Raw genomic sequence first — 57,017 nt, forward strand, 5'->3', positions numbered from 1 at the left:
AAGGGGTACGAACCCGGTTCGCCCAGTTTCTCATCGGGGTCCCACCCGCTGAGCGCGTCCGGCCCGTACACCGGCTCAATGGGCAGTCCCGACTCGGTGGCTCTGGCGCGGTCCATGGCTCCCATGGCTCCAGCCTGGCCGGGCCGCCTGGAGCCCTGCTAGGAGGCGCCTGGTGCGGCGCCGCCGAGGAGGCGCCGGCACAGCTCGTCGGTGAGTTCACCCGCCGTGCCGGCGAGGACGTCGGGCACCGTGAGGTCGTCCACGATCATGCCGTGCACCGCGAGGTACAGCAGGATGACGGCCACGCGGTCGCCGGGCAGGCCCGCCTCCAGGTGGAAGCGGATGTTGTTCTCCAGCTCCGTGCGGAAGATCTCGTTGAGCTCGGCGCCCAGTTCGGGGCGGCGGGTGCCCTCCAGGCGCAGCTCCAGCATGGCGAGGTAGCTGCTGCGGTCCGCCTCCATGCGCTGGTGGACCTGGCGCAGCAGGAGCGCCACCAGTTCGGGGGACCGGGGGGCGGTCATGGTCCGGGCGAGCTCGGCCGGGTCGGGCGTCAGCCGCTCGTACGTACGCCCCATGATCTGCCGCAGCAGTTCGCCCCGGTTGGCGAAGTAGTTGGAGGAGGTGCCGACGGGCACCCGGGCCTCGGCGTCGACGGCGCGCAGCGTCAGCCCGCGCGAGCCCTCGCGGGCGAGGACCTCGATGGCCGCGTCGAGCAGTGCCGTCCGGCGTTCCGGGTTCTGTCGCATGGGGTCTCCGGGAGACGGTGCCACTTCGGGTGGAGTACTTCGTTCGAAGCAGTCCAGCATAGTGGGCGCCGTCACCCGGGGCGCGTCAGCGTGCGGGCGTGGCCCGGCCGTGCAGCTTCAGGCAGTGGGCGAGGCAGCCCAGCGCGGCCGTGCACAGCAGGGTGCGCATGATGTTGGTGGACTCCCACACGCCCTTGAACTTGTCGACGACGCCGAAGTCGTGGGCCTTGGCCGGGTCGCCGAGGGCGGCGAGCTCGTTGTTGAGGGGGATGTTGACGGTGAAGGTGATGAGCAGCGCCACGAGGTAGAGGGCCCCGGCGATACCGGCCCACAGGGCGGCCGACCGGCGGCCCTTGCGGTACTCGATGACGGCGGCGGCCGTCGTCGCGGCGAACGCGCCGAGGAAGGCGAGGACGAACAGGCCGCTGGTGTCGATCGCCTGGTTGAAGTTCTGCATCGCCTCCACGTACAGCCGGTCGTCGGTGCGGGCGAGGCCCGGCATGACCGACACGTCGAAGGCGAAGAACACGCCGGCCATCAGCCCCATGGTGACGAGCGACACCAGCAGCAGCGGACCGGCCGCCCTGCCCGTGCGGCTCGTCCGGGACGGCGGCGCCGGCGGCGCCGGCTGTGCGGGAGACGACGAGTACGGGGAGCTGGCGGTCATCGTGGCGTCCTCACTGTGGACTCGGGTGGCTCGCGCGGCGTGCGGGCGTGGTGCGTGCGGGCGTGGGGATCATAGGTGCGCCGCGCGGCGCCCGGCCAGGCCGTCCCGAGCGGTCGTGCACGCACGGGCGACCCGGCCTCGACGGGTTCTCCAGCCGGGCCTGAGAGCGTCGCCGCGACGTTCCGGACGCCGGGTCCCGAGTCCCGAGTCCCGGTCCCCAGTTCCGAGCACCCCGTGGAGGCCCCGTCATGTCCGTGCACGTGTCGCAGCAGCCGGTGTCGCGGGCGGTTCCCGCGCCGGTGGCTCCCCAACCGGTGCCTCCCGCGCGGGCGGTTCCCGCGCCGGTGGCTCCCGCGCCGGTGCCTCCCGTGCCGTTCGCCGAGGCGCGGCGCCGTGCCCGCCCCGGGGTCGCCCTGGCGGTAATCGCCCTGTGCAACGCGATGATCCAGCTCGACGACCCGATCGTGAACATCGCGCTGCCCGGGATGCGCGAAGGGCTCGGCCTGTCGGCCGTCGGCGCGTCGTGGGTCGTCAACGCCTACCTGCTGGCCTTCGGCGGGCTGCTGCTGCTCGGCGGCCGCGCCGGCGACATCCTGGGCCGCCGCAAGGTGTTCCTCGCGGGCGTGGGGCTGTTCACGGCGGCCGCGGCGCTGCGCGGGCTGGCGCCGTCGGGTGAGTTCCTGGTGGCGGTGCGGGCGGTGCAGGGCGTCGGGGCGGCGCTGGCGGCGCCCAGCGGGCTCGCGCTGGTGCTGAGCATGTTCGCCGAGGGCGCGCCCCGCAAGCGGGCGATCGCCGTCTGTACGGCGGTGGGCGCGGTGTCGACGGCCGGCGGGCTGCTGCTCGCGGGCGCGCTCACCTCGCTCAGCTCGTGGCGCTGGGTGCTGTACCTGGACGTGCCGGTCGGGCTGGTGATCCTGCTGCTCGCGCCGTTCGTGATCGAGGAGACGGCGCGCAGCCGGGGCCGGTTCGACCTGGCGGGGGCGCTGGTGTCGGCGCTGGGTGCCGCGTCGCTCGTGTACGGGCTGGCGCAGGCCGCCGAGCGGCCGTGGAGCGACCCGGCCGTCGTGGGGTGCGTGGGCGCGGGCGCGGGGCTGCTGGTGGTGTTCGCGGCGATCGAGCGGCGGGCCGAGCAGCCCATCGTGGTGCCGAAGCTGTTCGGCGACCGTGACCGCGTCCTCGCCTACGCGGCCACGCTCGCGGTGCCGGGTGCGCTGATCGGTACGTACTTCTTCCTCAACCAGTTCTTCCAGGGCCGGCACGGGTGGTCGGCGCTGGCGACGGCGTGCGCGCTGCTGCCGCTGCCGGTGACGATGGCCGCCACGGCGGGCGCCGCGGTGCGCCTGGAGCGGCGGTTCGGCGCGAAGCGGCTGATGGCGGGCGGTGCGTCGCTGCTGGTCGCCGGGAACCTGTGGCTGGCTGCACTCGGTGCGTCGGCCGCGTACGCCTCGGGTGTGCTGCCGGCGCTGGTGCTGCTGGGGGCCGGCATGGCGTGTTGCGTGCTGCCGCCGACCGTTCTCGCCACGTCGGGCCTTGCACGTGACGAGGCCGGTGCGGCGGCGGCCGTGCTGAACTCGCTCCAGAGCGTGGGCGGTTCGATCGGGCTGGCCGCGCTGGTGGCGGTGACGGCGCAGACCGGGGGGATGGCCGGGGGTTTCCTGACCGGCGCGGTCTTCGCGGGGTTCGCGCTGCTGGCCGCCACCCTGTTGCGACGTACGGTCAGGCGATCCTGAGCTGGGCCATCATCCCCATGGCGGAGTGGTCCAGCAGGTGGCAGTGGTACACGTACGTGCCCCGGTAGGTGTCGAACGTCGCCTGGACCCTGACCGTCTCGCCCGGCAGGAGCCGGACCGTGTCCTTGAGCCCCGACTCGGACGGGTCGGGCGCCTGCCCGTTGCGTTCCAGGACCCGGAACTGCACCAGGTGCAGGTGGAAGTTGTGCGGCATGACCGTGTTGGGGTTGGTGATCGTCCATATCTCGCTGCTGCCGTGGCGTACGGCGGCGTCGACGCGGTCCGGGTCGTAGACCTTGCCGTCGATGTACCCCTTGGGCGCGGCGCTGCCGTCCTCGTCCATGCGCAGCTCGACGGTGCGCCGGCCGGTGGCCTCCGGCAGCGGCGGCAGGGTGCGCAGCACGGAGGGCACGCGGCTGGGGTCGGAGGCGGTGCGGACGACGTCGAAGCGGAGGACGCGGCCGGTCTGTTCGGGGGTGCCGGGGCCGACGGTGTTCTCCAGCACGAGCTGCGTGCCGACCGGGTAGCGGGAGAAGTCGATGACGACGTCGGCCCGTTCGGCCGGTGAGAGCCACAGCGCGTCGGTGGTGTGCGGGCGGGGCAGCAGGCCGCCGTCGGAGCCGATCTGGGTGATCTCGCCGCCGTCGGCGAGCCGCAGCCAGAAGAAGCGGAGGTTGGAGGAGTTGAGGAGGCGGAAGCGGTACTTGCGGGCGGCGACCTCCAGGTAGGGGTACGGCTTGCCGTTGGCGAGCAGCGTCGTCCGGCCGAGCGCGTCGTCCATGACGTACACGAGCTGCCCGGCCTCGTCGAAGCGGGCGTCGCGCAGCGCGATCGGGATGTCGTACGCGCCGGAGGGCAGCGGCAGGGCCTGCTCGGTGCCGTCGGTGAGCAGGTACGAGCCGGAAAGCCCCCGGTAGACGTGCTCGGATTCCATGTGGTGCGCGTGGTCGTGGTACCAGAGCGACGCGTGCGGCTGACGGTTGGGGTAGGTGTAGGTGCGGGTCGCGCCGGGCGCGAACGTGTCCATCGGGGCGCCGTCGCTCTCGGGCGGCACGGAGGCGCCGTGCAGGTGGACGGAGGCCGGCATGTCGAGGGCGTTGCGGTGCCGCACGACGACGGGGCGGCCGGATCTGGCTCTGATGGTGGGGCCGGGGAAGTGCCCGTTGTAGGTGAGGACCTCCGTCTGGAGGCCGGGCAGGATCTCCTTGCGGGTGCGCCGCATGGTGATGGCGTAGGTGTCGGTGCCGCCCGTGGTCGAGACGGGCGCGAGGACCGGCGGTATGGGCAGCGGCACCCGGAAGGGCTCCACGGCGGCGGCGGCCGCCGTCGGGCCCGGGACCGTGGCGCGTGCGCCCCCGGCGGCGAGCAGGGGGGTCAGTGCGGCTCCGGTGAACAGCCCGGCGCCGGTGGTGGCGAGGGCGGCGCCGAGCAGGCTGCGTCGGGTGACCATGGCGTCCTCCTGGTTCTGGACCGCCCGCCCACCGCGGGCGGGCGCACCCAGCGAGTGCAGCAACCCCGACTCGTGGTCGGGTCGAGCGGCCGGCGGGGGCGCGCGGCCCGCTCTGGCGGGTTCGGTGGCGGGGCAGCCCCTTCGCCGGTCGGGGCTCGGAGTGGCCGCTCGACGCCGGGAAGACGGCTACACGGCGAGCACATCCGTGTACGGCTTACGCAAATGATCGAATCCAGCCCACCGTTTAATTCACCGCAGACGGGTGATCGAATGCACGGTCTCGTGGCATGTCGGGAGGTCGCATACTCAGCCCGCACCATGAGCCGAATCCGTGCATTTGGCTGCTTGCGTCTCCGTGCCTCACCACGTAAGGCACGGGCCCTAGGCCAAGAGGTGGATAGATGGTCAAGGTTCGCAGCCGTGGGAATACCTCAATCGGGGCCCTCCCAGACCTGCCCCATAACCCCCTTGTCAAAGCACGGAGGTACCAGGTGGCCCGCCGGATCAAGCATCCCATCCATGATCCGTCATTCCGCTGGTGGATCGCGGCCCGGTCTGCTGCTGCTCTCATCGGAATACTGCTGGGCGCCCTGTGCCTCGTCGCCATTACGTTGGCCGTTCTACGTGCGCTGACCGGTAAACAGTCGCTGCGCCTCCTGCACGACTCGCTCGCGTCCCTTCAGGCAATCCTGGGTCAGGGCAACTTCCCTGCCGACGAAGATAATATTATCCACAGTGCCCTTGCTGCGATTTCCGCCATGATCGGCGTACTACTGCCAGCCATTTTTCTTGCCATGGCATTTGTGCGAATTTTTACGATTGAAACATTCCAGTGGCGGCGCACTCTCAGCGTTTGCCTTGCTGCCGAGGCCGGCCCGGAAGGTTTCCGCGAAAGCCACGAAGGCAGTGCCGACTCCGTCATCGCTGCGCGCTTCTATAAGCGCCTTCAGCGCCTGACGATCGCCGACCTAACATGTCGGGCATATCTACGCTATTGGGCGACCTCCCCAACGGACGGAAGCAAGTCCGTTGTCACCGTCCAACTGAAAGTACTGGGAGCCGACGGTTGCCGAACACTAGAGCGCGCCTGGCCAGAGTCCTCGCACGGCGTTCCCTTCACCCTTTGGATCCCGCTGGACGCCCCTCTGAACCAAGGCCGAATCGACCATATTCAAGGCCACGCGATCCGCTCCGAGAACAGACCAAAATTGCTTGTTCGAGCCCTTGGTAAGGTTAGCGGGGTGGGAGTGGATGTATTTGACGACAAATGGTACCCCCTGGACTACGACCATGTGCAACTTGGAAGATTCGGATCGGTTGACGTTGACGAGACCGATGGATCCGTCACGTCGAGGGGCTGGGACACATTCGAGGACACCGCAAGGATGTCGGTCTTCATCTATGGCTCCCTGGTAGACGTGAATGATATTCGCGAGCTGCTGGGGAGAGACCCAGCCCCTGGCCTTGACTACCAGCTTGCACGCCTGGACGGCTACAAGCGATCATGGGAAGTCGCAACGGACAACACGGATCAAAGCCGACCAGTCGTTTATCTCAGCCATACCGATACGAGCGAGCCCCCCATCAAAGTCCTCTACCCCACAATCCAGCTTGATCCCGGCAGCTCAGTCGAAGGACTTGTACTGAGGGTCGACAGTCGAGTACTTGCCAAACTTGATGTGCGCGAGGGGAACTACGAGCGACGCAGAGCAAGATCGATCACCTGTCACGGGGATTTCGATCCAGGAATTTCCTACACCTATTTCGGCAAACCGGAATTTGTCGAGGTGGCACGCATCGGTATCGCCGACGGATCAGCCCGTATCCGAAGGGAGTATTTGGACAAACTTCGAAATGCGCTGGCTCAGCATGGAGAGCCCTTGAGAAGCTCCCTTACGCCCGACACACTTCCCCCTGTTCCCATCGTTGCACTGCGCCGCACGGATCGGCGTCGCTAGAGCGTGTCTCTTTGATGGGTTGGTCAGTTGATCGGATCTGTCTGTCCGGTTAGCGATCACTGATGCGATGTGGGACCAGATCAAGCCGCTGAGGCCGGCTGATCCAGTGCGTGGGCGGCGGTGGGCCGATCACCGCCGCACCCTTTAGGCCATTGCCTGGCAGTACCGCACCTGCTTGCCCTGGCCGGGACCTGCCGGACGAGCTGGGTTCGTTCAACGACCGCGCACAAACGGCTGCTCAGGCGGGCCGTTAACGGCACTTGGGAACGGATCCTTGCCTCGGTCCGCTGCTGACGACGCTGACGACATCCGCTGGACAGTGTCGGTGGACTTCACCGTCTGCCGGGGCCCACCAGCATGCCGCCGGAGCCAGGAAAAGGGGGCGCCGGACAGGGACGAACCCGACGACCATGGCCTCGGCCGCTCCCGCGGCGGCCTGAGCACGAAGATCCACCTCGCCCGCTACAGCCGTGCACGGCCCTTGGCCCTCCGTCTCACTGCAGGTCAGGCAGGCGACGCACCAGCCTTCGAGACCGTCATAACAGGCATCCTTGTCCCGCAAAGCGGGCCGGGAAGACCGAGAACCCGGCCGGACGCCGTCCTGGCCGACCGCGCCTGTTTGTCCCGGGCGATCCGGACCCATCTTCGTCGGCGGAGTATCCGTGCTGTCATTCCTCAGCCGTCCGACCAGGTCGGTCACCGTCTGCGGCGAGGCCGCGCCGGCGGTCGCCCACCGGCGTTCGATGCCAAGGTGTACAAGCAGCGCAACGCAGACGAGCGATGCGTCAACCAGCTCAAACAGTGGCGCGGCCGGGCCATGCGAACGGACAAGCTCGCCATCGCCTACCAGGCCGCACTCCACGTCGCCGCCATCCTCATCTGGCTCATCTGGACCCGCCTCTGAGCAGCAAGGAACCTACCCGGAGACGTCCGCCAGCCATCCGGTGGCACTCACGACCTCGCGCGCTATGTCGACCACGGACCGTCCGTCGGTCGCCACCCGCACCGTATCCAGGGGCGCCTGCTCCTGCAGAATCCGCGCCTTGCAGGCACTGCCTTCCAATTCCTGCCCCAGCTCCGAGCCCAGCTCCCGGCGAGTCAACCGCTCACGAGCGGTGGCATCGGACGCCGTGAGCACCACCCGCACGATCCTGACATTCGCCCCCATGGCCTGCCGGAACATGCCCTCGTTCTCAGCCAGAACGCTCACCGTGTGCGTGTAGACCAACCGGCGGTACCCGAGCTCGGCGTAGTTCGACCAGAGCGCCGCCAAGTTGCGCTCGGCGATCTTCCTTCGGCGAGGGTCACCCTCCGGAGCGGGATGGGCCTGCCCCATGAAGTCCCCCTCGATCACACAGTGAGCAACCATCGCCGCACGCAGACGTGCCGAAACCTCCCATCCCACCGTCGTCTTGCCGGCGCCAGCGCGCCCTCCGATGAGCAATACCTCTACTTGATCCATAACTGCACCCTGCACCGGACAGGCGAACCACGCGAACCAAATGCGCACGGATCAGGGAGACAGGCCCTAGCTGCCTCTGCCGACACCATCAACCATCAAGGCCGCTCTGGGCGAAAGAGCGGCCATCTCGCGTGTGAACCCGGCCCGAGCACGGCTCGCCGGCTCGGTGCGGACCTTGACACGGTGGCTTGATCGGCCGCAGCTCATCGCCAGGGCAGGGGCAGAATCGAATCGCTGATGCCGGACCGCCCTTCACCGGCATGGCCGCCGGCGCCCTGGCCGGAACGTGATCCGGAGGTCGAGGTGGTGGGGCCGAGGGTTCCGAAACCGGCGGCCGTGATCCGCCCGCTGGCAAGGGCAACAGGTGCGCCTCCCGTGGGAACGACGGCCCGCCTTTCGGGGGTAGCGGAGTGAGAGGTCACGGGCCCGGGTTGGTCAGGTAGGCGGTGAGGGAGCGGATCGTGGGGTGGCGGAAGAGGGCGGGGAGGGGGATGTCGCGGCCGAGGGCGGCGCGCAGGGCGCGGTGGGCGCGGAGGGCGTGGGCCGAGGTCGCGCCCGCGTGGGAGAGCCAGACGTCGGGGTCGAGGGCGGGTACGCCCAGTTCCGTGGTCCAGATCCGCGTGACCGTCCGGGCCGTCGTGCTCGTCGTCGCGTCGAAGTCGGCTGTCACGCGCCGAGTGCAGCAGGGGCGCCTCGTGCCGGGCTCGAACGGCGCTGGTTGCGCGGCTGTTGCGGGGGCCTCCGTATACCTGCGGTGACAGATGCGCCGTTCCGGAAGGCACTCCCGTGGATCTTCGCTACTGGCTTCCGCGCGCGGTGGATGTGATCGAGCGCTTCGGCGAGCGGTTCGGACCGTTCGAGCCGCATCCCTCGCACCGGGTCGGTGACGCCGACTTCGCCCCGGTCTTCGAGCGGTTCGCCAAGCGCCTCGACGACAACTACCCCTTCTTCCATCCGCGTTACGCGGGCCAGATGGTCAAGCCGCCGCATCCGGCGGCCGTCGTCGGCTATACGACGGCGATGCTGTTCAACCCCAACAACCACGCCGCCGAAGGCGGTCCCGCCACCACCGAGATGGAGCGCGAGTGCGTGGCGGCCCTCGGCGCGATGGTCGGCATGGCCGCTCCCCTGGGCCACCTGACGACCAGCGGCACGATGGCGAACCTGGAGGCGCTCTACGTCGCCCGCCAGTCGCACCCGGACCGCGGCATCGCGTACAGCTCCGAATGCCACTACACGCACGAGCGGATGTGCCACGTCCTCGGCGTGGAGGGACACCGGGTGCCGGTGGACGGCCACGGCCGGATCGACCCCGGTGCGCTGGAGCCGCTCCTGGCGTCCGGCCGGGTCGGCACGGTCGTGGTGACCACCGGGACGACGGGCCTGGGCGCGGTCGACCCGGTGCACGAGGTGCTTCCGCTGGCCCGCCGCCACGGGGCGCGCGTCCACGTCGACGCGGCGTACGGCGGCTTCTACGCGCTGCTCGGCCTCTCGGACGAGCCCGAGGGCATCGACGTACGCCCGTGGCGGGCGATCGGGGCGTGCGACTCGGTGGTGGTCGACCCGCACAAGCACGGCCTCCAGCCGTACGGCTGCGGCGCGGTGCTGTTCAACGACCCGCGGGCCGGCCGGCACTTCGCGCACGACTCCCCGTACACCTACTTCACCGACTCCGAGCTGCACCTGGGCGAGATCAGCCTGGAGTGCTCGCGGGCCGGTGCGGCCGCGGCCGGGCTGTGGCTGACGCTCCAGCTTCTGCCGCTGACCCGGGACGGCTTCGGCCGGATGCTCGCGGCGAGCCGCCGGGCCGCGCTGCGCTGGGCGGATCTGCTGGCCGCGTCGGAGGCGCTGAAGCCGTACCAGCGGCCGGACCTCGACATCGTGACGTACGTTCCCGCCGCGCGCCCCTGGTCCCTGTCCGCCGTCGACGCCGCCTCCGAGCGGTTGCTGCGCGACGGGATGCACGCGCCGGAGGACCCGGTGTTCCTGAGCGTGCTGCGCGCGGACGCCGGGGCGTTCGCGCGGCGCCATCCCGGGATCGTCCGGGACGCCGACGCGGCCCGGGTGATGCGCAGCGTGCTGATCAAACCCGAGGCGGAGCTGTACCTCGACCGGCTGCACGCCCGGGTCGAGCAGCTCGCCACCCGATGACGACTCGTGAAGGGTGCTCCCTTGTCCTCCATCCCGGTTCCTGCGGCGCGCGGCGTGGTACGCCCGGCGTCGGAGGCCGACACCGACGAGCTGGCCGCGCTGCTGGCCGGCGCCTTCCTCGACGATCCGCTGACCCGCTGGATCACCCCGGACGCCCGGCGCCGGGCGCGGGTCCTGCCCGGTTTCTTCCGTGTGTTCCTCGACCTGTCGTACGCGTACGGCGGGGTGCTCACCGATGAGGACCGCGACGCCGTCCTGCTGTTCCTGCCGCCCGGCGCGTGGGAGGAGACGGAGGCGCGCGGGGCCGAGCTCCAGGGGCGGTTCGGCGCGGCCCTGGGCGACGACGCCGCCGCGCTGGCGACGATCAGTGCCCTCCAGGCCGCGCGGCACCCGGCCGGCCGGCCGCACTACTACGTCTCCTTCGGCGCGGTACGGCCGTCGGCGCGGCGGCGCGGGCTGATGGTGACGCTGCTGGAGCACGTGGTGGCACGGGCCGACGCGGCGGGGTGCGGTACGTACGCCGAGGCCAGCTCACCGGGCGGGGAGGCCACCTGCCGGCGCCTCGGCTTCGAGCGGCTCGGCGAGGACATCGTGCTGCCCGGCGGCGGCCCCTCCTTGCGGCCGATGTGGCGGGAGGCGCGGTGAGGGGCGACGAGCGGCTGCTGATCTGGTCGCCGGAGGAGATCGACGCCGGCCGGGTGGCGCACCGCCACCTGCCGGAGCTGCGCCGGGTCCTCGACTGGAGCCGCCGGGTGCTGGTGTCGGGCCACCCCGAGCTGGGCCGTACCGGCCCGGTGTGCCCCTACACCCAGCCGTCGTTGCGCAAGGGCCTGTTCCTGCTGGCCCTGCCCGCCCGGGACGGCGGCACGCCGGCGGAGGCGGTGGCGGGGCTGCGGCACTGGTACGAGCGGCTCGCGGCGGACCTCGGCGAGGAGGACCGCGAGCTGCTGACGGTACTGATGCTGCTGCCGGGGCTCGACCCGGCGGACTCGACCGAGCTGGACGAGGTGCAGCGGGCGGCGAAGGACACGTTCGTCGCGGACGGGCTGATGATCGGCCAGTTCCATCCCGTGTGCGACGAACCAGGCCTGTGGAACGAGGACTTCCGCCCGCTGCGGGCACCGGTTCCGCTGCTCGCGGTGCGCCGGCTGCTCGTCTTCGACCTGCCTTTCCTGGTCGGCGCCGACCGGCACCTGGACGCCTACCTCCAGCGGTTCGCCCCCGAGATCCCGGCGCGCGTCCGTGACCAACTGGTCAACCGGGTGGTGAGCTGAGGCGGAAAAGATCGCTCACGGGCGATGACTTTGCTCCGGAGCGAGAGTCTCCTTCGAGAACGCCCCTGCCGGACGTCCGCTGTCCGCGCCGGAGGCAACGCAGATCACGATCCTCGACAGGAGTCCAGCCCCTATGACTGATCCGGCACTGACAGCGGACCGCAATCGCGAGACCGGGGTCTGGCCCTTGATCCGCACCGAGCGAGCGGCGCTGGCGGCCGATCTCGCAGGTCTGACGGACGAGCAGTGGGCGAAGCCATCGCTGTGCGCCGGTTTGTCGGTGCGTGAGGTACTGGCGCACCTGACCGCGGGCGCGAGCCTCAACACCGTGAGCTGGCTGGCGGGTGTGATCCGTTGCCGGTTCGACTTCGACAAGCAGGTGGCCATGCGGCTGGCCGAGCAGCTCGGCGCGACCCCGGGCGAGACCCTTGAACGGTTCCGGCGCATCGTCCCGAGCACGACCAAGCCCCCCTTGCCCGCCATCGCCATGCTGGGCGAGACGATCGTGCATGGAGAAGACATCCGGCGCCCGCTGGGCATCCGCCGCGACTACCCGATCGGGGCCGTCACGGAGACGGCCGAGTACTACCAGGGCTCAGACCTCGTGGTCGTTGCCAAGGGACGCATCGCCGGCCTGAGACTCGCAGCCGATGACGGCCCCTTCGCGACCGGTTCCGGGCCTCTCGTGTCCGGCCGCACCCTGGCCCTGGTGATGGCCATGACCGGGCGCGCGACGTACTGCGACGATCTCGAAGGCGACGGTGTGGAACTCCTCCGCAGCCGCTGCGGGACAGCGTGACACGACGCCGGCACCCAGCCCGGCCCCGGACCAGTGGCCGACGCGGCCCGGGGCTGCGCCGACGTGAGTGGTCGTCGGGTGATGACGGGCATTCGGCTGCTCAGCCCGCGGCGGTGTCCCGTGCTCGGGCCGCCCGAGTGCCGGCGAGCCGATAGGGCCGAGGGGGTGCGGACCGCTCCCGTGGGCAGTGGCGGAACGCCCTGCCTGGTCGGCGCCGACCGGCACCGGACGCCTGCCTCCAGCGGTTCGCCCCCGAGCTCCCGGCGCGCGTCCGCGACCAACTGGTCAACCGGGTGGTGAGCTGAGGCGGGGCTGTGGGGTCTTTGGCCGTCAGTCCTTCCGTGCGGGAAGGCCGCGCTGAGTTCCATAGGATCGTCGGCATGGCCCTGCGACCCGTGATGGTGAACATCAAGGCTCTTGATCACTCGGCGGTCGGCCGGTTCTGGGCGGAGGCGCTCGGCTGGAGTGCTTACAGCCCCGGCGTGACCACCTACGTCGGCCCCGCCGGCGGCCTCGTCTGGCCGGACCCGGTCTTCCTCGGCATCGACGTCGTACCCGTCCCGGAACCCAGGACAACGGCGAAGAACCGTGTGCACCTGGATCTCGCCACCACATCCGCGGCCCATCAGGCCGAGTTGGTCGCGCGCCTCCGGGCTCTCGGGGCGACGCCCGCCGACGTGGGCCAGGGCGACGTGCCGTGGACCGTCCTCGCCGACCCGGAGGGCAACGAGTTCTGCGTGCTGGAGCCCCGCGAGACCTACCGGGACACCGGGCCGATCGCCGCGGTGGTCGTCGACTGCGCCGATCCGCGGGCCATGGCCCGGTTCTGGGGCGAGGCGATGGACTGGACCCTGCACGAGGTGACCGACGACCGTGCGGTGTTGCGTTCCGCCAAGGGTGCCGGCCCGTATCTCGAATTCCTCCGCACGCCCGGCGTGCAGCCCGGGCCGGACCGCGTCCATCTCGACCTGCTGCCGTACGCCGGTGACGACCAGGCGGCGGAGGTGGCCCGGCTGCGGGCCCTCGGCGCCACCGACCTCGACCTCGGCCAGGGCGACGTCCCATGGGCGTGCCTGGCCGACCCCGAGGGCCACGAGTTCTGCGTCCTCGCGCCGTCCTGACGCGGGGACCCGGCGTCCGGTGTCCGTCAGCCCACCGGCGCGGCCGTCGGCCAGGCGTCCAGGTCGCCGGCGCGCAGCAGGGCCGTGCCGATCAGCAGGCCCCGGTAGCCGGCGGCCAGGAGGCGGGTGGCCGTCTCGGGGGTGTCGATCGCGCTGGCGCTGACCGGGCAAGGGGTGCCGGCCGCCCGGAGCGCGGGCAGCAGGGCGAGGCTGCGGCCGATGTCGCCGGCGTCCCGCTCCCGGGCCCTGATGTCCTTGTTGTTGACCGCGATGACGCACTCGGCGGCGTGCGGCACGGCCGCCACCTCCGCCTCGCCGGTGACCTCCACGAAGGGCGTGAGCCCGGTGCGCAGCGCGGTTTCGACCAGGGTGCGCATGGCGGTCGCGGGAAGCAGGGCGGCCGTGAGCAGGACGGCCGACGCGCCGAGCTCCTTGGCGGTGGTGAGCTGGTCGCGCCGGGTGATGAAGTCCTTCTGGAGCAGCGGCAGGTCGGTGAGCCGGGCGACGTCCCGCAGCAGTTCGGGGGTGCCCGCGAACCAGCGCCCGGTCACCACGGAGACGCACGGCGCGCCGGCCGCCTCGTAGGCGGCGACGATGTCGGCGGGGGTGCGTCCGGCGATGAGGTCGATGCCGTGCGCGTCACGCCGCTTGATCTCCATGATGAGCGGGCGTTCGGCCGTCAGCAGGGCCTCGATGAAGCGGGAGGTCATGGGGCTGCTCCTTGGGTACGGTGCTCCGGGGCCGCGCGCGTCCCCGGAGCACCGGTGCGGGTGCCGTGGTCACTTGCCCAGTCCCAGCATCGAGGCGATGCGGTTGTACTGGATCTCGTTGGTGCCCGAATAGATCGTGCCGCCCACGGCGTTGCGCACGTCCTGTTCGAGCCCGTACTCGGTCATGTAGCCGTGCCCGCCGAAGATCTGCACGGCGGCGAGGCTGCTGGCCACATTCGCCTCACTGGTGATCAGCTTGGCGATGGCCAGGTCCGTGGTGACGTTCTCGCCGGCGACGAGCCGTTCCGCGGTGTCGTACAGCCATTTCCGTGCCGTCTCCAGACCGATTTTGGTATCCACGATCTTGTTGGCGATCGACTGGTACGAACCGATCGGTTTGCCGAACGACCGGCGCGTCTTCGCGTAGTCGACGACCTGTTCCAGCCGGCGCTGCATTTCTCCGACATTGACGATGAAGGAGAAGAGGACTTCCCGTTTCATCACGTGGTCCAGGACGAGGAATCCGCCGCCGACGCGGCCGAGGACGCGGTCCGCGGGAATGCGGCACCCGTCGAAGTACAGCTCGCTCAGCGGTGAGGTGCGCAGCCCCATCTTCTTGATCGGCCGGCCGGTCGTCAGCCCCGGGGTGTCCCGGTCCACCAGGAACGCGGTGACCCCGAGCGGTCCGCCGTCGGGGTGGGTCCGCGCGTACACCACGATCACGTCGGCGACGGGGCCGTTGCTGACGAACGTCTTGGCTCCGGTCAGGACGAAATGGTCGCCGTCCCGCTCGGCGCGCGTGGTCATGGCCATCGCGTCGGACCCGCCCTCGGACTCGGTGATGGCATGGGCGCCGATCACCTCGCCGGAGCAGATCCCGGGCAGGTACCTCTCCTTCTGTCCGGCCGTGCCGAACTTCTCCAGGGGTACGCCGGTGCTGGCCAGGGTGGTGGTCACCGAGAAGCTCAGCCCGGCGTCCCGGCAGTGCTCGCCGAGCCCTTCCAGGACGTACATGGTGGTCAGGAGCGACTGGCCGAGGCCGCCGTACCGCTCCTCGAAGGGCAGGGCGAGGATGCCGGTCCGGCGGACGAGCTTCCACTTCTCCCAGGAGAAGGTGGCCTGCTCGTCCTGTTCTATGTGGTCGGCGCTGAGCGCCTCACCCCACCGGGCCAGGCCTTCCCGGAGGCCGGTCTGGTCGGAGTTCCATCGGATCACCGGCGACCGCCTAGTACGCGGACGAGACGTGCTCGTCCAGGCTGTGCACCTCGTCGCCCTGGAGCGCGGGGCTGAAGACGCAGACGAGCCGGAGGTCCTCGTGCGGGGAGGCCACCAGGTAGTGCGGGTCGTGCTGGTCGAGCGCGTACAGGACGCCCGGGGTGATCGGGTGCGAGGTGCCGTCGAGCTCGATCACCTCGCCGGAGCCCTCGATGCAGTAGCAGGCTTCGAGGTGGTTGCGGTACTGGAGGCGCGACTTGGTGCCGGCCCGGACGACGGTGTCGGTGAGCGAGTAGCCGACGCCGTCCGAGGCGAGCAGGAAGCGGCGGCTGAGGCCGTTGCCCCACTCGACGGTCTTCACGTCCTCGATGTCACGGATGATCATTTCTCAACTCCCGGTTCGTACTGGAGGGACGGACGGAGGGACTGACTGACTGACTGGCGGGACGGACGGACGGACGGCCCTGACGAAGTCGCGGAAGCCGGTGACCGGGTCGCGGCCCTCGTCAAGGGCGCGCTCGATGCGTTCCACCCCGGCCGAGCCGATGATCACCGCATCGGCTCCGCAGGCGTGGACGGCCGCCACGTCGTCACGGGTCCTGACCCCGAAGCCGACGGCTATCGGGGACGTCGTACGGGCCCGGAGCGCGGCGACGGTGCCGGCCAGGGCGGCGTGCCCGGCGGCGGGGGCGGTGCCGCTGCGTCCGTAGTGGGCCACGAGGTACAGGTAGGCGGTGGCGTGGGCGGCGGCCTCGGCCATCGTCGCCTCGGAACTGCGCTGGTAGCAGGTGGTCACCACGGGCAGCCCGGCGTCGCGGGCCGCCGCGTGGTACGTGGTGCGCAGCCTGGGCGGCAGCGCGTGGACGAGGAGCCCGTCCGCGCCGCTCGCCGCGATGTCGCGGGTGGCGGCGGACAGGTCCCGGTGCTTGAGGGAGTGGCTCCAGTCGGCGAGGAGCGCGATGCGCAGCCGGCGCAGTCCGGGGCGTACGCGGGCGATGAGGGCCAGGACGTCGTCGAGGCCGGTGCCCCGGTCCAGGGCGCGGCGTGCGGAGCGCCGGACGACCGGCCCGTCGGTGACGGAGTCGGGGAAGGGCACGGCCAGTTCCAGGCAGTCGACGCCTTCCTCGTCGAGCATGAGGACGAGGTCCTCCAAGGCGTCGAGGGGCGGGTCGCCCGCGTTGAGGAACAGCGCGAGTCCGGGTCCGGCGGTGGCGGTGGCCGCGTCGCGGACGAAGAACTCAGCCACGGCGCACCCCCGCCGTGGCGGTGCGGGCGGCCCGCATCCGTTCGGCGAGCTCGCGGGCCGCGCCGCCGGTGACGGCCCGCTCGGCGGCGGCGAGCGCGGCGGGCCAGCCGTCGCTGTGGCCGCTCGCCACCGCGAGGGCGGCCGCGTTGAGGCACACGGTCCGGGTGGCGGTGACGCCGGCGGCGCCGGACAGGACGTCGAGGAAGTGGCCGGCTGCGTCGGCGGGCGCGACGGGCCGCAGGTCGTCGAGGGAGCCGTCGGCGGGGAGCAGGGCGCCTGCCTCCAGCGGGATCGTGGCGGTGTGGTCGTCCCCGCCGGCCGCCCGGCCAGGGCCGCCGGGGATGCCCGGACCGCCGGGGACGCCCGGACCGCCGGGGACGGCGGGGACGCCCGGACCGCCGGGGACGGCGGGGACGCCAGGGACCGCCGGGCCGCCAGGGACGGCGGGGAGCGCCGGGCCGCCGGGGACCGCCGGGACCGCCGGGACCGCCGGGACGGCCGGGCCGCCCCGGACGGAGGGGACGGAGGCCGTGCCGCCCGGGACCGCCGGGACCGTCGGGACGCCGGGGGTGCCTGTGCCCCCCGGGCCGCCCGAGACGGCCGGGGGCAGGGGCGTGGGGGCGTTGGTGTGGACGGTGTTGTCCGCGAACGGCAGCAGTTCGTCGGCGCCCTCCGTGTTGGTGGTCAGCCAGATCCGGCGGTCCGTCACCGTGCCCGCCAGGGCGCGCAGCGCGGGCAGGGGCATGGTGCGGGAGACGCCGGTGACCTGGGCCGTCACGGGCAGGTCGGCGAGGAACGGGCCGAGCGCGTTGAGGAAGCGGCCGAAGGGCTTCATGCTCAGCGGCGCCACGGTGCGGGCGAGCCGGGTCAGTTCGGCCGGGTAGACGAAGGGCCCGGCGAAGGCGATCCCGTACTCCTCCAGCGTCCGTTCCGTATGTGCGTACGAGGCCGTCGGCCGCACTCCGAGCCGTTCCAGCAGGTCGACCGAGCCGAGGCTGGAGGTGTAGGCGCGCGAGCCGGTCTTGACGACCCGTACGCCCGCCGCGGCGGCGACGAACGCGGCGGCGGTGGAGATGTTGAACGTCGCCGGGCCCCCGCCGGTGCCGACGACGTTGACGGTGCCGTCCCAGCGGCCGGCGGGCGCGGCGGGGCGCCGTTCGAGGAGCGAGTCGAGCAGGGCGCGCAGCGTCTCGGGGCCGGGGAGCCGGGTCGTCAGGGAGGCCAGCAGGGCGACGGCCTGCTCCTTTCCGAGCGTGCCGTCGCCGAGCCGGTCCCACAGTGACCGCCAGGTCTCGCGCTCGGCCACCGGGCGCCGCGCGAGCAGGCCGGTGAGCGCGTCGTGCATGGTCAGCCGCCCACTCCCTGGCGGGCGCCGGCGATGAACGCGTCGATCGCCGCCACGCTGCGGAAGTTGTCGGGGTCGAGGTCGGCGTCGCCGACGGGGAGCTGGAAGTGGTCCTCGACCCAGGCGATGAGCTTCAGTACGCCGAGGCTGTCGATGACCCCGTCCGAGAGGAGGTCGTGGTCGTCGGCCAGCTCGTGCGCGCCGAGGTCGGGCAGGAACTCCTCGATGACGAACTTCTTGATGGTGTCGGTGTTGCTCATGACGTCCTTTCCTTGCTCGCGGGGCTGAGGCGGGCCCAGCCGGCTTTGACCGCCGGTCCCTTGGGGGTGCGGCAGGTGAAGCGGACGACGGTCGGGCCGGCGTCCGGCTGGAGGGTGATGTCGAGGGGTTCGTCCGGCGGGACGGGGCCGGAGAAGCGGCAGCCGACGGCACGTACGCGGGTGATGTCGCCGTCCGCGTACCGGTCGGCGATCTCCTCGCAGACCAGGGCGACGACGCTCATGCCGTGGGCGATGACCCCGTCGAAGCCGGCGGCGCGGGCGGTCTCGGGGTCGAGGTGGATGGGGTTGAGGTCTCCCGAGGCGTGCGCGTAGGCGCGGATGCCGTCGGTGGTCAGCCGGTGCGTGGCGGTGGCGGGTTCGCCGACGGGCCCGGCGGGCGCGGGCGCGGCGCCGGAGGGGATGTCGCCGAACGGTTCGACACCGCTCGCGCCGACGAGCAGGGCGCTGGTGACCAGCTCGGCGAAGGGTACGCCGTCGTCGCCGGTGAGCCGGGTGCGCACCGCGACCCGGGTGCCGCGCGGCTCGCGCCGGGCGCCGAGCACGTCGAGGGCGACGGCGACGGGCTCGCCGGGGCGTACCGGCCGCTCCAGGCGGATGTCCTGGCCGAGGTGGACGACGGAGGCCTCCTCGCCCGCGATCAGGGACCGCACGGTCCGGTCGGCCACGGTGTGGGCGAGGACGAAGGCGTGCACGGGGGAGGCCTCGCCGGTCACGGGGCCGGGCAGCCCGGCCCGGGCGGCGGCGCGGTAGGCGGCGATCTCCGGGGCGGTGGCGGTACGCCGGGCGACGGCGGTCGTCATGCCGGCACCACCACCACGGAGGCGTTGTGGCCGCCGAAGCCGAAGGAGTTGGACAGGGCGGGCCCCGAGGGGATGGGGCGGGGTCGGGTGTGGACCACGTCGATGTCCATTCCTGGCTCCAGGCGTTCGTGGTTGGCGGTGGGCGGGACCTCGCGGGCGCGCATCGCCAGCACCGCCGCGATGGTCTCGACGGCGCCGGCGGCGCCGATCAGGTGGCCGATGACGCCCTTGGGGGCGGTGACCGGAGGCCCGGAGGTGCCGAACACCTTGGCCAGCGCGGTGGCTTCGGCCCGGTCGTTGTGCGGGGTCGAGGTGCCGTGGGCGTTGACGTGGGCGATGTCGGCGGGGGCGAGGCCCGCCCCGGCGATGGCGGCCGTCATCGCGGCGGCCGCGCCCGCGCCGTCCGGCAGCGGCATCGACAGGTGGTGGGCGTCGGAGGTGGCGGCGTACCCGGCGACCTCGGCGTACGGGCGCGCGCCGCGTGCCCGGGCGTCGTCGGCCCGCTCCAGGACGACGAACCCGGCGCCCTCCCCCATCACGAACCCGTCCCGGTCGGCGTCGAACGGCCGCGACGCCCGCTCCGGTTGGTCGTTGCGCAGCGATACGGCGTTGAGGTTGCCGAATCCGGCCAGCGTGACGGGCGTCAGCGTCGACTCGCAGCCGCCGGCGATCACCACGTCGGCCTGGTGCGTCCGCAGCAGCAGCATCGCCTGGCCGATCGCGTCGGCCCCGCTCGCGCAGGTGGTGGCGATCGTCGTGGCGGGCCCGGTCCACCCCAGCCGCATGGCGATCTGCGCGGCGGCGGCGTTGGGCATCGTCATCAGCGGCATCAGCGGGTTGACCCGGTGCGGTCCGTCCGTGGTGTAGTGCGCGGACTCCCGGTCGCTGGTCGCCCGGCCGCCGACCGCGTTGCCGACGACGACCGCCGTGCGGGCCGGGTCGGGGGCGGGGGCGCCGGCGTCCCGGTGGGCGGCCAGCGCCGCCGTCGTCCCGTACAGCGCGAACGGGTCCATGCGGCGGGCGTCCTTGGCGGGCACCAGGTCCGTCTCGTCGAGGCCGCGGACCCGGCAGCCGATGCGCACCCGGTGGCGGTCCAGGTCGAGGTGGGTGAGCGCGGCGGCGGTGGAGCGGCCGGCCCGCAGGGCGGCCCACAGCTCGCCGGGGGTGCAGCCCGCGGGCGTGACCACGCCGATGCCGGTGATGACGACCGGGGGTCCGGTGGGGGTCGACACGGTGTCCGTCCTCTCAGGCGCCGGCGGCGGTGAGGATGCCGCACTCGCGTGCGGAGGTCAGGAACGCCTCGGCCGCGAAGTCGATGTCGGCCTCGGTGTGCCGGGCGGTGACGGCGATCCGCAGCCGGGCCAGGTCGTTGGGGACGGCCGGGGTGACCACGGGCAGGCCGATGACGCCGTTGCGGCGGCAGGCGGTGGCGAGGTCGTACGCCGCCTCGTCGGACCCGGCGATCAGCGGCAGTACGGCGGTCTCGCTGTCCTGGGTGCGCAAGCCCCCGGCGTTGAGGACGCGGCGCAGCCGCTCGGACTGGTGCTGGATGTGCGCGACGCGTTCCGGTTCGCGCTGGAGGATGCGCAGCGACTCCAGGGCGGCGGCGGCCTGGGCGGGGCCGAGGGCGGCGGAGAACAGGAACGGCCGTGCCGCGTACCGGAGGTGGCCGATCAGGTCGGCCGGTCCGGCGACCCAGCCGCCCATGGAGGGGATGGCCTTGGACAGGGTGCCGAGCTTGATGTCGACCTTGGCCTGCCAGTCGAAGTGCTCCTCGATGCCGCGTCCGGTGGCCCCGATGACGCCGAGGGCGTGGGCCTCGTCGACCATGAGCAGCGCGTTGTGCTCGTCGCAGACCTTGCGCAGCTCGGGCAGCGGGGCGATGTCGCCGTCCATGGAGTAGACGCTGTCGACGATGACGAGGCGTACGCCGTCGGGTCCGGCGGCCCGCAGCCGCCGGTCGAGGTGGTCGACGTCGTTGTGCCGGAAGCGGGTGACCGTGGCGCCGGACAGACGGCAGCCGTCGACGATCGAGGCGTGGTCGTACTTGTCGATGAAGACGGTGTCGCCCGGGCCGACCAGGCCGCCGACGGTGCCGACGTTGGCGGCGTAACCGGACCCGAAGACCATGGACGTCTCGCGGTCGGCGAACCGGGCGACCTCCGCCTCCAGCTCCTCGTGCAGCGGGATGGTCCCGGCCAGGGCGCGCACGCCGTGGTTGCCGGTGCCGTACAGGTCGACGGCGGCCTTGGCGGCGGCGACGACCCGTTCGTCACCGGCCAGTCCGAGGTAGCTGTATCCGGACATCATCAGCAGCCGGCGCCCGTCGAGGTCGGCGTAGGCGCTGTCGCGCTCGACGGTGTACGCGACGAAGCTGTTGCGGCGGCCGGGTTCCGATTCGAGCGACCGCACCCGCCGTCGTGTGGCCGCCAGCTTCGGCTCCAGGCGATCCCATGCTCCGGGTGCGTTCACGTGCGTCTCCTCATCCACGGCAGCTCGTCCTTCTCGGCACATCTCGGCATTGACCCAACACGACGTCATTTCTAGGCGGCGGCCGCAAGACGCGCGCAATTTCCTTTTCGGTGGACCGGGCAAGAGCGCGCGAAATACCGGACGGGAGGGTTCCGACTATTCACGGCGGTATGTTTCCGGCCATGGTTGAACAGTTCTACGAGACGCCGGTACGGTCGAATGCACGGGAAAGGGAGTGGAAAAGGGAACCGGTCGGCGACGGAGTCGCAAGATCGGCCCCGTAATGGTCCGCGGTCCCTTTTCGTGCGCGCTCACGCGCTTTCGGCCAGGGGCCGCCGATGTCATGGGGGATTCAGCTTTGCTGATCAGACTCGTAGGACTCGTCACCATCGAACACGACGGTGTTCCGCCTCAGCACCTGTCGAGCGCCCAGGCCCAGGTGGCCTTCGCCCGGCTGGTCCTGGAACGCGCGGCGGGCACCGGCCGCGACCAGCTCGCCGACACCGTGTGGCCGGACGGGCTGCCGGACACCTGGGCGTCGGCCCTGCGCAGTGTCGTCAGCCGGGTGCGTGCCTATGTCACCAGCCCGCACCAGAAGCCGGGCGAGACACCGCTGGTCGCCCGCAGCGGCCGCTACCTGCTGAAGCTGCCCGGCGACACGGCGGTCGACGTGGAGGCGGCCGAAGTGGCGGTCGCCGAGGCGCGGGAGGCGTTCGCCGAGGGCGCCCACGCCGTGGCACGGCAGTTGGCCGCCGGCGCGGTGTCCAACCTGCGCGGCTCGTTCCTGCCGGCTCACGAGGGCGAGTGGGTCGGCGCCGTACGCGAACGGGTGGACGAACTGCGCCTGACCGCCCTGGAGCTGGCGAGCCTGTCCGCCTCCGCCCTGGGCGACCAGCACCACGGGCTGCGGTACGCGGACGAGGCGGTGCGCCGTGCGCCGTTCCGGGAGAGCGCCCACCGCTGCCGGATGACGGCGCACGCCTCGGCCGGCAACCGGGCGGACGCGCTGCGCGCGTACCACCAACTGCGCGAGGTGCTCGCCGAGGAGCTGGGCATCGACCCGGCGGCCGAGACCCAGCGGGCGTACCTGGAGCTGCTGCGCGCCTCCGGCCCCTCCCTCCCGCGCCGCCCCGCCTACGTGGAGCCCGGCCCCCCGGACGCCCTGGACCCCGTGCTGCTGGGCGCCTTCGAGGCGCTGCCGCCCCCGCGCTGACGGTTCCCGGGGGCGTTGCACCCCCAGGGCGCCCCCGGCCGGGGTGACGGTGCCCGGGGTGGTCGCCTTTTGGGCGGTGCGTCCCGGGGCCCGGGGGTCCGGGTGCCCGGTGGGCCGGGTACCCGGTGGGCCCGGGGCGCCGCTGTTGGAGGCGGGCGCCGGGGCCTCCGGTGGGGGATATTCGGACTGCGCTTCGCGCCTTTACGTCCGAACACCCCCCACCTCCGACCCCGTCACCCTCACGCCGGTGGGAGCAGGGAAAAGGGGCCCGGGCCTGGTGGCCGGGCCCCTTTTGGGGTGCGCGGGTCCGTCAGGTGATGGACACTCCGCTGTCGATGCTGATCACCTGGCCCGTCATGCAGTCCTGATCCAGGAACAGCGCGGCGCTGCGGGCGACCTCCTCGACCGTGACGAAGCGAGGGATCGGAGCCTTGGTCTCCATCCCCTCCTTCACCCGGTCGGGGAGGTCCTGCGTCATGCCGGTGATCATGAAGCCGGGCGAGAGGGCGTTGACGGTGACCCCGCGCCGGCCGCACTCGGCGGCCAGCGTGCGGGTGAAGCCGATCAGCCCCGCCTTCGAGGCGGAGTACGCCGTCTGGCCCGCCGTCGCGATCAGACCGGACGGCGACACCACGTTGAGGACCCGGCCCCACCGCTGCCGCAGCATGTGCGGAACGGCCACGCGGGCGGTGTGGAAGGAGCCGATCAGGTTGGTCTGGATCACCTCCGCCCAGTCCGCCGGCGACTGCATCGCCATCAGCGCGTCCTTGCGGATCGCGCCGTTGTTGACCAGGACGTCCACCGGACCGAGCCGGGCGCCGATCTCCTCGTACATCGCCGTGACGGCCTCGTACGAGCCGACGTCGCCGCTGACCACGACCGAGTCGTTGCGCAGCCGGTCCGCCACGGCGAGGGCCGCGTCCTTCGAGCTGTTGTAGTGGACCGCGACCCGGCAGCCGAGGGCGTCCAGTTCGATCGCCAGGGCCTGGCCGAGCCCGCCGGACGCTCCCGTGACGAGGGCGACCGGCCGTTCGGGCCGGCTGCCCGCGGGCTTGCTGCTCATCGCTTCCCTCCGCCCCACTCCAGCAGGACCGACCCCCAGGTCATCCCCGCACCGAACCCGGCCAGCAGCACCAGGTCACCGTCCTTGACGCGGCCCTCGTCCAGGGCCTCGGTCAGCGCGATCGGGATGGACGCGGAGGCCGTGTTGCCGTACTTGTGCAGATTGGCGACCAGGGCCTCGGGCCGCAGCCCCGTGTGGCTCAGGATCGAGTTGATGATCCGGATGTTCGCCTGGTGCGGGATGACGTGGTCCACGTCGGCCGCGTCGACCTTCGCCTCGGCCAGCGTCTCGCGCACCGTGCGCACCGTGTACCGCACGGCGTTGAGGTAGATCTCGTTGCCGTTGATCTGCGCGTAGTGCAGGCCCTGGCGCACGGTCTCCTCGGTGGTGGGCATCCGGCTGCCGCCGGCGAGCACCTTGAGGCTGCCGGTGCAGCTCCCGTCCGCGCCCAGGTTCCAGGCGAGGACCCGGTCCTGGGCGGCCGGCTGGAGCACGACCGCGCCCGCGCCGTCGCCGACGAGGATCGACAGGTCGCGGTCGGCCGGGTTGGCCGTCAGGGTGTGGGTGTCGGAGCCGATCAGCAGGATCGGGCGCGGGTCGATCTTGATCAGCGCCATGGCCTGGACCAGTCCGTAGACGAACCCCGCGCACTCGGAGTTGACGTCGTGCGCGCTGCCGGCGATGCCCAGTTCGTGGTGGACGAACGCGGACGTCGCCGGGGAGGGCTGCTCGGGCGTGGCGGTGGCGACGATCAGGTGCGCGATGTCCCCGCCGCCCAGCCCGGCCTTGTCCAGCGCGCGCCGGCCGGCCTCGACGGCCAGGGAGGCGGTCGTCTGGCCCGGCCCGACGGCCCGCCGTTCACGGATTCCGCACCGGCTGACGATCCAGTGCTCGTCCACGCCGAAGCGCTGCGCCAGCTCCTGGCTGGAGACGACGCGCTCGGGTACGGCCATGCCCCACCCGGTGATGTCGAAGCCGTTCACGGGCGGTCCCGCTCAGACCTGCGCCGGCACGAGCGCGACGATGCGGTCGTAGACGACGCGCAGCGTGGTCGTGTCGTCGATGTCCGCGAAGAGCGACTCGTCTGCGGGGATGTGGGGGTACGCGTTCTGGAAGCCGTACAGCCACTCCATCAGGTCCAGCGAGTCGACGTCCGCGATGTGCTGGAGCGGGTGGTCGGGGTCGACCTTCTCGGCGCCCGACACGGCCTCGAGCTGGCTCGCCAGTTCTTCGATGGTGGGCAGGGACATGAGGTGGGTCCTCTCTCGCGGGGCTCGGTCGTTCGGTGGGAATGGAAGCCCGGGCCGCGCAACGCGTGCGCAACACGGGTTCGCGGCGGCCGTCTTGCACATCTGTTGCGAGCGACCCGCTTTCCTCGTCTGCGACAGCGCACGCCGCCAGGAGGAGTTGAGGACGCACATGACGACGGTCGCAGACAGGTCGGTCCCCGAGGTCGACGCGATCAGGCACCACTACGAGGTGAGCAACGACTTCTATCGCCTCCTGCTGGGCCCCACGATGATGTACTCCGGCGGGTACTGGGAGGAGGGCGAGGGCCTGACCGAGGCGCTCGACGAGGCCCAGGAGCGCAAGCTCGACACGTTCGTCGAGCTGGCGCGCGCCGCCGGTGCGCGCCGGGTGCTGGACGTGGGCTGCGGCTGGGGCACCATGCTCAACCGGCTGACCACCGTCCACGGCGTGGAGCAGGCCGTCGGGCTCACCCTCAGCCGTACGCAGGAGCAGTTCATCGCCGGCCTGGACAACCCGCGCATCACCACCCGGGTCGAGTCGTGGGAGGACCACGTCACCGACGACCCGTACGACGCGGCGTTCTGCATCAACGCGCTGGAGCACTTCGTCTCCTCCACGCTGCCGCCGCGCGAGCGCACCAAGAAGTACCGGGTGTTCTTCAACAAGGTGGGCGCCGCCCTCAAGCCCGGGGCCCGGTTCGTGCTGCACACCATGACCGCCGAGGCCCTGCCGATGAACCGGCAGCTCCTGGACGACCTGAAGTTCCTCCAGCGCTCCGAGTTCGAGAACTGCCACATCCCGCACCTGCACGAGCTGACGCAGGCGGCCGAGGGGCTCTTCGACGTCGTCGAGATCGTCAACGAGCGCGAGTCGTTCGCCGTCGCCTGCCGCGCCTGGCTGCGGCTGCTCGCCGAGCGCCGGGACGAGGCCGTCGCCCTGGAGGGCGAGGAGGTCGTCGCCCGCTTCGAGCGCTACCTGGACATCTTCGCGTACACGCTGGAGGACAAGTTCTTCAACAACTTCCGCGTGACCATCGCCCGGCGCTGAGGAGGAGGCCGACGTGACGAGCATTCTCGAACCGGCGCGCAGCGACGGCGGCACCCGGCCCTCGGCCGCGGCGACGGGCGGCGGGCCGACCCGGCACCTGCGGGTCGCCGTGATCGGCAGCGGCTTCTCCGGCCTGGGCATGGCGGTGCGCCTGCTCCAGCGCGGGATGGACGACTTCCTGGTGTTCGAGCGGGCCGACGAGGTGGGCGGCACCTGGCGCGACAACTCCTACCCGGGCGCCGCGTGCGATGTGATGTCCCACCTGTACTCCTTCTCCTTCGCGCAGAACCCGGGCTGGAAGTCCACGTTCGGCAAGCAGGAGGAGCTGTTCGCCTACCTGCGGGACGTGGCCGACCGGTTCGGGGTGCGCCCCCACATCCGCTTCGGCCACGAGCTGCTCGCCGCCCGCTGGGACGAGCCGACGCGCCGCTGGTACATCGAGACCTCGCAGGGCGACTACACCGCCCAGGTGCTGGTCTCGGGCACCGGCTACCTCTCCGAGGCGGCCGTCCCCGACATCCCGGGGCTCGCAGACTTCGAGGGCACGGTGTTCCACTCCTCGCGGTGGAACCACGACCACGACCTGACGGGCCGCAGCGTCGCCGTCATCGGCACCGGCGCCTCCGCCATCCAGTTCGTACCCAGGATCCAGCCCCAGGTGGGGCGGCTGGACCTCTACCAGCGCACCCCGCCGTGGATCGGGCCCAAGAACGACAAGCCGACCAGCCCGCTCCAGTCGGCGCTGCTGCACAAGGTGCCGGGCTACCAGAACTTCCGGCGCAACTTCAACATGTGGGGCCGCGAGGTCCTGGCCTTCGTGATGAAGCGGCCCAAGGTCGCCGGGAAGATGCAGAAGATGGCGAGCGACCACCTGAAGAAGTCGGTCGCCGACCCGGAGCTGAGGCGGAAGCTCACGCCCGACTACGTCATGGCGTGCAAGCGGCTGCTGTTCTCCAACACCTGGTACCCGGCGATCCAGCAGCCCAACGTCGACCTGGTCACCGACCCGATCGCCGAGGTGCGCCCCAAGTCGATCGTCACCGCCGACGGCACCGAGCGCGAGATCGACACGATCATCCTGGGGACCGGCTTCAAGGCCACCGACCGTCCCGTCGCGGGCCGCATCACCGGCCGCGGCGGCAGGCTGCTGCGTGACGTGTGGCGCGAGCAGGGCATGGCGGCGCACCGCGGCACGACGGTCGCCGGCTTCCCCAACCTGTTCCTGCTGCTGGGCCCCAACACCACGCTGGGGCACTCCTCGCAGGTGGTGATGATCGAGGCGCAGATCGGTTACGTCCTCGACGCTCTCGCGCACATGGACAAGCGCGGCCTGGCCAGTGTGGAGGTCCGCGCGGAGGCCCAGCGCGCCTGGAACGACGAGGTGCAGCGGCGGCTCGACGGCACGGTGTGGAACGCCGGCAACTGCCGTAGCTGGTACCTCGACGAGCACGGCCGCAACCCGTCGATCTGGCCCACGTACACCTGGCGGTTCCGCCGCCGCACCCGCCGGTTCGACCCGGCCGAGTACCAGCTCGCCACGTCCGTCGGCGCCGGAAGACCCGCCCTTGACCACGCATGACCGAACGGGAGACACGCAGATGAACACCACGCTCTCGCGTCGCAAGGTACTGGGCGGGTTCGCCGCCACCGCCGCCTCGGTCGTCGGCTGGAGCGCCGCGAGCCAGTCGTGGGCGACCGCCGCCGAGGTGTCCGACGGCGTCGCCGTGGCCGAGGCCCCGGCGCTGGACGGCACCCTGACGACCTCGGCGGCGGACCTGGAGCGCTTCCGCCACGACTTCGGCCGGCTGAAGACGTCGGCGCCCTGGGCGGTGCTGCGGCCCGGCTCGGACCGCGACATCGTCAAGATGGTCAACTACGCCCGGGCGAACAACCTGAAGATCGCCGTGAACGGGCAGGGCGGGACCAACGGCGACCAGGAGTCGCACTCCGTCTACGGCCAGGCGGCCGTGCCCACCGGCGGCATCTCCATCGACGCCCGCGCCATGTCGAGGATCATCAGCATCAACTCCACCAACGCCGTGGTGGAGGCGGGGGTGACCTGGGGCCAGCTCACCGACGCGGCCCTGAAGGCGGGCAAGACGCCGCCGGCCCTCCCCGACTACCTGCACCTGTCCATCGGCGGCACGCTCTCCATCGGCGGCATCGGCGGCACGGTGCAGAAGTACGGGCTGCTGTGCGACACCGTCCACTCGCTGGACGTGGTGACCGGCACCGGCCAGTTGCTGACGGTGTCCGCCTCGGCGTACCCCGACCTGTTCCACTCGGTGCTCTCGGGCGGCGGCCAGACCGCGATCATCCTGCGGGCCAAGGTGAAGCTGATCGCCGCGCCGCAGCGGTCGGTCGTCTTCAGCCTCTTCTACGACGACCTGGCCACGTACCTCGCCGACGGCGAGAAGGTCATGGCCGAGAACCGCTTCCACGTCCAGGCGGGCGAGATGCTGCGCAAGCCCGACGACTCGGGCTGGCGCTACAAGATGGAGGTGGCCGCCAACTACTCGGGCACGGCCGTCCCCGACCGCGCGGCGCTGCTGGCGGGGCTGCGCGACAACCGCGCCCAGGCGGTGATCGAGGACGTCGCCTACCGGGACTACATGTTCCGGCTCGACGGCTACGAGACGTACCTCAAGGAGAGCGGCCACTGGTACCAGCCCAAGCCCTGGCTGAGCCTGTTCCTGCCGGCCTCCAAGACGAAGGCGTTCATGGAGGTGGTCGAGAAGGAGCTGACGGCGGACAGCCTCGGCGGCGGGTTCCTGCTGTTCTACCCGTACTACACCCGCAAGGCGACCCGGCCGCTGGCGGTGCAGCCGAACGAGTCCGTCGGCTACCTCTTCGACCTGCTGCGCTTCCCCAACCCCGGCGAGACCGGCATCCAGCAGATGCTGGAGCAGAACCGGCAGCTCTACGACCGGGCCGTCGCGCTGGGTGCCAAGCGCTATCTGGTCGGCGCGATCCCGGGGATGACGCCGGCCGACTGGAAGGCCCACTTCGGCACCAGGTGGGAGGAGTTCTACCGGGCCAAGCGCCGCTGGGACCCGGCGAACATCCTCACGCCGGGCCAGGGCTTCTTCGGTTAGGGCTTCTTCGGTGAGGGCTTCTTCGGCAAAGGAGGCAGTGGCATGACAGGCTACGACCTGATCGACGAGGCGGTCGTCGACGCGCCGCCGGACGTCGTGTGGGACGCGCTGCTCGCGGAGTTCCGCGGCGGGGCGCGCTGGTGGGTGCCGGCCAACACCTTCGCCGTCAGATCCGGTTCGCCGGACGAGGTGGGCGGCGAGGTCGCGGTGACCGTGCACACCAAGGGCGTCGACAAGGGCGGCCCTAAGCTGCGGTTCACCGCGCGCACGACGGCGGTCGAGACGGGGCGCCGGCTGTCGGTCGAGTACGTCGACGGGGTCTTCCGTGGCCCAAGTGACTTCGTGCTCGACCCGCTGGACGGCGGGCGGCGGACCAGGATCGGCATGCACTTCCGGGGCCGTCCGCACGGCTGGCTGAAGGTGCTGGCGAAGGTGGCCGACATCGGCGCCGAGCACTCCAAGGCGACGAGCGCGGCGTTCGTGGCGCTGAACGGGGTGCTGAGCCGATGACGACGTTCGCCCCGGCGGCGACGGAGACGACGGTACGCACCGACGACGGCGCGCTGCTCGCGGTCACCGTGCTGCCCCCGCTCGGCGCCCCTTCGGGCTCCACCGTCGTGTGCGCCCACGGCTGGGCCGCGGCCCGCCGGGTGTGGGGCACCGTCGCCGACCGGCTGATCCGCGCCGGGCACCGGGTGGTGCTGTACGACCAGCGGGGCCACGGCGCCTCCACGCCGGGCCGGGAGCCGTTCGGGATCGCCCGGCTGGGCGCCGATCTGGGCGCGGTCGTGGACCATGTGGACGCGCCGGACGCGGTGCTGGTGGGCCATTCGGGCGGGGGCTTCGCGGCCCTGTCGTACGTGGCGTCCGGCGCCCGTGCCCTGCGCGGCCTGGTCCTGCTCGGCACGGCCGCGCACGGCCAGGACACGCCCGACAGCGAGGTGCGGATGATGGGCAGCGCGCTGTTCTCGCGGGCGCTGCGCAGGCCGGCGCTGGGCCGCCTGCTGCTGGGCCAGACCATGGGCAAGGGGGCCGACCCCCGGGCCATGGAGGTCAACCGGCAGATGTTCGCGGCCACGGCGCCGGCGGTACGGGCGGACGCGTTCCGCTCCTCGCGCGGCATGGACCTGCGCGCGGCGCTGGCGTCCGTACGCGTCCCCGCGGTGGTCCTGGCGGGCGCCGGTGACCGGGTGGTCGCCCCGGAGCTGGGCCGCGCGGTCGCCGAGGCCCTGCCGAAGGCGAGGTTCGAGGAGGTGCCGGGCGCCGGGCACATGCTGCCGCTGGAGGCCCCGTGGGCGGTCGTCCGGGCGGTGCGCGACCTGGCCGGCTGAACGAGCCCACGACCAGGCCGACGTACGACCGGGCTGACGTACCACCAGGCTCACGTACCACCAACAGGAGGCCCTGCCTCAGCGCCCCAGGATCACGGTCCGGGAGGGGGCGGCCGGGGGCAGGGCCTCCTTCGCCGTGCCACCGGTGCGGTACTCCTGCGGGCTCATGCCCCGTACCCGCTTGAACGCCGCGCTGAGCGCGAACGCGCTGCTGTAGCCGACCTGCCGGGCCACGGTCGCCACCGTCGCGTCCGGTTCGCGCAGCAGGTCGGCGGCGAGGGTGAGGCGCCAGGTGGCCAGGTACGCCATCGGCGGCTCCCCCACGACGGCGGCGAACCGGCGGGCCAGCCCGGCGCGGGAGACCCCGACCTTGCGGGCCAGCGACTCCACGGTCCAGGCGTGGCCCGGGTTCTCGTGCAGCAGGCGCAGCGCGGGGCCGACCGTGGGGTCGGACTGGGCGCGGTACCAGGCGGGGGCGCCGGCCGAGGGTTCGGCGAGCCAGGCGCGCAGGACGCTCACGAAGAGCAGGTCGAGGAGCCGGTCGAGGACCAGTTCCTGGCCGGGCTCCTCGCGGCCCATCTCCTGGGCGAGCAGCGCGACGAGGGGGTCGTGGCCGCCGGCGTCGCGGGGGCGTACGACCAGGGCGGGCAGCGCGTTCAGCAGCCGGCGGCCGACCTCGCTGGGCGCCTGGTAGGTGCCGCTGAGCATCACGGCCGAGCCCTGCCCCATGGTGTCGCCCCAGGTGCGTACGCCCAGGGCCATGGACTCCGTGACGTCCTCGCCGTCGGTGGTGTTGCAGCGCTGCTCGGGCCCGACGACGACCTGGACCGGGGTGCCGGGGGCGTCGGCGATGGTGTACGCGTCGGGGCCGCGCAGCACGGCGACGTCACCGGGCCGGATGAGGACGGGTGAGCCGTGGTCGGGGAGCACCCAGGCGTCGCCGTGGACCATGGTGACCAGCGAGATGGGCGCGCGGTCCTCGACACGCAGCGCCCACGGCGGGTTGAAGACGGACCTGAGCAGGAACGCGCCGCGCGCCTTGGGCCCTTCGAGCAGGCCGGTGAGTGCGTCCATGGGACGACCCCTTTCGCTGGGGACGTGGGTTGCGCCCGCCCTCCGTGCGGGGGACGTCCGGAGGGCGGGCGCGGCTTTGGGGTTCGCTCGTCGGGCTCAGGTACAGGAGGAGGCGAGCGCCCGGCCGAGGCAGGCGAGCGCGGCGGTGCAGGCCAGGGTGCGCACCGCGTTGGACGGCACCCACCGGGAGGTGAACGCCTGCCGCAGCGCGGCGAGTTCCCCGGCGTTCGCGGACGGTCCGGACGCGGCGGCGAGGCGCCGGTTGAGCGGCACGTTGACGCGGAAGGTGAGGGCGACGGCGGCCGTGTAGAGGGCGAGCGCGGCCCACGTCCAGCGGGCGGCGGCGCGCCGGCCGGTCCGCTGGAGGCGGCCGCCCGCGACGCCGGTCGCCAGGAAGGCGCCGAGGAAGACGAGCCCGAACAGCCCGTTCTCGATGGCCTCGTTGATGTGGTTCATGGCGGTCAGGTACGCCTGGTCGTCGCCGCGGGCGAGGCCGGGCAGCACGGACACGTCGAAGGCGAAGTACAGGCCGGCGCTGAGGCCCATGGCGATGGTGGCGGCGGTGAGCGCGGGCTGGGCGGCCTCGGGCATCGGCGGGTTCCTTCCTTACCTGTGTACGGGTTGGACGATGGCACCGAGTCCGGCTTCGTACCGGCGGCGCAGCGCGGTGCGGCCCAGGAGCCGCACGGGCGGCGGCATGGTGGCCGCGACGAGCGCCACGGACCGCCGGGGCGCCCCGTCGAACATCCACGGCGGCAGGTGGGTGAGGACGCGCAGGGGCGCGGTGCGCACCAGGCGCTGTTCCAGGGCGAGGTAGTCGCGGGCGGGGAGGCGGGCGAAGAGGGGGAAGACGGTTTCCTCCTCGTCCGCGAGGTGGTCGTGGAGGACGTCGGCGAACGCGGCGGCGGCCGGGGCCACGGCGGCCGGGTCGCCGCCCGGCCCCAGTGCGGCGCTCACCGCGTCCATGGCCCGGTCGAGCTCGGTGTGGTCACCGGCCAGCTCACGGGCCCGGTCGGCGAACTCGGGCAGGCGGCGGAGCAGTTCGGGCCACAGCAGGTCGTCCTCGCTGTGGTGGTGCCAGTCGATGACCTCGCGCAGCCGCCGCCACCACGCGCCGGCCGGGCCGAGTCCGGCGGCGGTGAGCCGGGGTGCCGCGGCGGTCAGCCTGGCCGCGTCGCGGCGCATGGCCACGTGCATGAGGGCGAATCCGTGGAAGTGGTCCGGCAGGGTGTCGAGGCGTTCGCTCGACATGGCTGTGGTCATGGCCGCCTCCCGGCGCTGGGGCCTTCAGGGTGTGGTCCGGCGCCGCCGGCGCGGGTGCGTCCTGTGAACCGCGCGGGCGGCGCCGGAGGCGTGGGGGCCGCCGACGGGGTCAGACGTTCCAGACACCACTGGCGGCGGCGTCCTTCGCGAAGTCGGAGAAGTCCTTCGGCTTGCGGCCGATGGCCTCCTCGACGCCGTTGACGACGCTGGCGTTGCGCCCGTCGAGGATCAGCCCGAACAGGTCGGCGAACTCGACCGGCAGGCCGTTCTCCTTCAGCACCGCGCGGTAGTCGTCGATCGAGACCGGGATGTACGTGATCTGGCGGCCGGTGGCCTTGGACAGCTCGGCGGCCACGTCGTGGAAGCTCAGCAGCCGGGGCCCGGACAGCTCGTAGGTCTTGCCGATGTGCTTGTCGTCGGTGAGCGCGGCGGTGACGACGTCGGCGATGTCGTCGGCGTCCACGAAGGGCTCGACGGCCTCGGCGGTCGGCAGGGCCAGTTCGCCGGCGAGGACGGGCTCCAGGAAGAAGCTCTCGCTGAAGTTCTGGTTGAACCAGTTGGCCCGTACGACGGTCCAGTCGGCGCCGGACTCCTTCAGCTTGTCCTCGCTGATGACCGCGCCCTCCTCACCGCGCCCGGAGAGCAGCACCAGGCGGCGCGCGCCTTTCTCGACGGCGACCTTCGAGAACGCGCCGACGGCCTCGGCGGCACCCGGGAAGGCGAGGTCGGGGTAGTAGGTGACGTACACGGCCCCGACGCCCTCCAGCGCGGCCTCCCACGTACCCGGGTCCTCCCACACGAAGGGAATCTCACCGGTACGCGACCCCACACGCACCGGCAGCCCGCGTGCGCTGAGCCGCTCGGCGACCCGGCGGCCGGTCTTGCCGGTGCCGCCGATGACCAGCGTCGTCTTCGTGCCGTTCGTCTGTGCGTTCTGTGTGTTCGTCATGGGGATCAGTCAACTCCTGCGCGGTGAGACGAGCCATAGCCACAGCACTCAACTCCATATGCGTGCGTCTACGGAGGAGCGAGCCGAAGCACGAACGCCCCGAGCCTAGGCACCCCCACACCGACCCGCCACCGCCTCACCCGGATCCTCCAGCGGGCCACGAGCGGGGCTTGAGGAGGGCGTCCGCACCGGCGCTCCCCCTCCCCCCCGGCGCTCGATGACGCCGTGGTCGAAGTCCAGCCGGTCAGCCCGCCGTCCACGGGCGGAGTTTGTCGGGGTTGCGCACCGCCCAGATGTGCGTGATCCGGTCGTCCGCGACGTCGAAGGCGTACACCGCCACGGTGACGCCGTCATGCTCGATCACCAGACCGGCCCGCCCGTTGACCGCGCGCTCCAGGACCTTCAGGCCGCCGGACGCCCGGACGGCGAGGTCGGTGAGGTAGCGCGCGATTCCTTCGCCGCCCTCGATCGGGTGGAGCGCGGCGGCGACCACACCGCCGCCGTCCGCCGTGAACGTGGCGCCGGGGGCGAGGAGGCTGATGAGGGCGTTGATGTCCTGCGCGTCCCACGCTCGCTTGAAGTCCCTGACGAGGCGGGCCTGGTGGGCTGCCGGGCCTTCCGGGGGCAGGGAGGCGCGGACGCGGCGACGGGCGGAGGAGGCCAGTTCACGGCATGCCGCCGGGCTGCGGCCGGTGATCCCGGCGATCTCGGCGAACGGGTAGCCGAAGACGTCGTGCAGGATGAGCGCGACGCGCTGGGCCGGGGTCATGGATTCGAGGGTGACGAGAAACGCCATGCTCACCGACTCGTCGAGTGTGACCCGGTCGGCCGGGTCCGCGGGGTGGGTCGCGGCGGTGCCTGGGCGCCCGCTGATCCAGTCGGTCCGCTCGGGCAGCGGCTCGGGTATCCATTCGCCCACGTAGCGCTCGCGCCGTACCCGCGCCGAGCCGAGGAGGTCCAGGCACACCCGGGTGGCGACCGTCGTCAGCCAGGCGCCGGGGGACTTGATGGCGTCCTGCTGCTGCCGGGACATGGCGTACCAGCGGGTACAGGTCTCCTGGACCGCGTCCTCGGCCTCGGCCAGGGAACCGAGCAGCCGGTAGGCGAGACCGATCAGCCGCCGCCGCTCGCTGATGATCGCGTCCAAGCCTGCGTCGGACTCGTCGTGTCGTGACTTCGTGTGGTCGGTCATGGTCTTGGCGGCTCCCTGGTCCCGGATCGTCCCTCCCCAGTCCGACGAGACAGCACGTCAGATTGTCAGGTCCGCGACTCTCCCTGACGTTCCACGGGGTCACTTCGTCGTACCGGCAAGACACCACCGGCCATGGAGAGCCCGGGTGGGACACCTCAGGAGACAGCGATGACCAGGATCGGAATACTCATCGGCAGCACCCGTCCGGGCCGCAAGGGCGACCAGGTCGCCCGATGGGTCCACGAGCGGGCCGCCCGCCGCAGCGACGCCGAATTCGAGGTGATCGACCTGCTCGACCACCCGCTGCCACATCTGGACGAGCCGCTGCCCGCGCTCACCGGGCAGTACCAGCACGGGCACACCCGGGCGTGGGCGGACACCATCGCCCGCTTCGACGGCTTCGTCATGGTCACCCCGGAGTACAACGCCTCCATCCCGGGCGTGCTCAAGAACGCGATCGACTACCTGTACGCGGAGTGGACCCACAAGGCCGTCGGGTTCGTCTCCTACGGCGCTCGCGGCGGCGCCCACGCGGCTCGGCGGTTGCGGGCACTGTGCGAGCTCCTTCAGATGGGTGCGGTGAACCCGCAGGTCTCGCTGTCCCTGGACACCGACTTCGAGGACCACGCGACACTCAAGCCGGGAGCCCACCACGTCGGCGCCCTGGACACACTGCTGGACCGTGTCGTCGCCCGGAGCACGGAAGGACGGACGGTGACGCCCGCACGAGGCGAGACGGACGAAGCCGCGATCCGCCGCCACATCGACGGAGTCATCGACGCGATCCGGGCGAAGGACCTTGAGGTCCTGAGGCGGTTCTACTCGGCGGACGTCGTGTCCTTCGACATCGATCCGCCGCTCCAGCACGTGGGGATCGACGCGAAACTCAAGAACTGGTCGAACGTGTTCGCGTTGTTCCAGGAAGTGACCTACGAGGTACGCGACTTGATGCTCACGGTGGGTGAGGACGTGGCGTTCACGCACGGCTTCGGCCGTCTCGGCGGCACGCTGCCCGACGGGACGGCGGCGGGCGGCATGTGGGTCCGGGTCACCTTCTGCTTCCGGAAGATCGACGGCGAATGGCTGATCACACACGATCAGGTCTCCGTGCCGCTGGACATCCTGGGCGGCAAGGGGGTCGTCGACCTCGAACCGTGACGTCATCCCGCCGGACGAACCGGTCGGGCCGCCGTCCGCGCACCACGCGGGCGGCGGCCTTCGGTGGTCTCAGTAGCGGTAGTGGTCGGGCTTGTACGGGCCCTCGACCTTCACACCGATGTATTCGGCCTGCTCCGGGCGGAGCGTGGTGAGCTTGACGCCGAGGGCGTCGAGGTGGAGGCGGGCGACCTTCTCGTCGAGGTGCTTGGGCAGCACGTAGACGTCGGTCGGGTACTGCTCGGGCTTGGTGAACAGCTCGATCTGGGCCAGCGTCTGGTCGGCGAAGCTGTTGGACATCACGAACGAGGGGTGGCCGGTGGCGTTGCCCAGGTTGAGCAGGCGGCCCTCCGACAGCACGATGATCTTCTTGCCGTCGGGGAAGGTCCAGGTGTGGACCTGCGGCTTGACCTCGTCCTTGACGATGCCCGGGATCCTGGCCAGGCCGGCCATGTCGATCTCGTTGTCGAAGTGGCCGATGTTCCCCACGATCGCCTGGTGCTTCATCCTGGCCATGTCGGAGGCCATGATGATGTCCTTGTTGCCGGTCGTGGTGATGAAGATGTCGGCACTCTCGACGACGTCGTCGAGGGTGGTGACCTGGTAGCCGTCCATCGCCGCCTGGAGCGCGCAGATCGGGTCGATCTCGGTGACGATGACCCGGGCGCCCTGGCCGCGCAGCGACTCGGCGCAGCCCTTGCCGACGTCGCCGTAGCCGAGGACGACGGCGGTCTTGCCGCCGATGAGGACGTCGGTGGCGCGGTTGATGCCGTCGACCAGCGAGTGGCGGCAGCCGTACTTGTTGTCGAACTTCGACTTGGTCACGGCGTCGTTGACGTTGATCGCGGGGAAGAGCAGAGCGCCTTCGCGGTGCATCTCGTACAGGCGGTGGACACCGGTGGTGGTCTCCTCCGTGACGCCACGGATGCCGGCGGCGAGCTCGGTCCACTTCAGGGACGTACGGCCGAGCAGCTCCAGGATGACGCGGAACTCGTCGTTGTCGGCCGTGGAGGGGTCCGGCACGGCACCGGCCTTCTCGTACTCGACGCCCTTGTGGACCAGGAGGGTGGCGTCGCCGCCGTCGTCCAGGATCATGTTCGGCCCGGCGTGGCCGGGCCAGGTCAGGGCCTGCTCGGTGCACCACCAGTACTCCTGAAGGGTCTCGCCCTTCCAGGCGAAGACCGGGATGCCGGCGGCGGCGATGGCGGCGGCGGCGTGGTCCTGGGTGGAGAAGATGTTGCAGGAGACCCATCGGACCTCGGCGCCGAGGGCGACCAGCGTCTCGATCAGCACGGCCGTCTGGACCGTCATGTGCAAGGAGCCGGTGATGCGGGCGCCGGCGAGCGGCTGGGCCTCGGCGAACTCCTCGCGGATCGCCATCAGGCCCGGCATCTCGTGCTCGGCGAGGGTGATCTCCTTGCGGCCGAACTCGGCCAGGGAGAGGTCCGCGACCTTGAAGTCCGTGAAGTCAGCGGGCGGCTGCGAGGACATGTGCACTCCTTGAGTTCTGGATGTTCTGGTGGATCTCGAGCGTCGCGGTGGACCGGTTGAGCGTGATGTAGTGCAGGCCCGGCGCGCCTTCGGCCAGCAGCCGGTCGGCCATGGCCGTGGCGTGCTCCACGCCGATGCGGTGGCCGGCCGCCGGGTTGTCCCGGGCGGCGTCCAGGCGCCGGGCGAGGTCGGCGGGGAAGGTGGCGTGGGACAGCTCGGCGAAGCGGCTGATCTGGCGTACGTCGGTGGCCGGCATGATCTCCGGGATGATCGGGGTGTCGCAGCCCGCCGCCGCGACCCGGTCGCGCAGCCGCAGGTAGTCCTCGACGTCGAAGAACATCTGGGTGATGGCGTAGTCCGCGCCGGCCCGGCACTTGGCCACGAAGTGCCGGATGTCGCTCTCCCAGTCCGGCGAACGCGGGTGCCGCTCGGGGAAGGCGGCGACCCCGACGCTGAAGTCGCCCAGCTCCCGGACCAGCGACACCAGCTCGTGGGCGTGGGTGAAGCCGTGCGGGTGGGGCGTCCAGGGCGCGTTGGGGTCGCCGGGCGGGTCGCCGCGCAGCGCGAGGACGTCCCGTACGCCCGCGTCGGCGTACTGGCCGATGATGCGGCGCAGCTCGGCGGTGGAGTGACCCACGGCGGTGAGGTGCGCGACGGGACGCAGTGTCGTCTCGGCGGCGATCCGCTGGGTCACCTCGATCGTACGGTCCCGGGAGGAGCCTCCCGCGCCGTAGGTGACCGAGACGAACGTCGGGGCCAGGGGCTCGATCCGGCGGATCGCCCGCCACAGGGTCCGGGTCCCCGCCTCCGTCTTGGGCGGGAAGAACTCGAACGAGAACGAGGGCGTGCCCGCGGCGAGGATGTCGCGCAGGGTGGTCATGACCGGCGGCCTCCCGCGTTGAAGTAGCTCGCTTCGGGGTGGTGGACGACGATGGCGTCGGTGGACTGCTCGGGGTGGAGCTGGAACTCCTCGGAGAGGTGCACCCCGATCCGCTCCGGCCGGAGCAGGTCGGCGATCTTGGCGCGGTCCTCCAGGTCCGGGCAGGCGGGGTAGCCCAGCGAGTAGCGGCAGCCCTGGTACTCGGTGCGGAACATGCCGTCCAGCGCGGCCGGGTCCGCCGCCGAGATGCCCAGTTCGGCGCGTACGCGCGCGTGCCAGTACTCGGCGAGGGCCTCGGCCAGTTGGACGGACAGGCCGTGCAGTTCGAGGTAGTCGCGGTAGGAGTCGGAGGCGAACAGCTCGGCGGTGGCCTCGCCGATGCGCGACCCGACGGTGACGACCTGGAGGCCGACCACATCGGTCTCGCCGGACTCCTCGGGGCGGAAGAAATCCGCCAGGCACAACCGGCGGCCACGAGACTGGCGCGGGAAGGTGAACCGGGTGCGCTCGGAGCCGTTCTCGTCGAGGATGATCAGGTCGTCGCCCTTGGAGACGCACGGGAAGTAGCCGTGGACGACGGCCGCCTCCAGCAGGTTGTTGGTCTGGAGGTGGTCCAGCCAGCCGCGCAGCCGGGGCCTGCCCTCGGCGTCGATGGTCTCGTCACCCTTGAGCCCCCACTGACCCTTGAACAGGGCGTTCTCGTCGAGCCAGGAGGCGTACTCCTTGAGCTGGATGCCCTTGACGACCCGGGTGCCCCAGAAGGGCGGCGTGGGTACGGGGTTGTCCGTGGCCACGTCGGAGCGCCCGGGACCGTCGTCGGGCAGCTCGTCGGGGACGGCGGTGGCGGTCGCCTTGACCCGGCGCTGTTTCAGCTCGGGGAGGGTGGCGCCGGGGACGCCGCGCTTGACCGCGATCAGCGCGTCCATCAGGCGCAGGCCCTCGAACGCGTCGCGGGCGTAGCGCACTTCGCCCTGGTAGATCTCGTGCAGGTCCTGCTCGACGTACGCCCGGGTGAGGGCCGCCCCGCCGAGGATGACGGGATAGTCGGCGGCCAGGCCGCGCTGGTTGAGCTCCTCCAGGTTCTCCTTCATGATCACGGTCGACTTGACCAGGAGACCCGACATGCCGATGACGTCGGCCTTGTGTTCCTGGGCGGCTTCGAGGATCGCGGAGACGGGCTGCTTGATGCCGAGGTTGACGACGTTGTAGCCGTTGTTGGACAGGATGATGTCGACGAGGTTCTTGCCGATGTCATGGACGTCGCCCCGGACGGTGGCCAGGACGATGGTGCCCTTGCCCTCGTCGTCCGACTTCTCCATGTGCGGTTCGAGGTAGGCGACCGCCGTCTTCATCACCTCGGCCGACTGGAGCACGAACGGCAACTGCATCTGGCCCGAGCCGAACAGCTCACCGACCACCTTCATACCGGCCAGGAGGGTGTCGTTGACGATGTCGAGGGCGGGGCGGCTGGTGAGGGCTTCGTCCAGGTCGGTTTCGAGCCCCTGCTTCTCGCCGTCGATGATGCGGCGCTTGAGCCGCTCCTCCAGCGGCAGCGCGGCCAGCTCCTCCGCCTTGCCCGCCTTCAGCGACTTGGCCGTGGCCCCCTCGAACAGGGCCATGAGCTTCTGGAGCGGGTCGTAGCCCTCGCTGCGGCGGTCGTAGATCAGGTCGAGGGCGGTCCGCACCTCTTCCTCGCTGAACCGGGCGATCGGCAGGATCTTCGACGCGTGCACGATCGCCGAGTCCATACCCGCCTTCACGCACTCATCGAGGAAGACGGAGTTCAGCAGGATGCGGGCGGCCGGGTTCAGGCCGAAGGAGATGTTCGACAGACCCAGCGTGGTCTGCACGTCCGGGTGACGCCGCTTCAGCTCACGGATCGCCTCGATGGTGGCGATACCGTCCTTGCGCGACTCCTCCTGCCCCGTGCAGATGGTGAAGGTCAGGGTGTCGATGAGGATGTCCGACTCATGGATGCCCCAGTTACCGGTCAGGTCCTCGATCAGCCGCTCGGCGATCTCGACCTTCTTCTCCGGGGTACGGGCCTGACCCTCCTCGTCGATGGTCAGCGCGATCAGGGCCGCCCCGTGCTCCTTGGCCAGGGCGGTGACCTTCGCGAACCGGGACTCCGGCCCGTCGCCGTCCTCGTAGTTCACCGAGTTGATCACCGCACGGCCGCCGAGCTTCTCCAGGCCGGCCTGGATGACGTCGACCTCGGTCGAGTCCAGCACGATCGGCAGCGTGGAAGCGGTGGCGAAGCGGCCCGCCAGCTCCTCCATGTCCGCCACACCATCACGGCCCACGTAGTCCACGCACAGGTCGAGCATGTGGGCGCCCTCACGGATCTGGTCCCGGGCCATCTCCACACAGTCGTCCCAGCGACCCTCCAGCATCGCCTCACGGAACTTCTTCGACCCGTTCGCGTTCGTCCGCTCACCGATCGCCATGTACGAGGTGTCCTGCCGGAACGGCACCGTCTGATACAGCGAGGCGGCACCCGGCTCCGGACGCGGATCACGCGGAGCCGGGGCGAGGTCGCGGACACGCTCGACGACCTGGCGCAGGTGCTCCGGGGTGGTACCGCAACAGCCACCCACCAGCGACAGCCCGTACTCCCGTACGAACGTCTCCTGCGCGTCCGCCAGCTCGGGCGCCGTCAGCGGATAATGCGCGCCGTTCTTGCCCAGCACCGGCAGGCCGGCGTTGGGCATGCACGACAGCGGGATGCGGGAGTGGCGTGCCAGATAGCGCAGGTGCTCGCTCATCTCGGCCGGACCGGTCGCGCAGTTCAGACCGATCATGTCGATGCCCAGCGGCTCCAGCGCGGTCAGCGCCGCGCCGATCTCCGAGCCCAGCAGCATGGTGCCGGTGGTCTCCACCGTCACGGACACGATCAGCGGCAGGTCCACACCCGAGGTCTCCAAAGCCCGGCGCGCGCCGAGAACCGCCGCCTTGGTCTGGAGCAGGTCCTGCGTGGTCTCCACCAGCAGCGCGTCCGCACCGCCCGCGATCATCCCCTCCGCGTTCTGCTGGTACGCGTCCCGCAGCTTCACATAAGGAGCGTGGCCCAGCGTCGGCAGCTTCGTCCCCGGACCCATCGACCCCAGCACCCACCGCTGCTGACCGGTGGAAGCCGTGAACTCATCGGCCACCTCACGCGCGATCCGCGCGCCCGCCTCCGACAGCTCGAACACCCGCTCCGGGATGTCGTACTCCCCCAACGCCGCGAAATTCGCACCGAAGGTGTTCGTCTCCACACAGTCCACACCGACCGCGAAGTACTCCTCATGCACCGACCGCACAATGTCCGGCCGGGTCACATTCAGGACTTCGTTGCACCCCTCCATCTGCTGGAAGTCGTCCAGCGAGGGATCGTGCGCCTGGAGCATGGTGCCCATGGCCCCGTCGGCCACCACCACACGGGTGGCCAGCGCCTCGCGGAGGGCGTCCGCCCTCGTCCCGCTCATGACGGGTCCTCTGAGGACCCGTCACCCAGGCCGGGTGCGAGGAGCCGCGCCGCTTCGGCGCCGTACGCGCGCGTGGCCGTCGCCAGCAGGCGTTCCGGATCGACCCGGTACGCCTGCGAGCCCACGGCGCCGAGCGCCTCGCCCGCCACCACACAGCCGAGCCGGGCGGCGGACTCCAGGGGCAGCCCACGGGCGACCGCCGCCAGGAAACCGGCCCGGAAGGCGTCGCCGACGCCCGTCGGGTCGGCGACGGGCGCATCGGGGACCGCCGGGACGGTGAGCGGGTCGTGGTCGCGCCGGTCGATCCGTACGCCCGCCTCGCCGAGTGTGGTGACCCAGGCGTCGACCTTGCCGAGGACCGTCTCGCGGTCCCAGCCGGTGCGTTCGAGCAGCAGGGCGGCCTCGTACTCGTTGGTGAACAGCCAGCGGGCGCCGTCGACCAGGTCCCGTGCCTCGGCGCCGTCCAGCCGGGCGAGCTGCTGGGAGGGGTCGGCGGCGAAGGGCAGGCCCAGTTCGCGGCACTGCGCGGTGTGGCGGAGCATCGCCGCCGGGTCGTTGGGGCAGACCAGGACCAGGTCGGGCCGCTCCTCCCCCGGGCCGGTGAGCTGCCGGAGGTCGATCTCCCTGGCCTCCTGCATGGCGCCCGCGTAGAAGGCGGCGATCTGGTTCGCGTCCTCGTCCGTGATGCACATGAACCGGGCGGTCTGCCGCTCCGCCGACACGTGGACCCGCCCGGTGTCGACCCCGTGCTCCTTGAGCCAGACCTCGTACTCGGCGAAGTCGCCGCCCACGGCCCCGACCAGCACGGGCGTGAGGCCGAGGCCGCCGAGACCGAAGGCGACGTTGGCCGCGACTCCGCCCCGGCGCACTTCCAGCGCGTCGACCAGGAAGGAGAGCGACACATGGGCGAGCTGGTCGGGGATGAGCTGATCCGCGAACCGGCCGGGGAAGACCATCAGATGGTCGGTGGCGATGGAACCGGTGACAGCGATGCGCACGTCGGGTTCTCCTCGGGGTACGGGTACGCCGGCCGGTCAGATGCCGGCCGCGGCCTTCAGGGCCTGGGCGCGGTCGGTGCGCTCCCAGGTGAAGTCGGACAGTTCGCGGCCGAAGTGGCCGTAGGCGGCGGTCCGGCCGTAGATGGGCCGCAGCAGGTCGAGGTCGCGGATGATGGCGGCCGGGCGGAGGTCGAAGACCTCGCCGATCGCCTTCTCGATGCGCTCCTGGGCGACGGTCCCGGTGCCGAAGGTCTCGACGAACAGGCCGACCGGCTCGGCCTTGCCGATGGCGTACGCGACCTGGACCTCGCACCGCTCGGCGAGCCCGGCCGCGACGACGTTCTTGGCGACCCAGCGCATGGCGTAGGCGGCCGAACGGTCGACCTTGGACGGGTCCTTGCCGGAGAACGCGCCGCCGCCGTGGCGGGCCATGCCGCCGTACGTATCGATGATGATCTTGCGGCCGGTGAGCCCCGCGTCGCCCATGGGGCCGCCGATCTCGAAGCGGCCGGTGGGGTTGACCAGGAGCCGGTAGCCGTCGGTGTCCAGCTTGATGCCGTCGTCGGCGAGTTCGGCGAGGACGTGCTCGACGACGTGTTCGCGGATGTCCGGGGTGAGGAGGGAGTCGAGGTCGATGTCGGCGGCGTGCTGCGAGGAGACGACGACCGTGTCGAGCCGGACCGGGCGGCTGCCCAGGTACTCGATGGTGACCTGGGTCTTGCCGTCGGGACGGAGGTAGGGGACGGTGCCGTCCTTGCGCACCTCGGTCAGGCGGCGCGACAGGCGGTGGGCGAGGTCGATCGGCAGCGGCATCAGGGTCGGCGTCTCGTTCGTCGCGTAACCGAACATCAGGCCCTGGTCGCCGGCGCCCTGCTGGTCGAGCTCGTCCCCCTCGGCGCCTTCGGCGGCACCCTCGACGCGCTTCTCGTACGCCGTGTCGACGCCCTGCGCGATGTCGGGCGACTGCGCGCCGATGGAGACGGAGACGCCGCAGGAGGCCCCGTCGAAGCCCTTGGCCGACGAGTCGTAGCCGATGGACAGGATCGTCTCGCGGACGAGGGCGGGGATGTCGGCGTACGCGGACGTGGTCACCTCGCCGGCGATGTGGACCTGGCCGGTGGTGATCAGCGTCTCCACGGCGACCCGGGAGGCCGGGTCCTGGCGCAGGAGCGCGTCGAGGATGGCGTCGCTGATCTGGTCGGCGATCTTGTCGGGGTGGCCCTCGGTCACGGACTCCGAGGTGAACAGGCGACGGGACATGGTTCTCCAGAGGTGTGAGGTCCGTTGGACGGCCGTTCGCTGCACGGCCGGGTCTTTTCGGTGTCGTCCGGTGGTCATCCAGGCGTCATCCGGCGCGTTCGGCTGCGGATTCGAGCAGCCGGGCGAGGTCCGCGGCGGCGGCCGAGGTGGCCGCGAGCACCACGAGGGGTGGCCGGCCGCCGTGCGCGGCGATGAGCCGGGCGATGTCGTACGCGGTGGCTCCGCATCCGGAGAAACCGCCCAGCACCAGGCGCCCGCCCGCGTCGGCCAGCGGCCGCAGCGCGGTGTGACGGGCGTGGGGGTCGTCGGGTACGGGGTCCAGCAGCACGAGGGCCTCGGGTCCCCGGTAGGAGCGGGCGAGCAGGTCGTACCGGGAGCGCGGGTTCCCGGCCGCCGGAAGGAGGCACACGGTCCCGGCACCGGGGCCCCGGCCGGGGCGGAGGGTGACGACGGCAGGCGTCGGCCGGTGGGTGCCCTCTTGGGTGGCGGCGGTGGCGGTCGGGGCGTCGGGGTGCGCCTTCCGGCCGGGGCCGGCGGCGGCGCCGTCCGCCTGGGTGGCCGCGTGCGCGTCCCGGCTCGTGCCGGCCTCGGTGTCGGCGTCCGCCAGCAGCTCGACGATGTCGGCGACGGTGGTGGACTCGCCCGGCATGAGCGGCAGTTCGTGCAGCAGGTACCCGGCGTGGGCCAGGACGTCGGCGACGGCGGCGGCCCGGTCGCGGTCGTACGAGACGGTCAGGACGAGGCCGCCGTCCTTGTCGTGCTGGGCGGCGAGGGTGAGGGGGAACGCCGTCCGGGCGGCGAGCGTCACCGGGGGCTCCAGGCGGATCCCCTCGGCGGCGAGTTCCGGGGCGAGGTCGTCCGCCGGACGCGGCCGGCTCTCGAAGACGACGAGGGTGCCCGGCGGGGCGGACGGCCGATCGCGGTCCCGGTCCCGGTCGTGGCGGTCCCGGCCCTGGCCCCGGCCCTGGCCCCGGTCCTGGTTCCGGTCCCGGTCCTGCGTCCAGGCGTGGATCTGGCCCGCCGAGACCCATTCGTACGCCGCCATGTCCAGCGCCCGGTCGCGCAGTTCGGCCAGGAGCTGCGGCACGGTGGCGCGCGGGTCGACCACGACGGACAGGGGCAGCGGGTTGCGCAGGGCACCCGGCAGGCGCTCCACGCCCTCGAACGGGATGCCGCGCCCGGACACGGCCACGCTGAAGCGGACCGGCTCGGCGTCGGCGGACCCGGTGGCCCGGTACAGCAGCAGGGCCCACACCGCCTGGAGCGCGCCGCTCTCGGTGCCGCCCCAGCCGGCCGCCCAGGCGCCGAGCCGCGCGGTCTGGGCGGGGGTGAGCCGCAGCCGGGCGCGGCCGGTTCCGGTGCCCGCGGCGGTGGAGGCGCGAGGGGCCGCCGGGAGGGGCGAGTGCGCGGCACCGGGCGGTGGCGCGGCCGAGGACCAGAACTCCCGTGCCGCGGTGGTGTCCTGGCCCGCGAGCCAGTGGGTGTAGTCCCCCATGTCGGGGCGCCGCTCGCCGCCCGGCAGCCGGCCGCCGGCCAGGTAGGCGCGGGTGAACTCGCGCAGCAGCAGGCGGGCGCTGAAGTCGTCGAGCAGGGCGTGGTGGTAGGTGAGCAGCACCCGTGTGGGCGGTGCGGTGACGGACACGACGGGCCCGCCGCCCAGCACGGTCACGCGCAGCGGCCCGGGGGTGCGCGGGTCGAGGCCGCGCAGCCGGTCGCCCTCGACGAGCGCCGTCCAGTCGGCGGAGCCGTGCGGCAGCCGTACGACGTCGGCCCGGACGCGGTCGTGCACGACGATCCGCGGCTCGGGGCTGTCGTCGAAGGCGGAGCGCAGCACGCTCTCGCGGTCGACGAGGGACTGCCAGGCCGCCGTGAAGCGTTCGGGGTCGAGCGGGCCGTGCCACACGCAGGCGAGCTGCCCGACGTGGCGGGCCGCGGCCGGATCGGTGGTGGCGTCGGCGTCGGACAGCAGGTCGCGCTGGAGCGGGCTCGGGACGACACCGCGTACGAGCGGGCCGGCCGCCGTGGTCGTGGCGTCGGTGAGCAGGTCGGCCAGCAGGCCGGCCGGGAAGTCGCCGGGCGCGCCCGTGGTCAGGGTCAGGGTGTGGTGGCCCGGTCCGTGGCGCTGGAGCCGGTGCTGCCAGGGCGGGCCGTCGGGCAGCCGCGCGGCGATGCGTTCCAGGGCGGCTTCGAGGCGGCCGGTGTCGAGGGGGCCGCGCAACTCCAGGACGGGCGGGGCGTCGTAGGGGGGCGGGCCGGGGTCGAGGACGACGGACATCGGCGCGTCGGGGGACACCGGGGACGTAGGTGAGAAGTGATTCGTGGTCATGGTGTGTCCGGGGCGCGCACCCCCTCCCTCCCCTCTCTGCGAGCTCGGAAACGAGTATGCGAGGCCCCGCCCATACGGACCTGACACGGCGCTGACACCGTGGTAGGCCGGGCAGCGCGGTGGCGGGTTCGGCGGGGTTCTCCGCGCGGGCCCGCGTCGAGGGCGTGGGGCACACTAGCGGCGCGCGGGGCGTGGTCCCGGTTTTCTCCGGCCACTTTGGACGGTTTCGCGAGCGTCCCTGGACAGGGCGGGCCGGTGTCGTCGGTGACGTGGAAGGCCGGGTGGTCCGGGTGGGGCGCGGGGGGGGCGGCGCGGCGAGGGCCTGCGCGGCGGGGGCGGGCGGGGCGGGGGCCGCGGGAGGTTCGAGGCGGTCTCCGGACCGGGCCTCGCGTGGGCCGCGCCCGCCCCCGTGACGGGGGACTGACGGTGGGCGAACGCGGCGGAAGCAGTCTGCCGGCCCTCACGTGCAGGATGCCTCGACGCCCGCTGGAGGGGCACGCGTTCGAGAAGCCCGGCTAGGATCGCGGGCATGGCCCTGCTCATGAGTGACGTCGACCGGTTCGAGGCTGCCAGGCCCCGGCTGGAGGCCATTGCCTACCGGCTGCTCGGCTCGGCGAGTGAGGCCGAGGACGCCGTGCAGGAAACGTTCCTGCGCTGGCAGGCGGCCGACGTCGAGCGGGTCGAGGTGCCGGAGGCCTGGCTGACGAAGGTCCTCACCAACCTGTGCCTCAACATGCTCACTTCGGCACGGGCCCGGCGGGAGACCTACGTGGGGCAGTGGTTCCCCGAGCCGCTGCTCGCCGGGGACCCGATGCTCGGTCCGGCCGACACCGCCGAGCAGCGCGAGTCGGTGTCGTACGCCGTCCTCGTCCTGCTGGAGCGCCTGTCGCCGGGCGAGCGGGCGGTGTACGTGCTGCGTGAGGCCTTCGACTACCCGCACCGGGAGATCGCCGAGATCCTGGACATCACCGAGGCCGCCAGCCAGCAGACCTACCACCGGGCCAAGAAGCACGTCGCGGCCGGCAAGGCGCGTACCGAGATCGACGAGGCCGCCGCGCGGAGGATCGTCGAGGAGTTCCTGGCGGCGGCGACCAGTGGCCGTACCGAACCCCTCGTACGCCTGCTCACCGAGGACGCCATCGCGGCCGGCGACGGCGGCGGGAAGGTCCCGGCCCGGGCGAAGGCGTTCGAGGGCGCGCTCGCGGTCGCGAAGTTCCTGCGCGGCCTGTTCAAGCCCAGCGACGCCAAGCGGGCCCACATCGGTGGCGCGCCCGACATCTACGCCACGACCGCCAACGGCGAGCCCGCCATCGTGGCGGTGGTGGACGGCCGGGTCGTCGCGATCACGTGCCTGGAGGTCACCGCGGAGGGCATCGTCGCGATCCGCAGCCAGGTCAACCCCGACAAGCTCGTCCGCGCAACCGAGCAGTGGGCCGCCGGGGGCCTCGGCGGCGGCACCCCGCTCCACACCCTCTGACCACCCTCCGACCCGATGTGACGTGCTTCACATCCCGATCCTGTCAGGAAACGCCGCGCTGCCCGGTTCAAGGGGCGAAACCGCGCACGACAACGGCGTGACCCTCGCAGACAGGAGCAGGCACATGCAGCACCGCATCGTCGTCCTCGGAGCCGGCTACACCGGAGCCACCGCCGCCGGCCGCCTCGCCAAGCGGCTGCACCGCGAGGACGTCACCATCACCCTCGTCAACCCCGAGCCCGACTTCGTCGAGCGCGTCCGGCTGCACCAGATCGCGGCCGGCCAGGACCTGAAGCCCCGGCCCTTCAGCGAGATGTTCGCGGGCACGGGCGTGGAGCTGAAGCTCGCGAAGGTCACCGCCGTGGACGCGGACCGCAAGACGGTGACGGTCACCGCCGGTCAGGGCCTGGAGGAGCTGGCGTACGACACCCTCGTCTACGCCCTCGGCAGCGGCTGGAACGACGGGGGCGTCCCCGGCGTCGCCGAGCACGCCCACGACATCGCCGGCCGCCCCGGCGCCGTCCGCCTCCGCGACCGCCTGGCCGCCCTGGGCGCCGGCATGCCGGTGGTCGTGGTCGGCGGCGGCCTGACCGGGCTGGAGGCCGCGACGGAGATCGCCGAGGCCCGCCCGGACCTCGACGTCGCCCTGGCCGCCCACGGCGCCCTCGGCGACTGGCTCTCGCAGAAGGGCCGCGCCCACCTGCGGAAGGTGGTGGACGGGCTCGGCATCACGGTCCACGAACACGCCGCGGTCACCGCCGTGGCGGCGGACGCCGTGACGACCGCCGACGGCCGGACCATCCCCTCAAAGGCCACCGTCTGGACCACCGGCTTCGCCGTCCACCCGATCGCCGGGGCCACCACCCTGGAGGTCACCGACCGCGGCCAGATCGTGGTCGACCGCACGATGCGCTCGGTCTCCCACCCGGACGTGTACGCCGTGGGCGACGCGGCGATGGCGATCGGCCCGAACGACAAGCCGCTGCGCATGTCCTGCGCCTCGGGCGTCCCGATGGCCTGGCAGGCCGCCGACGCCATCGCCGCCCGGCTCGCCGGCGACGCCAAGGTCCCCCACGTCCCCATCCGCTACTTCCAGCAGTGCGTCTCCCTCGGCCGCAAGGAGGGCCTGATCCAGTTCGTCACCGCCGACGACCGGACGAAGGACAGCGCCCTGACGGGCCGCGTGGCCGCCCTCTACAAGGAGCTGATCTGCAAGGGCGCGGCCTGGGGCGTCGCCCACCCGGCGGCGGGCATGCTGCCGTCCCGGCGCCGGCGCGTCGTACGGCAGGAGACCCCGGGCCACGCACGGGTGGAGGCAGCGGCCTGACGTCGCCAAAGGCCGCGCGGGCGCCGTACGGTGGCGCGGTGACGACTCAGATGATCATTCTCAACGGTGGTTCCAGCGCCGGGAAGTCCGGGATCGTACGGTGCCTCCAGGCCGTACTGCCCGATCCCTGGCTGGCGTTCGGGTGCGACTCGTTCGTCGACGCCATGCCCGCGAGGATGCGGGCGTCGGACGAGGGGATCACCTTCGCCGCGGACGGCGGGGTGAGCGTCGGGGAGGAGTTCCGGGCGCTGGAGGCGGCCTGGATGGAGGGCGTCGTGGCGATGGTCCGTGCGGGCGCCAGGGTCATCATCGACGACGTCTTCCTGGGCGGGGCGGAGTCCCAGCAGCGGTGGCGGAAGGCTCTGGGCGGACTGGCCGTGCTGTGGGTCGGCGTCAGGTGCGAGAGCGCGGTCGCCGCGGGGCGTGAGGTCGCGCGAGGAGACCGCGTCCAGGGGATGGCCGCGTCGCAGGCGGCCGTGGTTCACGAGGGGGTGTCCTACGACGTGGAGGTGGACACGACGCACACCGAGTCCATGGCGTGCGCGCGAACCATCGCCGCCCACGTGAGCTGAGTACCGCTGCGGCCCGGCGGCCTTTCCCGCGAGGAGCCCTTGAGGCGGCGCACCCGGGGTCCCCGGGTGCGCCTCTCAGTCGTTGTGACGGGAAGTCAGCGGACGAACTGGGCGTACTCCTCGTAGCCGATGCGGCGGTCGCCGTCCTCGTCAGCCATGCGCATGATGATCTCGACGTGGCTCGGGCTGACCCTGCTGTCGCCGTCCAGGGAGGTCCTCAGCTCGTCCAGCGTGATGTACCCGTCGCCGTCGGTGTCGATCTCTTCGAACTGCTGCCGCTTGTCGGTACCGGCCATGATGTACGTCCTTACGTGCCGTGTGACAGGTCTCGGTCGACGGATGGGTGCGCCCGCGTCACCCCGGGCAAACACCGCGGCCCGCCGATCCACCCGTACGGCCACGCAAGACCCACCGGGCGCCGCGCCTGCGCGGCCCGGCACCGGCCTGTCTCAGCGGCGCTCGGGCAGGTCGGCCTCGGCGGGCGCCACCGGCACGTCGCGCGCCGCGCGGGACGACGGCGCCGCCGCTGCCGGCTTCTTCCCGCAGAACGCGGCCTCCAGCGATCCGCCGAGCGCCGTGTTGGCCGCCCCCCGGTTCGAGGTGTTCGCCATCGCCGACAGGCCGCGCCGGCCGTCCCGGGTGGCGAAGGCGTAGGTGTAGTAGCCCTGCACGGTGCCGGTGTGGCCGTACACCTGGGCGCCGCAGGACAGGTCGTAGCGGCGCAGACCGAGCCCGTAGAACCGGGTGTTCGTCGCGTCCGTCGGGGTGACCGTGGTCATGGCGTCCAGCATCCGCGGCGACAGCAGCCGGCCCCGCATCAGCGCCGTCATGAAGGTGTTCAGGTCCGCCGGGTCGGAGATGACCGCCCCGGCCGACTGCGCCCAGGAGACCGTCTGCTCGGTGGAGTCGACGAGCGGCGCGCCGGCCTCGTCGGGGTGCAGGTAGCCGCGCACGTGCAGGCCCTTGACGCGCGTGTCGGGGTGTACGTACGCGGTGTTGCGCAGCCGCAGCGGCTTGATGATGCGGCGCTCGTACTCCCGGCCGACCGGCTTGCCGGTGATCTCCTCGATGAGCATGCCCACCACGACGAAGTTGGTGTTCGAGTACTTGTACGCCGCGCCCGGCTCGGTGGTGCGCGGTTCGCCCAGCGAGAGGTCCAGCAGCTCCTGGTAGCTGAAGACCCGGTTCCGTACGGACTCGAAGCCCGGCACGGTGTGGGCGAACATCTTCTCGGTGTAGTCCGCCAGGCCGCTGCGGTGGGTCAGCAGGTGACGCACCGTGATCCGGTCGTCCGGCAGCAGCCCGGGCAGGTACCGGTTCACCGGAGCGTCGAGCTCAAGTCTGCCCTCGTCCACCAACTGGAGCAGCACCACGGAGGAGAAGGTCTTGCTGACGCTGCCGACGCGGAAGCGCGCCCGGGTGTCCATGGCCGCGCCCGAGTCCCGGTCCCGCACGCCGACCGCCCGGGCCTGGACGCCCTCGGGTCCGGTGAACCGGGCCATCGCGCCCGGCGCGCCGTTGGCCATGGCGGCGTTCAGGGCCGCGACCACGCCCTCCATGTCGGGCGCGGGAGTCGCGGTGTGCGCGGCGGGGGTGAAGGCGGCCGGGGCGGCCTGGGCGGTGGCGGGCGCGGCCTGGGCGGTGGCGGGGGCGACCACCCCACCCACGATGGCGGAGACCAGGACGGCGCCCACTGCCAGGCGTCGGTGCGATGACAAGATCACGTCAGATCCTCAACTCACTGGAGATCGGGGGAGCTTCGGCACCCTTGCGCGCCGGTCTCCCATACCCACGAACGATGAGTGTCAACGCGCCTCCGGGGTTCCCGACACGGGCGTCGCGTTCCACGGCGGCGGTCCGGGCGGCAACCTCAACGGCCTGCCGGGACCACTAGGGCATGGAGCAGCGGCTCCCAGCGCGCGAGGACGACGAGGAGCGAGGAGCGGGAATGAGACGAACAGTCGCAGGACGACTCTGTGCGGTGCTGGCCACGGCGGCGCTTGCCGCCGCGACCGGTGCGGTGCTGACGACCCCCGAGGCGTCGGCGGCGACCGGTGGGGTCACGGGCTACGCGACGCAGAACGGCGGGACCACCGGCGGTGCGGGCGGGCAGACGGTACGGGCCACCACGGGGACCGCGATCCACGCGGCCCTGTGCGGCCGGGCAAGCAGCGGCACCCCGATCACCATCCAGGTCGAGGGCACCATCAACCACGGCAACACCAAGAAGGTGTCGGGCGGGAGCTGCAACACCGCCGACGGCGTGATCGAGCTCAAGCAGATCAGCAACGTCACGATCGTCGGGGTCGGCAGCGGCGCCGTCTTCGACCAACTGGGCATCCACATACGCGAGGCCCGCAACATCATCATCCAGAACGTCACCGTCCGGAACGTCAAGAAGTCGGGGACCCCCACGTCCAACGGCGGTGACGCCATCGGCATGGAGAGCAACGTCCGCAACGTCTGGGTGGACCACGTCACCCTGGAAGCGTCGGGTGGGGAGTCGGAGGGGTTCGACGGCCTCTTCGACATGAAGGCCAACACCCAGTACGTGACCCTGTCCTACAGCATCCTGCGCAACTCCGGCCGGGGCGGCCTCGTCGGGTCCAGTGAGAGCGACCTGTCGAACGGCTTCATCACCTACCACCACAACCTCTACGAGAACATCGACTCCCGGGCTCCCCTGCTGCGCGGCGGCACGGCCCACATGTACAACAACCACTACGTGCGCCTCAACGAGTCCGGTATCAACTCCCGCGCCGGCGCCCGCGCCAAGGTGGACGCCAACTACTTCGAGGACTCCAAGGACGTCCTGGGCACCTTCTACACCGACGCCGCCGGTTACTGGCAGGTCAGCGGCAACGTCTTCGACAACGTGACCTGGTCCGCCCCCGGCAGCGAGAACCACCCCGCGGGCCCCGACCCGCGGTCCACCACCACGGTCGCCATTCCCTACCCCTACAGTCTCGACGGAGCCGGCTGCGTACCGGCCGTCGTGAACCGGACGGCAGGCGCCGACAAGGGCCTACAGGTGTCGGACGGCACCTGCTCGCTCCCCTAGTACCAGGGCCCCACCGGGTGAGCCCGGTGGGGGCCGTTCCTGCTCCGGGGGTTTCAGTGATCGGCCAGGTACGCGGCCACGGCCTGCCAGGTCCGTGCCAGCGCGTCGGGATGGGCCATCTCCACGTGGGCGTACGGCAGCGGGGTCTCGTGGACCGTTCCGGAGACGTACGGCTTCCACTGCTCGACGACGGGGTCGTCCGGGCGCCTGCCCTCACTCGCCGACATGAAGGCCACGTCTCCCCTGAACAGCCGCGGGACGTGCGCGCCGAGGAGAACGGAGTTGTTCTCGGCGACTGTCGCCATCGCGGTGATGTCCTCCTCGGAAAGGGCGGCGAGCATCTCCCCACCGGCGCGTATGAGACGCACGAGATCGGCCTCCCGCAGTGCCGTCCGGTCGGCCGGCAGTCCGACCCCGAGGCCCTCCGCCAACGCCGCGAGCCGCTTCGTTCCGTCGGGTCCACCGGCTCCAGCGAGCCGGGCACGGGCCCGGGCGGCCGTCCGGCCGCTGCGCGGGTAGGAGTCCAGCAGGACGAGGGCGCCTACTTCGTCGCCCTCCTCCTGAAGCCGCACCGCCATCTCGTGCGCGACGACCCCGCCCAGCGACCACCCGAGAAGGTGGTACGGCCCGGTCCTGCGAACCGTGCGGATCTGCGCGATGTAGTCCGCCGCCATCTCGGCCACCGAGGCCGCAAGGGTGCCGATGCCGTCCAGGCCCCGGGCCTGGAGCCCGTACAGCGGTCGGTCGGCCGGCATGGAGGCCAGCAGCGGCGAGTAGCACCAACTGAGCCCGGCCGCCGGGTGGACGCAGAAGAGCGGAGCGGAGTCCCCACGGGCCCGGAGCGGCAGGAGCACGCCGAGGCCGTCCGGCCCGCCCCTTTCCGCCGACCGGTCCGGCCGCCGCCCCGGCCCGTCCGGCCGCTGCCGCGGGTCGTCCGGCCGCCGCCCCGGGTCGCCCGGCCGGTCCAGCATCTCCAGGACGGCGGCGACGGTCGGGTACGCGAAGACCTGCCGGACGGTGAACGCCGTTCCCAGCTCGGCCTGGACCCTGTTGGCGAGCCGGATGGCGAGGAGCGAGTGCCCGCCGAGGTCGAAGAAGGAGTCCTGGAGGCCGACGCGGTCCACACCGAGGACCTCGGCGAACACATCGCACAACCGCGCTTCCCGCTCCGTCACCGGCTCCCGGCCGGGGGCGGCCGTTGCGGTGCCGGAGCGGTCGGGGGCGGGGAGAGCCCGGCGGTCGAGCTTCCCGTTGACGGTCAGGGCCAGTCCGGCCAGCACCGTGAAGGCCGACGGCACCATGTGATCCGGCAGGAGCAGTCCCAGGTACGCGCGCAGTTCAGCGACGAACGCCACACCGTCGCCGGCTTCCGCCGATACGACGTACGCGGCCACGTACCGGTCGCCGGGGCGGTCCTCCCGTACGACGACGGCGCACTGGGCGACCGCGCCGTGCCCGGCGAGGACCGTCTCGATCTCCCCGAGCTCGATGCGGAACCCACGGATCTTCACCTGGTCATCGGCGCGCCCCAGGAACTCCAGCTCACCGTCGGTGTTCCAGCGGGCCAGGTCCCCCGTCCGGTACATACGCTCCCCCGGCGCCCCGAACGGGCAGGCGACGAAGCGCTCCGCCGTCAGACCCGGCCGGTTCAGATAGCCCCGCGCCAGCCCCACGCCGGAGACGTACAGCTCACCGGGCACACCGACCGGTACCGGCCGCAGTCCGCCGTCCAGCACATACGTCCGCACCTGCGCGATGGGCCTGCCGATCGGCACCGTGCCGCCGCGTATCCCGTCACCAGGGGCGAGCCGATGGTCCGTGCAGGCGACTGTCGTCTCGGTCGGCCCGTAGTGGTTGACCACGCCGATCCCCGGGTTCCGCAGCCGCCATCGCCCCAGCTCGGCGGCGTTGACCTGCTCGCCGCCGAGCATCAGCCGGCCGTCGGGAGCACAGGCGCCGGCGAGCGCGTCGAGGTAAGGCAGATGGCTGGGGGTCACCTTGAGGAGCGTGAAGGGCTCGCTGCCCACCTCAGCGGCCACCTGGTCGTCCAAGGCTGCGACGCAGACGGTGCCGCCCTGGGTGAGTGCCCCGTGGAGGACGGTGACGCTGCCGTCGAAGGCCACCGACGCGTGCAGCAGGGTCCTGCCGGCCAGCTCGGGGTACGCGTGACGGCAGTGCGCCACGTAATTGCCCAGGCTCCGGTGCCGGATGACGACGCCCTTGGGGCGGCCGGTGGAACCGGACGTGTAGATGACGTAGGCCGGGTGGTCGGGGCGCAGGGGCGCCGGGCGGTCGGCGTCCGTCACGTTCCCCGGGTCCCTCCGGGCCAGGGCCGCCACGGTCCGCGGGTCGTCGAGAAGCAGTCGCGGGATCCCGCGGTCCGGGACGGAAGCGGCCGCTGGGCGGGCCGTCAGCAGCACGGAGGGTGCGGCGTCCCGCAGCATGTGGGCGAGGCGCTCGGCCGGGTGGTCGGGGTCCAGCGGTACGTACGCCGCACCGGCCTTCAGCACCGCGAGGAGCGCCACCACCAGGTCCACGGACCGGGGCAGGGCGATGCCCACCCGGGCCTCCGGGCCGACGCCCCGCTCCACGAGCAGCCGCGCCAGCCGGTTGGCCCGGCGGTTCAGTTCCTCGTACGAGACCTGTTCGCTGCTGGACACCAGAGCCGTCGCTGCCGGGGACCGAGTCGCCTGCGCCTCGAACTGCTCCACCACCGACTCGGCAGGAACGGTCTGGGCAGCCACCTCCCGCGCCGTCGTACTACGGGACAGGCCCAGTAGCGTCTCCCGCTCATCGGTGTCGAGTACGTCTAGCTGCCGCAGCGGGGCTTCGGGGTGCGCCTCAAGGGCGCCGGTGACGCCTTCGAGGGCGGTGCGCAGGTAGCCGCAGACGCGGTGCGGATCGATGAGCCCGGCCGCCTTCACCACCAACTGGAAGCCGGAGCCGGTGTCGTCGACCGCCGCGGTGAGGGGGTAGTTGGTGCGCTCGCGGACGTGGAGCCATTCGGCGCCCGGGATACCGGTGGCGGTGCCCGGCTCGTCGGACGCGGGGGTGTGCCGGTAGTTGAGGAGGGTGGTGAACAGGGGCAGCGGGGGTTCGACGGCGCTGGCGCGCTGGGCGAGGCTCAGCGGCGCGTGCTCGTGTGCCAGTACGTCGGCGAGCTGGGCCTGCATCCCGCGTACCGCGTCGGCCACCGAGCCCCGCATGGCAGCGCGGACAGGGAGGGTGTTGATGAACAGACCCGGCACCCGGTCCGCCCCCGCACCCGCCTGGAGGCGGCCGAACACCACGGTGCCGAACACCACGTCGTCCCGCCCCGACAACGCCGCCACCACCCGCGCCCACGCGACATGGAACACCGTTGCCGCGCTCACCCCCAGGCCCCGGGCCACCTCACGCAACCGAGCCGCCGCTTCGCCCGCGAGGGGCAGGGACGCCTCGCTCACATCGCTGCCGTCGCCCTGGACGTCCAGCACCCCGTACGGCGCCGTGGGCTCGTCCACATCGCCCAGCAGCCCACGGAAGTACCGCTCGTGCTCCTCCCGAGACCTACGCAACCGGGCCTGGGCGACGAACTCCCTGAACGGCAAGGGCTCACCCAGCTCCCCGCCCCGGCCTGCCAGCAGAGCACCCACCTCACGCGCCACCACTTCCAGTGAGGTGTGGTCGCTGATGAGGTGGTGGACGCGGAGGAGCAGCCGCCAGCGGTCCGCGTCGGGGTCCCTGTCGGGGTCCCTGTCGGGGTCCCTTGCGACATGCACATCGAGCAGTGGCGCACGACGAAGATCCATCGGCCCGGCCTCAGCGATCTCCGCAGAGGTGACCTCCGTGACCCGCAGCGGCGCTTCCCTCAGCACGACCTGTACCGGCTCGGGCAGCCCTTCCCACACCACCGCAGTCCGGAACACATCGTGCCGCTCGACCACCCGGCCCAGCGCCGACACGAAACCATCCAGCAGCGCCCGCGAGTCGAACCCCAGGACGGCGCTCAATACGTAGGCGTCACCGCCCCCACCGGCGGCCATCACGTGGTGGAAGAAGATGCCCTCCTGGAGGGGTGCCAGGGGGTACACGTCCGCCACATTGCGCGCCCCGCCG

Annotated in this window: 49 protein-coding genes and 1 pseudogene (1 of these 50 running past the window's edge); 19 read left to right on the plus strand and 31 right to left on the minus strand. The window is 71.9% G+C overall.

The window, feature by feature from the left end; genetic code table 11:
- Positions 1-158 precede the first annotated feature (158 nt).
- Positions 159-746, minus strand: a complete 588-nt coding sequence (locus ACZ46W_RS32085; RefSeq protein WP_468345279.1) for a TetR/AcrR family transcriptional regulator — start codon at positions 744-746, stop codon at positions 159-161.
- Positions 747-831: 85 nt separating this feature from the next.
- The gene (locus ACZ46W_RS32090; RefSeq protein ID WP_468345282.1) at positions 832-1,413 is read right to left on the minus strand and encodes an anthrone oxygenase family protein; all 582 of its coding nucleotides are present in this window, start codon (positions 1,411-1,413) and stop codon (positions 832-834) included.
- Between the two features lie 248 nt (positions 1,414-1,661).
- Between ACZ46W_RS32090 and ACZ46W_RS32095 the strand changes: the two genes are divergently transcribed.
- On the plus strand, positions 1,662-3,143 hold the full coding sequence (locus ACZ46W_RS32095; protein WP_468345286.1) for an MFS transporter: 1,482 nt from the start codon (positions 1,662-1,664) through the stop codon (positions 3,141-3,143).
- Here ACZ46W_RS32095 and ACZ46W_RS32100 read toward each other — a convergent pair.
- Positions 3,130-4,593, minus strand: a complete 1,464-nt coding sequence (locus tag ACZ46W_RS32100) for a multicopper oxidase family protein (protein WP_468345289.1) — start codon at positions 4,591-4,593, stop codon at positions 3,130-3,132. The two genes, ACZ46W_RS32095 and ACZ46W_RS32100, sit on opposite strands and share 14 nt — an antisense overlap.
- 491 nt (positions 4,594-5,084) lie before the next feature.
- Between ACZ46W_RS32100 and ACZ46W_RS32105 the strand changes: the two genes are divergently transcribed.
- Entirely contained in the window at positions 5,085-6,551 is a 1,467-nt protein-coding gene (locus ACZ46W_RS32105) for a gamma-glutamylcyclotransferase family protein (protein ID WP_468345292.1), read from the plus strand.
- 325 nt (positions 6,552-6,876) lie between these two features.
- Entirely contained in the window at positions 6,877-7,455 is a 579-nt protein-coding gene (locus ACZ46W_RS32110) for an IS5 family transposase (RefSeq protein ID WP_468345295.1), read from the plus strand.
- A 12-nt stretch (positions 7,456-7,467) separates the two neighbouring features.
- Here ACZ46W_RS32110 and ACZ46W_RS32115 read toward each other — a convergent pair whose 3' ends face one another.
- Both ACZ46W_RS32115 and ACZ46W_RS32120 read right to left on the minus strand, forming a co-directional pair.
- Positions 7,468-8,013: an AAA family ATPase gene (locus ACZ46W_RS32115; RefSeq protein WP_468345298.1), complete on the minus strand. Its 546-nt coding sequence runs from the start codon at positions 8,011-8,013 to the stop codon at positions 7,468-7,470.
- A gap of 418 nt (positions 8,014-8,431) precedes the next feature.
- Positions 8,432-8,683, minus strand: a complete 252-nt coding sequence (locus ACZ46W_RS32120) for an acyl carrier protein (RefSeq protein ID WP_468345301.1) — start codon at positions 8,681-8,683, stop codon at positions 8,432-8,434.
- A 116-nt stretch (positions 8,684-8,799) separates the two neighbouring features.
- On the opposite strand from ACZ46W_RS32120, the gene ACZ46W_RS32125 reads away from it, so the two are divergent.
- From ACZ46W_RS32125 to ACZ46W_RS32145, 5 genes are all read left to right on the plus strand, one after another.
- Complete coding sequence (locus ACZ46W_RS32125; RefSeq protein ID WP_468345304.1) at positions 8,800-10,164, plus strand: pyridoxal phosphate-dependent decarboxylase family protein; 1,365 nt, start codon at positions 8,800-8,802, stop codon at positions 10,162-10,164.
- Positions 10,165-10,185: 21 nt separating this feature from the next.
- The gene (locus tag ACZ46W_RS32130; protein ID WP_468345307.1) at positions 10,186-10,809 is read left to right on the plus strand and encodes a GNAT family N-acetyltransferase; all 624 of its coding nucleotides are present in this window, start codon (positions 10,186-10,188) and stop codon (positions 10,807-10,809) included.
- Positions 10,806-11,438, plus strand: coding sequence for a DUF6875 domain-containing protein (locus ACZ46W_RS32135; RefSeq protein ID WP_468345310.1), 633 nt, complete (start codon positions 10,806-10,808; stop codon positions 11,436-11,438). The genes ACZ46W_RS32130 and ACZ46W_RS32135 overlap by 4 nt, the downstream gene beginning before the upstream one ends.
- A gap of 133 nt (positions 11,439-11,571) precedes the next feature.
- Positions 11,572-12,237: a maleylpyruvate isomerase family mycothiol-dependent enzyme gene (locus ACZ46W_RS32140; protein WP_468345313.1), complete on the plus strand. Its 666-nt coding sequence runs from the start codon at positions 11,572-11,574 to the stop codon at positions 12,235-12,237.
- Positions 12,238-12,617: 380 nt separating this feature from the next.
- Positions 12,618-13,358 carry a VOC family protein gene (locus tag ACZ46W_RS32145; RefSeq protein ID WP_468345316.1) on the plus strand — a complete coding sequence of 247 codons (741 nt, stop codon included), beginning with the start codon at positions 12,618-12,620 and terminating at the stop codon, positions 13,356-13,358.
- A gap of 26 nt (positions 13,359-13,384) precedes the next feature.
- Here the strand turns inward: ACZ46W_RS32145 and ACZ46W_RS32150 are convergent, their stop codons facing one another.
- From ACZ46W_RS32150 to ACZ46W_RS32190, 9 genes are all read right to left on the minus strand, one after another.
- The gene (locus ACZ46W_RS32150; RefSeq protein WP_468345319.1) at positions 13,385-14,068 is read right to left on the minus strand and encodes a beta/alpha barrel domain-containing protein; all 684 of its coding nucleotides are present in this window, start codon (positions 14,066-14,068) and stop codon (positions 13,385-13,387) included.
- Positions 14,069-14,137: 69 nt separating this feature from the next.
- Entirely contained in the window at positions 14,138-15,283 is a 1,146-nt protein-coding gene (locus ACZ46W_RS32155; protein ID WP_468345322.1) for an acyl-CoA dehydrogenase family protein, read from the minus strand.
- A gap of 10 nt (positions 15,284-15,293) precedes the next feature.
- On the minus strand, positions 15,294-15,668 hold the full coding sequence (locus tag ACZ46W_RS32160) for an ectoine synthase (RefSeq protein WP_366132345.1): 375 nt from the start codon (positions 15,666-15,668) through the stop codon (positions 15,294-15,296).
- A gap of 3 nt (positions 15,669-15,671) precedes the next feature.
- Positions 15,672-16,529, minus strand: a complete 858-nt coding sequence (trpA, locus tag ACZ46W_RS32165) for a tryptophan synthase subunit alpha (RefSeq protein ID WP_468345325.1) — start codon at positions 16,527-16,529, stop codon at positions 15,672-15,674.
- Complete coding sequence (locus ACZ46W_RS32170) at positions 16,522-17,874, minus strand: hypothetical protein (RefSeq protein WP_468345328.1); 1,353 nt, start codon at positions 17,872-17,874, stop codon at positions 16,522-16,524. Before ACZ46W_RS32170 ends, trpA begins: the two co-directional genes overlap by 8 nt.
- 2 nt (positions 17,875-17,876) lie before the next feature.
- Entirely contained in the window at positions 17,877-18,134 is a 258-nt protein-coding gene (locus tag ACZ46W_RS32175) for an acyl carrier protein (RefSeq protein WP_366132348.1), read from the minus strand.
- Complete coding sequence (locus tag ACZ46W_RS32180; RefSeq protein WP_468345331.1) at positions 18,131-18,955, minus strand: MaoC/PaaZ C-terminal domain-containing protein; 825 nt, start codon at positions 18,953-18,955, stop codon at positions 18,131-18,133. Before ACZ46W_RS32180 ends, ACZ46W_RS32175 begins: the two co-directional genes overlap by 4 nt.
- Positions 18,952-20,187 (minus strand): beta-ketoacyl-[acyl-carrier-protein] synthase family protein, encoded by a 1,236-nt coding sequence (locus ACZ46W_RS32185; protein ID WP_468345333.1) that lies wholly within the window; start codon positions 20,185-20,187, stop codon positions 18,952-18,954. The genes ACZ46W_RS32180 and ACZ46W_RS32185 overlap by 4 nt, the downstream gene beginning before the upstream one ends.
- A 13-nt stretch (positions 20,188-20,200) precedes the next feature.
- The gene (locus ACZ46W_RS32190) at positions 20,201-21,427 is read right to left on the minus strand and encodes an aminotransferase class I/II-fold pyridoxal phosphate-dependent enzyme (protein ID WP_468345336.1); all 1,227 of its coding nucleotides are present in this window, start codon (positions 21,425-21,427) and stop codon (positions 20,201-20,203) included.
- Positions 21,428-21,785: 358 nt separating this feature from the next.
- On the opposite strand from ACZ46W_RS32190, the gene ACZ46W_RS32195 reads away from it, so the two are divergent.
- Positions 21,786-22,640, plus strand: a complete 855-nt coding sequence (locus tag ACZ46W_RS32195) for an AfsR/SARP family transcriptional regulator (protein ID WP_468345339.1) — start codon at positions 21,786-21,788, stop codon at positions 22,638-22,640.
- 310 nt (positions 22,641-22,950) lie between these two features.
- Here the strand turns inward: ACZ46W_RS32195 and ACZ46W_RS32200 are convergent, their stop codons facing one another.
- Genes ACZ46W_RS32200 through ACZ46W_RS32210 form a run of 3 tightly spaced genes read right to left on the minus strand, consistent with a single transcriptional unit; the run spans position 22,951 to position 24,953 of the window.
- The gene (locus ACZ46W_RS32200) at positions 22,951-23,703 is read right to left on the minus strand and encodes an SDR family NAD(P)-dependent oxidoreductase (protein ID WP_468345342.1); all 753 of its coding nucleotides are present in this window, start codon (positions 23,701-23,703) and stop codon (positions 22,951-22,953) included.
- Positions 23,700-24,686, minus strand: coding sequence for a 3-oxoacyl-ACP synthase III family protein (locus tag ACZ46W_RS32205; RefSeq protein ID WP_366132354.1), 987 nt, complete (start codon positions 24,684-24,686; stop codon positions 23,700-23,702). Before ACZ46W_RS32205 ends, ACZ46W_RS32200 begins: the two co-directional genes overlap by 4 nt.
- A 12-nt stretch (positions 24,687-24,698) precedes the next feature.
- On the minus strand, positions 24,699-24,953 hold the full coding sequence (locus ACZ46W_RS32210) for a hypothetical protein (protein WP_366132355.1): 255 nt from the start codon (positions 24,951-24,953) through the stop codon (positions 24,699-24,701).
- A 169-nt stretch (positions 24,954-25,122) separates the two neighbouring features.
- On the opposite strand from ACZ46W_RS32210, the gene ACZ46W_RS32215 reads away from it, so the two are divergent.
- From ACZ46W_RS32215 to ACZ46W_RS32235, 5 genes are read left to right on the plus strand one after another with little or no spacing between them, the layout of a single operon-like run.
- The gene (locus tag ACZ46W_RS32215; RefSeq protein ID WP_468345346.1) at positions 25,123-26,001 is read left to right on the plus strand and encodes a class I SAM-dependent methyltransferase; all 879 of its coding nucleotides are present in this window, start codon (positions 25,123-25,125) and stop codon (positions 25,999-26,001) included.
- A 13-nt stretch (positions 26,002-26,014) separates the two neighbouring features.
- Positions 26,015-27,580, plus strand: a complete 1,566-nt coding sequence (locus ACZ46W_RS32220; protein ID WP_468345348.1) for a flavin-containing monooxygenase — start codon at positions 26,015-26,017, stop codon at positions 27,578-27,580.
- Between the two features lie 19 nt (positions 27,581-27,599).
- Positions 27,600-29,096: an FAD-binding protein gene (locus ACZ46W_RS32225; RefSeq protein WP_468345351.1), complete on the plus strand. Its 1,497-nt coding sequence runs from the start codon at positions 27,600-27,602 to the stop codon at positions 29,094-29,096.
- 42 nt (positions 29,097-29,138) lie between these two features.
- Positions 29,139-29,606 (plus strand): SRPBCC family protein, encoded by a 468-nt coding sequence (locus tag ACZ46W_RS32230; RefSeq protein WP_468345354.1) that lies wholly within the window; start codon positions 29,139-29,141, stop codon positions 29,604-29,606.
- Entirely contained in the window at positions 29,603-30,427 is an 825-nt protein-coding gene (locus ACZ46W_RS32235; protein WP_468345357.1) for an alpha/beta fold hydrolase, read from the plus strand. The genes ACZ46W_RS32230 and ACZ46W_RS32235 overlap by 4 nt, the downstream gene beginning before the upstream one ends.
- Positions 30,428-30,505: 78 nt before the next feature.
- On the opposite strand, the gene ACZ46W_RS32240 is transcribed toward ACZ46W_RS32235, so the two are convergent.
- The 5 genes from ACZ46W_RS32240 to sigJ (ACZ46W_RS32260) form a co-directional block, all read right to left on the minus strand.
- Positions 30,506-31,501, minus strand: coding sequence for an AraC family transcriptional regulator (locus ACZ46W_RS32240; protein WP_468345359.1), 996 nt, complete (start codon positions 31,499-31,501; stop codon positions 30,506-30,508).
- 96 nt (positions 31,502-31,597) lie between these two features.
- On the minus strand, positions 31,598-32,092 hold the full coding sequence (locus ACZ46W_RS32245) for an anthrone oxygenase family protein (RefSeq protein ID WP_468345361.1): 495 nt from the start codon (positions 32,090-32,092) through the stop codon (positions 31,598-31,600).
- 15 nt (positions 32,093-32,107) lie between these two features.
- Positions 32,108-32,764 (minus strand): hemerythrin domain-containing protein, encoded by a 657-nt coding sequence (locus ACZ46W_RS32250; RefSeq protein WP_468345365.1) that lies wholly within the window; start codon positions 32,762-32,764, stop codon positions 32,108-32,110.
- A 109-nt stretch (positions 32,765-32,873) separates the two neighbouring features.
- Entirely contained in the window at positions 32,874-33,713 is an 840-nt protein-coding gene (locus ACZ46W_RS32255) for an NmrA family NAD(P)-binding protein (RefSeq protein ID WP_468345368.1), read from the minus strand.
- A 244-nt stretch (positions 33,714-33,957) separates the two neighbouring features.
- Positions 33,958-34,905 carry an RNA polymerase sigma factor SigJ gene (gene sigJ / locus ACZ46W_RS32260; RefSeq protein ID WP_468345372.1) on the minus strand — a complete coding sequence of 316 codons (948 nt, stop codon included), beginning with the start codon at positions 34,903-34,905 and terminating at the stop codon, positions 33,958-33,960.
- Between the two features lie 168 nt (positions 34,906-35,073).
- Between sigJ (ACZ46W_RS32260) and ACZ46W_RS32265 the strand changes: the two genes are divergently transcribed.
- Positions 35,074-36,063 (plus strand): NAD(P)H-dependent oxidoreductase, encoded by a 990-nt coding sequence (locus ACZ46W_RS32265; protein ID WP_468345375.1) that lies wholly within the window; start codon positions 35,074-35,076, stop codon positions 36,061-36,063.
- Positions 36,064-36,132: 69 nt separating this feature from the next.
- Here ACZ46W_RS32265 and ahcY read toward each other — a convergent pair whose 3' ends face one another.
- The 6 genes from ahcY to ACZ46W_RS32295 form a co-directional block, all read right to left on the minus strand.
- Complete coding sequence (gene ahcY, locus ACZ46W_RS32270; protein ID WP_468345378.1) at positions 36,133-37,551, minus strand: adenosylhomocysteinase; 1,419 nt, start codon at positions 37,549-37,551, stop codon at positions 36,133-36,135.
- A complete protein-coding gene (gene metF / locus ACZ46W_RS32275; protein ID WP_468345380.1) occupies positions 37,529-38,431 on the minus strand; it encodes a methylenetetrahydrofolate reductase [NAD(P)H] in 903 nt (300 codons plus the stop codon). The genes ahcY and metF overlap by 23 nt, the downstream gene beginning before the upstream one ends.
- Entirely contained in the window at positions 38,428-41,898 is a 3,471-nt protein-coding gene (gene metH / locus ACZ46W_RS32280; protein WP_468345382.1) for a methionine synthase, read from the minus strand. The genes metF and metH overlap by 4 nt, the downstream gene beginning before the upstream one ends.
- Positions 41,895-42,896: a carbohydrate kinase family protein gene (locus ACZ46W_RS32285; protein WP_468345384.1), complete on the minus strand. Its 1,002-nt coding sequence runs from the start codon at positions 42,894-42,896 to the stop codon at positions 41,895-41,897. Before ACZ46W_RS32285 ends, metH begins: the two co-directional genes overlap by 4 nt.
- 36 nt (positions 42,897-42,932) lie before the next feature.
- On the minus strand, positions 42,933-44,156 hold the full coding sequence (gene metK / locus ACZ46W_RS32290) for a methionine adenosyltransferase (protein ID WP_468345386.1): 1,224 nt from the start codon (positions 44,154-44,156) through the stop codon (positions 42,933-42,935).
- Positions 44,157-44,241: 85 nt separating this feature from the next.
- Positions 44,242-46,482: a condensation domain-containing protein gene (locus tag ACZ46W_RS32295; RefSeq protein ID WP_468345388.1), complete on the minus strand. Its 2,241-nt coding sequence runs from the start codon at positions 46,480-46,482 to the stop codon at positions 44,242-44,244.
- Positions 46,483-47,011: 529 nt separating this feature from the next.
- On the opposite strand from ACZ46W_RS32295, the gene sigJ (ACZ46W_RS32300) reads away from it, so the two are divergent.
- The 3 genes from sigJ (ACZ46W_RS32300) to cpt all read left to right on the plus strand — a co-directional run bounded on the left by sigJ (ACZ46W_RS32300) (position 47,012) and on the right by cpt (position 49,858).
- Positions 47,012-47,959 (plus strand): RNA polymerase sigma factor SigJ, encoded by a 948-nt coding sequence (sigJ, locus tag ACZ46W_RS32300; RefSeq protein ID WP_468345390.1) that lies wholly within the window; start codon positions 47,012-47,014, stop codon positions 47,957-47,959.
- A gap of 124 nt (positions 47,960-48,083) precedes the next feature.
- Positions 48,084-49,286, plus strand: coding sequence for an NAD(P)/FAD-dependent oxidoreductase (locus ACZ46W_RS32305; RefSeq protein ID WP_468345392.1), 1,203 nt, complete (start codon positions 48,084-48,086; stop codon positions 49,284-49,286).
- A 38-nt stretch (positions 49,287-49,324) separates the two neighbouring features.
- On the plus strand, positions 49,325-49,858 hold the full coding sequence (gene cpt, locus ACZ46W_RS32310; protein ID WP_468345394.1) for a chloramphenicol phosphotransferase CPT: 534 nt from the start codon (positions 49,325-49,327) through the stop codon (positions 49,856-49,858).
- A 95-nt stretch (positions 49,859-49,953) separates the two neighbouring features.
- On the opposite strand, the gene ACZ46W_RS32315 is transcribed toward cpt, so the two are convergent.
- A complete protein-coding gene (locus tag ACZ46W_RS32315) occupies positions 49,954-50,154 on the minus strand; it encodes an EF-hand domain-containing protein (protein WP_468345396.1) in 201 nt (66 codons plus the stop codon).
- Between the two features lie 153 nt (positions 50,155-50,307).
- On the minus strand, positions 50,308-51,582 hold the full coding sequence (locus tag ACZ46W_RS32320; protein WP_468345398.1) for a serine hydrolase domain-containing protein: 1,275 nt from the start codon (positions 51,580-51,582) through the stop codon (positions 50,308-50,310).
- 224 nt (positions 51,583-51,806) lie between these two features.
- On the opposite strand from ACZ46W_RS32320, the pseudogene ACZ46W_RS32325 reads away from it, so the two are divergent.
- Positions 51,807-52,910 (plus strand): annotated as a pseudogene (locus ACZ46W_RS32325) (pectate lyase family protein); the annotation flags it as partial.
- A gap of 62 nt (positions 52,911-52,972) precedes the next feature.
- On the opposite strand, the gene ACZ46W_RS32330 reads toward ACZ46W_RS32325, so the two are convergent.
- Positions 52,973-57,017: the end of a non-ribosomal peptide synthetase gene (locus ACZ46W_RS32330; protein ID WP_468345400.1), read on the minus strand. The gene runs 13,091 nt beyond the window's last position; 4,045 of the gene's 17,136 nt are visible here — the last part of the coding sequence; its start codon lies off the right edge, out of view; it ends in the stop codon at positions 52,973-52,975.

This window comes from Streptomyces sp. NPDC031064 (assembly GCF_055570965.1).

Excerpts from the sequence above, each read along its gene's own strand:
- ACZ46W_RS32085 (WP_468345279.1), bottom strand. The coding sequence starts at position 746 with ATGCGACAGAACCCGGAACGCCGGACGGCACTGCTCGACGCGGCCATC.
- ACZ46W_RS32090 (WP_468345282.1), bottom strand. The coding sequence starts at position 1,413 with ATGACCGCCAGCTCCCCGTACTCGTCGTCTCCCGCACAGCCGGCGCCG.
- ACZ46W_RS32095 (WP_468345286.1), top strand. The coding sequence starts at position 1,662 with ATGTCCGTGCACGTGTCGCAGCAGCCGGTGTCGCGGGCGGTTCCCGCG.
- ACZ46W_RS32100 (WP_468345289.1), bottom strand. The coding sequence starts at position 4,593 with ATGGTCACCCGACGCAGCCTGCTCGGCGCCGCCCTCGCCACCACCGGC.
- ACZ46W_RS32115 (WP_468345298.1), bottom strand. The coding sequence starts at position 8,013 with ATGGATCAAGTAGAGGTATTGCTCATCGGAGGGCGCGCTGGCGCCGGC.
- ACZ46W_RS32140 (WP_468345313.1), top strand. The coding sequence starts at position 11,572 with ATGACTGATCCGGCACTGACAGCGGACCGCAATCGCGAGACCGGGGTC.
- ACZ46W_RS32145 (WP_468345316.1), top strand. The coding sequence starts at position 12,618 with ATGGCCCTGCGACCCGTGATGGTGAACATCAAGGCTCTTGATCACTCG.
- ACZ46W_RS32150 (WP_468345319.1), bottom strand. The coding sequence starts at position 14,068 with ATGACCTCCCGCTTCATCGAGGCCCTGCTGACGGCCGAACGCCCGCTC.
- ACZ46W_RS32160 (WP_366132345.1), bottom strand. The coding sequence starts at position 15,668 with ATGATCATCCGTGACATCGAGGACGTGAAGACCGTCGAGTGGGGCAAC.
- ACZ46W_RS32170 (WP_468345328.1), bottom strand. The coding sequence starts at position 17,874 with ATGCACGACGCGCTCACCGGCCTGCTCGCGCGGCGCCCGGTGGCCGAG.
- ACZ46W_RS32175 (WP_366132348.1), bottom strand. The coding sequence starts at position 18,134 with ATGAGCAACACCGACACCATCAAGAAGTTCGTCATCGAGGAGTTCCTG.
- ACZ46W_RS32180 (WP_468345331.1), bottom strand. The coding sequence starts at position 18,955 with ATGACGACCGCCGTCGCCCGGCGTACCGCCACCGCCCCGGAGATCGCC.
- ACZ46W_RS32200 (WP_468345342.1), bottom strand. The coding sequence starts at position 23,703 with ATGAGCAGCAAGCCCGCGGGCAGCCGGCCCGAACGGCCGGTCGCCCTC.
- ACZ46W_RS32210 (WP_366132355.1), bottom strand. The coding sequence starts at position 24,953 with ATGTCCCTGCCCACCATCGAAGAACTGGCGAGCCAGCTCGAGGCCGTG.
- ACZ46W_RS32215 (WP_468345346.1), top strand. The coding sequence starts at position 25,123 with ATGACGACGGTCGCAGACAGGTCGGTCCCCGAGGTCGACGCGATCAGG.
- ACZ46W_RS32225 (WP_468345351.1), top strand. The coding sequence starts at position 27,600 with ATGAACACCACGCTCTCGCGTCGCAAGGTACTGGGCGGGTTCGCCGCC.
- ACZ46W_RS32230 (WP_468345354.1), top strand. The coding sequence starts at position 29,139 with ATGACAGGCTACGACCTGATCGACGAGGCGGTCGTCGACGCGCCGCCG.
- ACZ46W_RS32235 (WP_468345357.1), top strand. The coding sequence starts at position 29,603 with ATGACGACGTTCGCCCCGGCGGCGACGGAGACGACGGTACGCACCGAC.
- ACZ46W_RS32240 (WP_468345359.1), bottom strand. The coding sequence starts at position 31,501 with ATGGACGCACTCACCGGCCTGCTCGAAGGGCCCAAGGCGCGCGGCGCG.
- ACZ46W_RS32245 (WP_468345361.1), bottom strand. The coding sequence starts at position 32,092 with ATGCCCGAGGCCGCCCAGCCCGCGCTCACCGCCGCCACCATCGCCATG.
- ACZ46W_RS32250 (WP_468345365.1), bottom strand. The coding sequence starts at position 32,764 with ATGACCACAGCCATGTCGAGCGAACGCCTCGACACCCTGCCGGACCAC.
- ACZ46W_RS32255 (WP_468345368.1), bottom strand. The coding sequence starts at position 33,713 with ATGACGAACACACAGAACGCACAGACGAACGGCACGAAGACGACGCTG.
- sigJ (WP_468345372.1), bottom strand. The coding sequence starts at position 34,905 with ATGACCGACCACACGAAGTCACGACACGACGAGTCCGACGCAGGCTTG.
- ACZ46W_RS32265 (WP_468345375.1), top strand. The coding sequence starts at position 35,074 with ATGACCAGGATCGGAATACTCATCGGCAGCACCCGTCCGGGCCGCAAG.
- ahcY (WP_468345378.1), bottom strand. The coding sequence starts at position 37,551 with ATGTCCTCGCAGCCGCCCGCTGACTTCACGGACTTCAAGGTCGCGGAC.
- metF (WP_468345380.1), bottom strand. The coding sequence starts at position 38,431 with ATGACCACCCTGCGCGACATCCTCGCCGCGGGCACGCCCTCGTTCTCG.
- metH (WP_468345382.1), bottom strand. The coding sequence starts at position 41,898 with ATGAGCGGGACGAGGGCGGACGCCCTCCGCGAGGCGCTGGCCACCCGT.
- metK (WP_468345386.1), bottom strand. The coding sequence starts at position 44,156 with ATGTCCCGTCGCCTGTTCACCTCGGAGTCCGTGACCGAGGGCCACCCC.
- ACZ46W_RS32295 (WP_468345388.1), bottom strand. The coding sequence starts at position 46,482 with ATGACCACGAATCACTTCTCACCTACGTCCCCGGTGTCCCCCGACGCG.
- sigJ (WP_468345390.1), top strand. The coding sequence starts at position 47,012 with ATGGCCCTGCTCATGAGTGACGTCGACCGGTTCGAGGCTGCCAGGCCC.
- ACZ46W_RS32305 (WP_468345392.1), top strand. The coding sequence starts at position 48,084 with ATGCAGCACCGCATCGTCGTCCTCGGAGCCGGCTACACCGGAGCCACC.
- ACZ46W_RS32315 (WP_468345396.1), bottom strand. The coding sequence starts at position 50,154 with ATGGCCGGTACCGACAAGCGGCAGCAGTTCGAAGAGATCGACACCGAC.